Annotated in this window: 39 protein-coding genes and 1 riboswitch; of the genes, 21 read left to right on the top strand and 18 right to left on the bottom strand. The window is 72.7% G+C overall.

Going from position 1 to position 45,159, the window contains the following annotated elements:
• Positions 1 to 52 precede the first annotated feature (52 nt).
• The 5 genes from hisN to AC07AL_RS33200 form a co-directional block, all read right to left on the bottom strand.
• Positions 53 to 850, bottom strand: a complete 798-nt coding sequence (gene hisN / locus AC07AL_RS33220; RefSeq protein ID WP_363586982.1) for a histidinol-phosphatase — start codon at positions 848 to 850, stop codon at positions 53 to 55.
• 102 nt (positions 851 to 952) lie between these two features.
• A complete protein-coding gene (locus tag AC07AL_RS33215; protein WP_063347889.1) occupies positions 953 to 1,276 on the bottom strand; it encodes a DMT family transporter in 324 nt (107 codons plus the stop codon).
• Between the two features lie 130 nt (positions 1,277 to 1,406).
• The gene (gene rsgA / locus AC07AL_RS33210; protein ID WP_400988590.1) at positions 1,407 to 2,462 is read right to left on the bottom strand and encodes a ribosome small subunit-dependent GTPase A; all 1,056 of its coding nucleotides are present in this window, start codon (positions 2,460 to 2,462) and stop codon (positions 1,407 to 1,409) included.
• Positions 2,463 to 2,477: 15 nt separating this feature from the next.
• Entirely contained in the window at positions 2,478 to 3,809 is a 1,332-nt protein-coding gene (aroA, locus tag AC07AL_RS33205; RefSeq protein WP_063347887.1) for a 3-phosphoshikimate 1-carboxyvinyltransferase, read from the bottom strand.
• 154 nt (positions 3,810 to 3,963) lie between these two features.
• Positions 3,964 to 4,695 carry a M50 family metallopeptidase gene (locus AC07AL_RS33200; protein WP_350879695.1) on the bottom strand — a complete coding sequence of 244 codons (732 nt, stop codon included), beginning with the start codon at positions 4,693 to 4,695 and terminating at the stop codon, positions 3,964 to 3,966.
• A gap of 138 nt (positions 4,696 to 4,833) precedes the next feature.
• On the opposite strand from AC07AL_RS33200, the gene AC07AL_RS33195 reads away from it, so the two are divergent.
• From AC07AL_RS33195 to AC07AL_RS33125, 15 genes are all read left to right on the top strand, one after another.
• Complete coding sequence (locus AC07AL_RS33195; RefSeq protein ID WP_363586980.1) at positions 4,834 to 5,586, top strand: SOS response-associated peptidase; 753 nt, start codon at positions 4,834 to 4,836, stop codon at positions 5,584 to 5,586.
• A gap of 96 nt (positions 5,587 to 5,682) precedes the next feature.
• Positions 5,683 to 6,318 carry an alpha/beta hydrolase family protein gene (locus AC07AL_RS33190; RefSeq protein WP_363619362.1) on the top strand — a complete coding sequence of 212 codons (636 nt, stop codon included), beginning with the start codon at positions 5,683 to 5,685 and terminating at the stop codon, positions 6,316 to 6,318.
• A gap of 310 nt (positions 6,319 to 6,628) precedes the next feature.
• Entirely contained in the window at positions 6,629 to 7,372 is a 744-nt protein-coding gene (locus AC07AL_RS33185; protein WP_063351149.1) for a sigma-70 family RNA polymerase sigma factor, read from the top strand.
• Complete coding sequence (gene rsrA, locus AC07AL_RS33180) at positions 7,369 to 7,776, top strand: mycothiol system anti-sigma-R factor (protein WP_363586978.1); 408 nt, start codon at positions 7,369 to 7,371, stop codon at positions 7,774 to 7,776. Before AC07AL_RS33185 ends, rsrA begins: the two co-directional genes overlap by 4 nt.
• A gap of 337 nt (positions 7,777 to 8,113) precedes the next feature.
• Positions 8,114 to 9,562, top strand: a complete 1,449-nt coding sequence (locus AC07AL_RS33175) for an HD-GYP domain-containing protein (protein ID WP_363586977.1) — start codon at positions 8,114 to 8,116, stop codon at positions 9,560 to 9,562.
• Between the two features lie 23 nt (positions 9,563 to 9,585).
• Positions 9,586 to 10,917 (top strand): HD-GYP domain-containing protein, encoded by a 1,332-nt coding sequence (locus tag AC07AL_RS33170; RefSeq protein WP_363586976.1) that lies wholly within the window; start codon positions 9,586 to 9,588, stop codon positions 10,915 to 10,917.
• A 313-nt stretch (positions 10,918 to 11,230) separates the two neighbouring features.
• Positions 11,231 to 12,223 carry a tetratricopeptide repeat protein gene (locus AC07AL_RS33165; RefSeq protein ID WP_363586975.1) on the top strand — a complete coding sequence of 331 codons (993 nt, stop codon included), beginning with the start codon at positions 11,231 to 11,233 and terminating at the stop codon, positions 12,221 to 12,223.
• A gap of 83 nt (positions 12,224 to 12,306) precedes the next feature.
• Complete coding sequence (gene def / locus AC07AL_RS33160) at positions 12,307 to 12,951, top strand: peptide deformylase (protein WP_363586974.1); 645 nt, start codon at positions 12,307 to 12,309, stop codon at positions 12,949 to 12,951.
• A 182-nt stretch (positions 12,952 to 13,133) separates the two neighbouring features.
• Positions 13,134 to 14,348, top strand: a complete 1,215-nt coding sequence (locus tag AC07AL_RS33155) for an alpha-amylase family glycosyl hydrolase (protein ID WP_400806449.1) — start codon at positions 13,134 to 13,136, stop codon at positions 14,346 to 14,348.
• The gene (locus AC07AL_RS33150) at positions 14,345 to 15,895 is read left to right on the top strand and encodes an ABC transporter permease subunit (protein ID WP_478319226.1); all 1,551 of its coding nucleotides are present in this window, start codon (positions 14,345 to 14,347) and stop codon (positions 15,893 to 15,895) included. The genes AC07AL_RS33155 and AC07AL_RS33150 overlap by 4 nt, the downstream gene beginning before the upstream one ends.
• The gene (locus AC07AL_RS33145; protein ID WP_363628652.1) at positions 15,892 to 16,788 is read left to right on the top strand and encodes a sugar ABC transporter permease; all 897 of its coding nucleotides are present in this window, start codon (positions 15,892 to 15,894) and stop codon (positions 16,786 to 16,788) included. The genes AC07AL_RS33150 and AC07AL_RS33145 overlap by 4 nt, the downstream gene beginning before the upstream one ends.
• A gap of 232 nt (positions 16,789 to 17,020) precedes the next feature.
• Complete coding sequence (gene cseB, locus AC07AL_RS33140) at positions 17,021 to 17,737, top strand: two-component system response regulator CseB (RefSeq protein ID WP_363619353.1); 717 nt, start codon at positions 17,021 to 17,023, stop codon at positions 17,735 to 17,737.
• A gap of 5 nt (positions 17,738 to 17,742) precedes the next feature.
• On the top strand, positions 17,743 to 18,981 hold the full coding sequence (locus tag AC07AL_RS33135; protein WP_363586969.1) for a sensor histidine kinase: 1,239 nt from the start codon (positions 17,743 to 17,745) through the stop codon (positions 18,979 to 18,981).
• 132 nt (positions 18,982 to 19,113) lie between these two features.
• Positions 19,114 to 19,869 carry an ABC transporter ATP-binding protein gene (locus tag AC07AL_RS33130; protein WP_363586991.1) on the top strand — a complete coding sequence of 252 codons (756 nt, stop codon included), beginning with the start codon at positions 19,114 to 19,116 and terminating at the stop codon, positions 19,867 to 19,869.
• Between the two features lie 30 nt (positions 19,870 to 19,899).
• The gene (locus AC07AL_RS33125; protein WP_363628654.1) at positions 19,900 to 22,437 is read left to right on the top strand and encodes an ABC transporter permease; all 2,538 of its coding nucleotides are present in this window, start codon (positions 19,900 to 19,902) and stop codon (positions 22,435 to 22,437) included.
• A gap of 876 nt (positions 22,438 to 23,313) precedes the next feature.
• On the opposite strand, the gene AC07AL_RS33120 is transcribed toward AC07AL_RS33125, so the two are convergent.
• From AC07AL_RS33120 to AC07AL_RS33085, 8 genes are all read right to left on the bottom strand, one after another.
• Positions 23,314 to 23,733, bottom strand: a complete 420-nt coding sequence (locus tag AC07AL_RS33120) for a hypothetical protein (RefSeq protein WP_400988577.1) — start codon at positions 23,731 to 23,733, stop codon at positions 23,314 to 23,316.
• A gap of 76 nt (positions 23,734 to 23,809) precedes the next feature.
• The gene (locus tag AC07AL_RS33115; protein WP_363586966.1) at positions 23,810 to 24,046 is read right to left on the bottom strand and encodes a DUF397 domain-containing protein; all 237 of its coding nucleotides are present in this window, start codon (positions 24,044 to 24,046) and stop codon (positions 23,810 to 23,812) included.
• An 84-nt stretch (positions 24,047 to 24,130) separates the two neighbouring features.
• Positions 24,131 to 24,367, bottom strand: a complete 237-nt coding sequence (locus AC07AL_RS33110; protein ID WP_400806433.1) for a hypothetical protein — start codon at positions 24,365 to 24,367, stop codon at positions 24,131 to 24,133.
• A 252-nt stretch (positions 24,368 to 24,619) separates the two neighbouring features.
• Complete coding sequence (locus AC07AL_RS33105) at positions 24,620 to 25,162, bottom strand: DUF5753 domain-containing protein (protein ID WP_400471802.1); 543 nt, start codon at positions 25,160 to 25,162, stop codon at positions 24,620 to 24,622.
• A 115-nt stretch (positions 25,163 to 25,277) separates the two neighbouring features.
• Positions 25,278 to 26,108, bottom strand: coding sequence for a helix-turn-helix domain-containing protein (locus AC07AL_RS33100; protein ID WP_363586964.1), 831 nt, complete (start codon positions 26,106 to 26,108; stop codon positions 25,278 to 25,280).
• A complete protein-coding gene (locus AC07AL_RS33095; protein ID WP_363619349.1) occupies positions 26,105 to 26,608 on the bottom strand; it encodes a DUF6879 family protein in 504 nt (167 codons plus the stop codon). The genes AC07AL_RS33100 and AC07AL_RS33095 overlap by 4 nt, the downstream gene beginning before the upstream one ends.
• 428 nt (positions 26,609 to 27,036) lie before the next feature.
• Complete coding sequence (locus AC07AL_RS33090) at positions 27,037 to 28,032, bottom strand: ribonucleotide-diphosphate reductase subunit beta (protein WP_079136257.1); 996 nt, start codon at positions 28,030 to 28,032, stop codon at positions 27,037 to 27,039.
• A gap of 20 nt (positions 28,033 to 28,052) precedes the next feature.
• Positions 28,053 to 30,482 carry a ribonucleoside-diphosphate reductase subunit alpha gene (locus AC07AL_RS33085; RefSeq protein ID WP_363586989.1) on the bottom strand — a complete coding sequence of 810 codons (2,430 nt, stop codon included), beginning with the start codon at positions 30,480 to 30,482 and terminating at the stop codon, positions 28,053 to 28,055.
• Positions 30,483 to 30,674: 192 nt separating this feature from the next.
• Positions 30,675 to 30,800: riboswitch (cobalamin riboswitch) on the bottom strand.
• A 304-nt stretch (positions 30,801 to 31,104) separates the two neighbouring features.
• On the opposite strand from AC07AL_RS33085, the gene AC07AL_RS33080 reads away from it, so the two are divergent.
• The 5 genes from AC07AL_RS33080 to AC07AL_RS33060 all read left to right on the top strand — a co-directional run bounded on the left by AC07AL_RS33080 (position 31,105) and on the right by AC07AL_RS33060 (position 37,738).
• On the top strand, positions 31,105 to 32,298 hold the full coding sequence (locus tag AC07AL_RS33080) for a hypothetical protein (RefSeq protein WP_478319225.1): 1,194 nt from the start codon (positions 31,105 to 31,107) through the stop codon (positions 32,296 to 32,298).
• Positions 32,299 to 32,438: 140 nt separating this feature from the next.
• Entirely contained in the window at positions 32,439 to 33,893 is a 1,455-nt protein-coding gene (locus AC07AL_RS33075) for a glycoside hydrolase family 26 protein (RefSeq protein WP_478319224.1), read from the top strand.
• Between the two features lie 183 nt (positions 33,894 to 34,076).
• Positions 34,077 to 34,991 carry a hypothetical protein gene (locus tag AC07AL_RS33070; protein ID WP_478319223.1) on the top strand — a complete coding sequence of 305 codons (915 nt, stop codon included), beginning with the start codon at positions 34,077 to 34,079 and terminating at the stop codon, positions 34,989 to 34,991.
• Positions 34,992 to 35,074: 83 nt separating this feature from the next.
• Positions 35,075 to 36,526 carry a glycosyltransferase family 2 protein gene (locus tag AC07AL_RS33065; RefSeq protein WP_363586958.1) on the top strand — a complete coding sequence of 484 codons (1,452 nt, stop codon included), beginning with the start codon at positions 35,075 to 35,077 and terminating at the stop codon, positions 36,524 to 36,526.
• A 15-nt stretch (positions 36,527 to 36,541) separates the two neighbouring features.
• Positions 36,542 to 37,738, top strand: a complete 1,197-nt coding sequence (locus tag AC07AL_RS33060; RefSeq protein WP_363586957.1) for a glycoside hydrolase family 113 — start codon at positions 36,542 to 36,544, stop codon at positions 37,736 to 37,738.
• 7 nt (positions 37,739 to 37,745) lie between these two features.
• Here the strand turns inward: AC07AL_RS33060 and AC07AL_RS33055 are convergent, their stop codons facing one another.
• Positions 37,746 to 39,911 (bottom strand): SGNH/GDSL hydrolase family protein, encoded by a 2,166-nt coding sequence (locus tag AC07AL_RS33055; RefSeq protein WP_363586956.1) that lies wholly within the window; start codon positions 39,909 to 39,911, stop codon positions 37,746 to 37,748.
• Between the two features lie 135 nt (positions 39,912 to 40,046).
• On the bottom strand, positions 40,047 to 40,541 hold the full coding sequence (locus AC07AL_RS33050) for a GNAT family N-acetyltransferase (protein WP_363586955.1): 495 nt from the start codon (positions 40,539 to 40,541) through the stop codon (positions 40,047 to 40,049).
• Between the two features lie 397 nt (positions 40,542 to 40,938).
• Between AC07AL_RS33050 and AC07AL_RS33045 the strand changes: the two genes are divergently transcribed.
• Entirely contained in the window at positions 40,939 to 41,898 is a 960-nt protein-coding gene (locus AC07AL_RS33045) for a helix-turn-helix domain-containing protein (protein ID WP_363586954.1), read from the top strand.
• 61 nt (positions 41,899 to 41,959) lie between these two features.
• Here AC07AL_RS33045 and AC07AL_RS33040 read toward each other — a convergent pair whose 3' ends face one another.
• From AC07AL_RS33040 to AC07AL_RS33030, 3 genes are all read right to left on the bottom strand, one after another.
• Entirely contained in the window at positions 41,960 to 42,748 is a 789-nt protein-coding gene (locus AC07AL_RS33040) for a histidine phosphatase family protein (protein ID WP_478319222.1), read from the bottom strand.
• Positions 42,749 to 42,903: 155 nt separating this feature from the next.
• The gene (gene mctP / locus AC07AL_RS33035; RefSeq protein WP_363586952.1) at positions 42,904 to 44,517 is read right to left on the bottom strand and encodes a monocarboxylate uptake permease MctP; all 1,614 of its coding nucleotides are present in this window, start codon (positions 44,515 to 44,517) and stop codon (positions 42,904 to 42,906) included.
• Positions 44,514 to 44,780, bottom strand: coding sequence for a DUF3311 domain-containing protein (locus AC07AL_RS33030; protein ID WP_363586951.1), 267 nt, complete (start codon positions 44,778 to 44,780; stop codon positions 44,514 to 44,516). The genes mctP and AC07AL_RS33030 overlap by 4 nt, the downstream gene beginning before the upstream one ends.
• Between the last annotated feature and the right edge of the window lie 379 nt (positions 44,781 to 45,159).

Here is a 45,159-nt window from a genome sequence, read left to right as displayed (position 1 = left end):
TCGACCGGAGGACCGGTCGACCGGGCCCGCACCATGTTCGGCCGGGGAGGACCTAGACGCTCAGGCGGCGCAGGGTCTCCTCGTGGAGGATGCCGTTGCTGGCGACGGCGTCGGCGCCGCCGGGGCCGGACACGCCGTCCAGACCGGTGAAGCGGCCGCCGGCCTCCTCGACGATGACGCAGTTGGCGGCCATGTCCCAGAGCGACAGCTCGGGCTCGGCGGCGATGTCGACCGCGCCCTCGGCCACCATCATGTAGGACCAGAAGTCGCCGTAGGCGCGGGTGCGCCAGCAGGCGCGGGTGAGGTCCAGGAAGGGGTCGAGGCGGCCGCGCTCCTCCCAGCCGGAGAGCGAGGAGTAGGAGAAGGAGGCGTCCTCGATCCGGGAGACCCCGGAGACGTGGATCCGGGAGGCCTTGGTGAGGCTGCGGCCGGCGTAGGCGCCGAGGTCCTTGGCCGCCCACCAGCGGCGCTGCAGCGCGGGGGCGGAGACGATGCCGACCACCGGGCGCTCGACGCCGTCCGGGCCGTCCTCCAGCAGCGCGATCAGGGTGGCCCAGACCGGGACGCCGCGGATGTAGTTCTTGGTGCCGTCGATCGGGTCGATCACCCAGCGGCGCGGGCCGGAGCCCTGGAGGCCGAACTCCTCGCCGAGCACCGCGTCGCGCGGGCGGGCGCGCTGCAGCACGCTGCGGACGAGTTCCTCGGCGGCCTTGTCGGCGTCGCTCACGGGGGTGAGGTCGGGCTTGGTCTCGACCTTCAGGTCGAGGGCGCGGAAGCGCTCCAGGGTGACCGAGTCGGCCGAGTCGGCGAGGACGTGGGCGAGTCGGAGATCGTCGTGGTAATCGGCCATGTCCGAAACCCTAGCGATCCCGCCCGGATCGGGACAGCCGGGCTCGCGGACCGGGACGGGCCCGCCGGAGGCGATTGGGCTCGCGGACCGGGACGGGCCTGCTCAGTGCGCCGAGCCGCTGAGCTGGAGGCCGATCACGCCGGCGATCACCAGGGAGATGGACACCAGCTTCAGCACCGAGGTGGTCTCGTCCAGGAAGACCATGCCGTAGATGGCGGTGCCGGCCGCGCCGATGCCGGTCCACACCGCGTAGGCGGGGCCGACCGGCAGGCTCTTCAGGGACAGTGTGAGCAGGCCGAAGCTGCCCAGGGCGAACACGCAGAAGCTGATGGTGGGCCAGAGCTTGGTGAAGCCCTCGCTGAGCTTGAGGTTGATCGCGAAGCCGGTCTCCAGCAGGCCGGCCAGGACCACCAAGGCCCATGCCATCGCGTGCCCTCCCTGTCGATCGACGGGTCGGACCGCGCTGTGGCCCGACCTTCCTATGATCGCCAGGCCGGCGCGGTCCGACACCTCGAACGGTCGGGAAACCCATGGGACGGTAAAACCGCCGCCCGGGTCAGTCGCCCTCGCGGGCCTCCTTGCTGGCCAGCAGGCGGCGCAGCGAGTAGAGCCGGGTGCCCTCGGCGTGGCCGCCGGCGACCCAGGCGTCCAGCGCGCAGTCCGGCTCGTCGTGGCTGCAGGCGCGCGGGCAGTCGACGGTGCCGGGCTCCAGGTCGGGGAAGGCGTGGATGACCCGGGACGGGTCGATGTGCGAGAGGCCGAAGGAGCGGAAGCCCGGGGTGTCGATCACCCAGCCCGGGTCCAGCGCCTTCTTGGAGCCCGGCTTGGCGCCCGGCGGCGGGGGCAGCCGCAGCGCCAGGGCGGACACGGTGGTGTGCCGGCCGCGCCCGGTGACCGCGTTGACCCGGCCGGTCTGCCGCTGGTGGTCCGGGACGAGGGCGTTGACCAGGGTGGTCTTGCCGACGCCGGAGTGGCCGATGAACACCGTGGAGAGGCCGCGCAGGTGCGCGCGGACGGCCTCGGCGCCGGCCGTCTCCAGTTCGTCCCGACGGGTGACCACGTAGTCGATGCCGAGCGGCGCGTACGACTCCAGCAGCGGCCCGGCCGGGGCGAGGTCGGCCTTGGTGAGCACCAGCAGCGGCTCCATGCCCGCGTCGTACGCGGCCACCAGGCAGCGGTCGATCAGCCGGGGCCGGGGCTCCGGGTCGGCCAGCGCCGTGACGATGGCCAGCTGCTGGGCGTTGGCGACGACGATCCGCTCGTACGGGTCGTCGTCGTCCGCGGTGCGCCGCAGCACCGAGCTGCGCTCCTCGACCCGGACGATCCGGGCGAGCGTGTCGGTGTCCCCGGAGAGGTCGCCGACGATGTTGACCACGTCGCCCACGACGACGCCCTTGCGGCCCAGCTCGCGGGCCTTCATGGCGACGATCTCGCGTTCCTGCTTGGTGCCCGGGTCGATCAGGCAGGTCAGCCGGCCGCGGTCGATGGTCAGCACCATCGCCTCGGCGGCGTCCTCGTGTTTGGGCCGGATCCGGGTCCGCGGCCGGGAGCCCCGGCGGGCGGGGCGGTTGCGGATGTCGTCCTCGTCGGCGTCCTTGCCGTAGCGGCGCATGTGCTCAGTCTCCGCTCAGGCGTCCGCCACCGCTTCGCCGAGCAGTTCCGCCCACATCTTCGGGAAGTCCGGCAGGGTCTTGGCGGTGGTGGCCACGTTCTCCACCTCGACGCCGGGCACGGCCAGGCCGACCACGGCGGCGGCGGTGGCCAGGCGGTGGTCCTCGTAGGTGTGGAAGACGCCGCCGTGCAGCGGGCGCGGGCGGATCCGCAGGCCGTCCTCGGTCTCGGTGACGTCGCCGCCGAGGTCGTTGATCTCCTTGGCGAGCGCGGCGAGCCGGTCGGTCTCGTGCAGCCGCAGGTGGGCGATGCCGTACAGGTGGGACTCGGAGTCGGCCAGTGCGGCGACGGCGGCGATCACCGGGGTGAGCTCGCCGACGTCGTGCAGGTCCGCCTCGATGCCGTGGATCCGGCCGGTGCCGGTGAACTGCAGGCCCTCGTCGGTGAACTCGCAGGCGCCGCCCATCCGGGTGTAGATCTCGCGCAGTTGGTCGCCGGGCTGGCTGGTGTGCTTGGGCCAGTCGCGCACGGTGACCCGGCCGCCGGTGACCAGGGCGGCGGCGAAGAACGGCGCGGCGTTGGAGAGGTCCGGCTCGACCACCAGGTCGCGGCCGATCAGGGCGCCGGGGGTGACCCGCCAGACGTCCTTCTCGCCGCCGTCCTCGGGGGCGTCGACCTGGACGCCGGCCAGGCGCAGCATCTCGACGGTCATCCGGATGTGCGGCAGCGACGGCACCGGGCCGCCGACGTGCCGGACCTCGACGCCCTGGTTGTAGCGGGCGCCGGAGAGCAGCAGGGCGGAGACGAACTGGGACGAGGAGGAGGCGTCGAGCTCGACCGGGCCGCCGTCGAGCGCGCCGGTGCCGTGCACGGTCAGCGGGAAGGCCCCGCGGCCGCCGTCGTCGATCCGGGCGCCGAGCGCGCGCAGGGCGTTGATCACGCCGTGCTGGGGGCGCTCGTAGCTGCGCGGGTCGCCGTCGAAGTGCACCGGGCCGTCGGCGAGGACGGCGAGCGGGGGCAGGAAGCGCATCACGGTGCCGGCGTTGCCGACGTCGATCGAGGCGGGGCCGCGCAGCGCGGGGGTCGGGATGACCCGCCAGGCCTCGCCGCCACCGGTGCCGCCGGAGTCGTTGTTGACCTTCTCCTCGATGCCGACGCCGAGGGCGCGCAGGCCGTCGGCCATCAGCTGGGAGTCGCGGCTGCGCAGCGGCCGGCGCACCCAGCCGGGCTCGTCGGCGAGCGCCGCCAGCACCAGGGCTCGGTTGGTGACCGACTTGGAGCCGGGGATGGTGACGGTGGCGTCAACGGGGGTGGTCGCGACGGGGGCGGGCCACAGGGTCTCGGTCATGGGGCCAAGTTTAGGGGCCGTACCGGAACGGCCCCTGCGCCAACCGCATGGCGGGACGGGGGAGGCCCGGTGCAGGGGTTGTGGCAGCCGGCCCGTGCCGCGGGGGCGGCCCGGTGCGGGGCCCGGAGCAGCCGGCCCGTGCCGTGGGCGAGGTTCAGTACAGGGGCTGGAGCAGCCAGCTCGCGCTCAGGGCGAGGCAGGCGAGGGCGGTGAGCAGGAAGACGGTGATCCAGGCGAGGCCGGGGATGTGGGTGAGGCGGGCCAGTTGGTCGGCGTCGGAGTCGCGGGCCCAGCCGATGCGGCGCTGGTGCTGGAGTTCGAGGACCGGGCGGACGGCGCCGAACAGCAGGAACCAGCAGCCGAGGTAGGCGAAGCCGGCCTGGACCTCGGCGCTGCCGAACCAGGACACCAGGAAGAACGCGCCGCCGGCGACCAGCACGGTGAACAGGCCGAAGGCGTTGCGGATGCGCACCAGGAGGGCGAGCAGCAGGACGACGGCCAGCCAGAGCAGCAGGGTGATCCGGCCGGTGGAGAGCAGTGCGGCGCAGCCGAGGCCGAGCAGGGCGGGGGCGGTGTAGCCGGCGGCGGCGGTGAGGATCATGCCGGGGCCGGTGGGGCGGCCGTAGGAGAGGGTGAGGCCGGAGGTGTCGGAGTGCAGCCGGATGCCGGCGAGCCGGCGGCCGGTGACGAGGGCGATCAGGCCGTGGCCGCCTTCGTGGGCGATGGTCACGGCGTTGCGGGTGACGTGCCAGAGCGGGCGGGCGAGGACGGCGAGCAGGGCGGCGCCGGCGGTGGCCAGCACCAGCCAGCCGGGCGGCGCGGGCTGGGTGCCGGTGACCTGGTTCCACAGTTCGCCGAGGTTCTGGTCGGTGGGTTGTGCGCTCATCGTCTCGTCTCCGCCTCCGTCCGCTGCGTTGGGCCGTTCGGGGCAGCCTCCCATGCGGGGACGGGCGGGCGGGAGCGGACGGTTCTCCTGGCGGGATGAAGAAGTGGTGAGCGGGGCCGGCATGGCAAGCTGGCCCGCATGTGCGGTCGCTTCGCAGCCAGTGGCAAGCCCGAGGACATCGTCGAGCTGTTCGGCGTCGAGCAGTGGGATCCGGCGGAGACGCTGGCCCCCAACTGGAACGTCGCCCCGACCACCAGCGCCTTCGTGGTGCTGGAGCGGGTGCCGAAGGGCCGGGCGCGGCCGGTGCGCCAGCTGAGGGTGCTGCGCTGGGGTCTGGTGCCGCAGTGGTCGCGGTCGGCCGAGACGGCGGTGAAGATGATCAACGCCCGTTCGGACACGGTGCACGAGAAGCCCTCGTACCGGCAGGCGTTCGCCTCGCGCCGGTGCATCCTGCCGGTGGACGGCTACTACGAGTGGCAGACGGTGCCGGGCGAGCGCGGCAAGGCGCGTAAGAAGCCGTTCTTCGTCTCCCGGGCGGACGGCACCCCGCTGGCGCTGGCCGGGCTGTACGAGTTCTGGCGCGACCGGACGGTGCCGGCCGACCATCCGGCGGCCTGGCTGGTGACCTTCACCATCGTCACCACCGACGCCGAGGAGTCGCTGGCGCCGATCCACGAGCGGATGCCGCTGTTCCTCGACCCGGCCTCCTACGACGAGTGGCTGGACCCGGGGCTGGACGACCCGGACGAGCTGCGCCGGCTGCTGATACCGCCGCCGCCCGGTGCGCTGCTGGCCACCCCGGTCTCGCCGGCGGTCGGCAGCATCCGCAACAACGGGCCGGAGCTCAAGGAGCCGTGGGCCGAGGCGGAGTACGAGACCACCCTGTTCTGACGTCTGACGTCTGACGTCTTCTGACGTCTGATGTTTGAAGTTCGACGATCGAGTCCTGACAGCTGAGGGAGCCTGAGCCGGTTGGAGCGACCGACGATGACCACCGAACTCGTCCCCACCGAGGTGGGGGACGCCCGGATCAGCTACCACCGGGCCGGTGCGCCGAAGGCGCTGCTGGCGCTCGGTCACGGCGCGGGCGGCGGGATCGAGGCCCGGGACCTGGTGGCGCTGGCCGCGGCGCTGCCGGCGCGCGGGATCACCGTGGCGCTGGTGGAGCAGCCCTGGCGGGTGGCGGGCAAGCGGCTCGCCCCGGCGCCGCGCACGCTGGACCGCGGCTGGACCCCGGTCGCCGGGCGGCTGGCCGGTCAGGGGCTGCCGCTGGTGGTCGGCGGGCGCAGCGCCGGGGCGCGGGTGGCCTGCCGGACCGGGGCGGCGAGCGGGGCGGTGGGGGTGGTGGCGCTGGCGTTCCCGCTGCACCCGCCGGGCCGGCCGGAGAAGAGCCGGGCGCAGGAACTGCTGGAGTCGGGGACGGCGACGCTGGTGGTGCAGGGTACAGCGGATCCGTTCGGCGGGCCGCAGGAGTTCCCGGAGCTGCCGCCCGGGCACGAGCTGGTGGCGGTGCCGTACGGCGGGCACGGTTTCGACGTGCCCAAGCGGGCGCCGGTGGGGCAGGACGAGGTGCTGGAGGCGATCTGCCGGGCGGTCGGGGACTGGGTGCTGCGGGTCGTCTGAGGCGGCGGGGGCGGTGGGGGCGGCCGTGAGCGGGGGGTTTCCACTCGATCACCCGTACGAGCGATTTCGGGGCGGGCGCGGGAATGCGGGCGGGGCCGGGGTGGTTGGCACTCTCGTCAGCACGATTCCCGGTTGAGAGGCAGGGCAGATGGGTTCGATCGCGTGCCCCGAGCGGTCAGAGCAGCGCGAGGCCGCCGCGGCGTTCGGCCCCGCCTGGTCCGACTGGATTGTCGCGGGCGAGAAGCCCGTCAGCCCGATATCCTCCATTTCGGGGCGGCCCGCCGTGGGTCGTGCCCGCCATGCCGAGGAGGTGGGTCCGGTCGTCGGGACCGAGCACGAGGCCGAGCCGGGCCGGGGCCCGGAGGAGGGCCAGCCCACGGGCGAGGCGCTCACCGGTGAGGAGCTGGCCGAGGCGATCGGTGAGGACACCTTCCGGGTGTCGGCACAGGAGAGCGAGGAGGCCCGGCGGGAGCGCTTCGAGCGCGACGCCCTGGGCTACCTGGATCCGATGTACTCGGCGGCGCTGCGCATGACGCGCAACCCCGCGGACGCGGAGGACCTGCTCCAGGAGGCGTTCGCCAAGGCGTACGCGTCCTTCCACCAGTTCCGCGAGGGCACGAACCTCAAGGCCTGGCTGTACCGCATCCTCACCAACACGTTCATCAACTCGTACCGCAAGAAGCAGCGCGAGCCCCAGCGCACGGCGGCGGAGGAGATCGAGGACTGGCAGCTGGCCCGCGCCGAGTCGCACATGTCGACCGGTCTGCGCTCGGCCGAGACCCAGGCGCTCGACCACCTCCCCGACAGCGATGTGAAGGACGCGCTCCAGGCCATTCCGGAGGAATTCCGGATCGCCGTGTACCTCGCGGACGTAGAAGGCTTTGCGTACAAGGAGATCGCGGACATCATGGGTACTCCCATCGGTACGGTGATGTCCCGGCTGCACCGCGGCCGCCGTCAGCTGCGCGGCATGCTGGAGGATTACGCCCGTGAGCGCGGGCTCGTCCCGGCCGGCAGCGGGGCAGGGCAGGAAGCGAAGGGCTCGGGCTCATGAGCTGCGGCGATCCGCACGACACGGAGTGTGGCGAGGTCCTCGACCACCTCTACGAATTCCTCGACAACGAGATGGCCGAGGGCGACTGCGCCAAGCTGCGGGTGCACTTCGAGGAGTGCTCGCCCTGCCTGAAGCAGTACGGGCTGGAGCAGGCGATCAAGGCGCTGATCAAGCGCTCCTGCGGCTGCGACGACACCCCGGCTGACCTGCGCAGCAAGGTGCTGGCCAGGATCGACTCGATCCGGGCGGGGCAGCGTTCGGGCGAGCAGGTGGTGGTCGCCGTCGACACCACGGTCGAGTTGCACGTCGAGGCGGACCGGCCGGCGCCGGGCGCCGGCGAGGCCCCGGAGGAGTCGACGGTCCGGCCCGGTGCCACCGTCGAGGCGGGCGCCCCGGCGGAGTAGCCGCCCGGCCGTTCAACGGCCGGGCGGAGCAAGCGGACGGGCCTGCCGGCGAGGGCGGGCCGAGCGGTCCGGACACGGAGTCAGACGGCCCCGGGAGCGTGCGCTCCCGGGGCCGCTCCCTTTGTGCTTGCATGCGCCCCTCACTCGTTCGAGTGAGTTGGCGGTGCGCCAGCAGCGTCGTCGCGCCATCATGCGTCCTTACGCCCGGGTGGCGGCCTATCCTCCTGACGGACGCTCACCGCCGGTCCGCCCGGCGAGCTGAGGCAACGCGGGCCCGGACGTCGGGGAGGTCGAGATCGCTATCGACGGCGAAGACGCGGCCCTGCCGGAGGGGGCGATGCGCTACCTGGTGGCCGTCCCGGTGGCGGCGCTGTGCTGCCTGCTGCCGCTGCTGCCGACCGGCGTGCCGCCCGGGGTCCCGCGCTGGCTCGGCGCCCCGGTGGACTGGCCCAAGGTCGGGCTGCTGGCCTTCCTGCACGGCTGCTGGGAGTCACTGGCCCAGGGCCTGCCGACACCCTGCCTGCGACTGGTCCGCCGACTGCTGCGCCGCCCGCCGCCGCCCGAGCGGGCGCTCTCCCGCCCCGGGGTCAACGCCTTCTTCCCGGTGCTGTTCGCCGGCGTGCTGATGCTGCCGCCGGCCGCCGCGGCGCTGGTCGCGGTGCCCACCGCGGTGCTCGGCGGCCCGGCCGGGCACGGCTGCCGGACCCGCCAGCTGTGGAACGGCTCCCAGCTCGCGCTGTGCGCCTTCGCCTCCGCGGCCGCCTTCCACCTGCTGCACGGGCCGCAACTGCTGCTCGGCTCCCGCTTCCCGGCCGCGTTGCTGCCCGGCTTCGCCGCCGTCGTCACGTTCTGCCTGGTCAACGGGGTGCTGGTGGGCGCGATGCTGATGCTCGCGGAGGACCGCCGGCCCGTCGTGCTGCTGCGCGGGGCGGTCGCGGTGTGCGGGCTGCCGGTGCTGGTGCACGCGGCCGGCGGCCTGATGGTGGCCGTGCTCTGGCAGGGCCCGTACGGGGCGTTCGCGGCGCTGCTGGCGCTGCTGCCGCTGTCGATCTCGGCCTGGGTGTTCGCCCAGGGGCAGCGCGAGCGGGACGCCCACCAGGCCACCGTGCAGTCGCTGGTGCAGGCCGTGGAGATCAAGGACTCGTACACCCGCGGGCACAGCGAACGGGTCGGCCGGGCCTCGGTGCTGATCGCCGGTCAGCTCGGCATGGAGGCCGAGCGGCTGCGCACCCTGCGCTTCGCGGGGATCCTGCACGACGTCGGCAAGCTGGGCGTGGCCACCGAGTTGCTGCGCAGAAACGGTCCCCTCAGCGAGGCGGAGCGGCGGGCCGTCGAGGTCCACCCCGTGTACGGGTACGAGCTGGTGCGCGGGATCGCCTTCCTCGGCGAGGCGCACGCCGGGATCCTGCACCACCACGAGCGGATGGACGGCCGGGGTTACCCGAGCGGGCTGGTCGGCGAGCAGATCCCCGAGTTCGCCCGGATCATCTCGGTCGCCGACGCCTTCGACTCGATGACCTCCACCCGCTCCTACCGGCGCGGCCGCCCGGTCGCCGAGGCCGTGGCGGAGCTGGAGCGCTGCTCGGGCAGCCAGTTCGACCCGGTGATGGTCCGGGCGCTGATCGACGCGCTGGCCGGGCACGACTGGCAGCCGGTGCTGCCGCCGCCCGGGGACGGCATCCGGGCCGTCCCCGACATTCCGCTCGGAGTGCCCGAGCCGGCCCGGGCGGCGCCGGGCCGGGTGCCCGCGCAGGGCGGGAGCGTCCCCACGGCCGGGCAGCCGTGACCGCGGCCGGCCGGGAGGCCCGCGTGGTGCACGCGGCGGCGGCCGCGCTGCTGGTGTTCGCGGTGGGCGCGGTCGCGCTGCGCGGGGTGGCCGGGGCGCGGGTCGCGCTGGCGTTCACGGCGCTGATCGCGCTCGGCGAGTGCGTCCGGATCACTCTTCCGGGCGACCGCGAGCAGGCGCCGATCGGCGCGGCCGGCGCGCTGGCGTACGCCCTGCTCGGGCCGCTGCGCGGGGTGCCCACCGCGCCCGGGATGCTCCAGGTCGTCGCGGTGACCGGCGTCGGCCTGCTGCTGTCCTGGCTGCCCGGCCTCGCGTTGCCCCGGCTCAGGGCGTGCCGACCGGGCCGGGGCCGACCGGGCCTGATCCAGCGGGCCCGCCCCGGCCGCCCGCACCGGCGCCCGCCCTGGGCCGACCCGGCCCGGCGGGACAGCGCCGCCCGTCGGCTGCTCGGGGTCGGCTTCGCCGCCGCCGTCTTCCAGCCGCTCTACAACGGCGGACTGGTCGACCGCTTCTCGCCCGAGGGCCCGGCGTACGGGGCGTTCCTGACCGCCGTCGCCGCGCTGGCCGCGCTCTGCGACGCGACCCTGGCGGCGCTGCTGCGCCGGTCGGCGGCGGGTCTGGAGGGCGGGCTGCGGTTCCCGGCGGCGCTGGAGGACGAACTGCGCTCGCTGTTCGGGATCGGCTCGGCGATCGTCGCCACCGGGATGCTGGTCAGCCTGGCGGCCGGCGAGGTCGGGCTGTGGGCGCTGCCGCTGTTCTGCACCCCGCTGCTGCTCGCCCAGGTGTCCTTCCGGCGGGCCGCGGCCGTGCGGGCCACCACCGGGCAGACCATCGCCAGCCTGGCCCGGGCCACCGAGGTGGCCGGCTACACCCCGCACGGGCACGCCCGCCGGGTCGCGGACACGGCGTGCGCGCTGGGGCGCGAGCTGGGGCTGGGCACCCGGGAACTCGCCCTGCTGGAGTACGCGGCGCTGATGCACGACGTGGGCCAGCTGTCGCTGGTCGAGCCGGTGCCGGACGGCGCGACCGCGCTGCTGCCCTGCGCCGAGCAGCAGCGGATCGCCCGGCTGGGCAGCGAGGTGATCCGCCGCACCGGGGTGCCCCGGCAGGTCGCCGAGCAGGTCGCCCGGCTGGCCGATCCGGTGCTCGGCACGGCCGGCGGGGACGGCGCGGTGCCGCTGGCGGCCCGGATCATCCGGGTGGCCAACGCCCACGACGACCTGCTGACGGCGGCCCGCGGCCGCGGGGTCGGCGAGGCGGTGGGTCGGCTGGAGGCGCTGGAGGTGCTGCGGCTGGGGCGCGGCCGGGTGTACGACGCCCGGGTGGTGGACGCACTGGCCCGGGTGGGCGGCTAGGCCCTGTCCGGTGGATCAGGCCCGGGCTCGGGCGGGCTCGGGCGCGGGCCTGAGTTCGGCGGCTGACCCGGGCTCCGGCGGAGCGCCGCGGACCGGCGGGCCTCCGTCGGGGTTGAGGCGGGGCGGCCGGGCGGGCAGGCTGGGTAGGGGCGGCCCCAACCTCGGCGGTGGGGAGCGCGGGCGGGGGCGGGCGTGGTTGGATGCGGTCGTAGCGTGGAACACCGACCCGGGGCACCGTGCCCCGGACCCCCGCGGAAGTGGATCCGGACGCGGCGGTACGGGACTTGAGCGGACGACGACGGCAGGGACGAACGTGAGGATCTTCCACCGGGCACGGCACCGGCCGTCCGCCACCTGGCGGCAGACGACCGACCGGGCCTTCACGCTGATCGGCGACGGCCGCTACGAGGACGCCGGCGCGCTGCTGGTGATGGCCGCCGACCTGGAGCCCTGGCTGTCCGACTCCTGGTTCAACCTCGCCCTGCTGCACAAGTTCCGCCGGGACTGGGAGCAGGCCCGCTCGGCCGGGCTGCGGGCCGTCGCCCTACTGGACCGCGAGCACGGCGCCCCCGACTGGTGGAACCTCGGCATCACCGCGACCGCCTTGCAGGACTGGCCGCTGGCCCGCCGCGCCTGGCAGGCGTACGGGCTGAAGCTGCCCGGCGGCCCGGGCGGGCAGCAGGACGGCCCGGTCAGCCTGGACCTCGGCACCACCCCGGTGCGGCTCTCCCCGGACGGCGAGTCCGAGGTGGTGTGGGGCCGCCGGCTGGACCCGGCCCGGATCGAGGTGCTGTCCATCCCGCTGCCGTCCTCCGGCCGCCGCTGGGGCGAGGTGGTGCTGCACGACGGCGCCCCGCACGGTGAGCGGGTCACGGACGGGGTCGCCTACCCGGTGTTCGACGAGATCGAGCTGTGGGCGCCGTCCCCGGTGCCGACCTACGTGGTGCTGCTCCAGGCCGCCACGGCGGGGGACCGGGACGCGCTGGAGCGGGTGGTCGCGGACGCCGGCTACGCGGCGGAGGACTGGACGTCCTCGGTGCGGCTGCTCTGCCGGGCCTGTTCGGAGAGCCGGATGGCCGCGGACGACGGGAACACCGCCCACCACGACCCGCACGACGACGGCGACGCCGCGCACCCCGGACACCTCAGCCACCTCAGCCAGGGCGGGGAGGCCGGAATGTCCTGGCTGGTGGAGCGCGAGTGCGGGATCGCCGCGCCCGCCCTGCTGGTCCGCTCGCTGCTGGACCGCTGGGCCGCGTCCTCGCCCGGCACGCGGGCGTACCGCGATCTGGAAGAAGTCTGTTGAGCGCGCCGCTTACCCTTGAGCGGTGTACCCGGCGAGAGCCGAATACCTGGACCATTCTCGGAAGCGGAAGCGGATAAGCAGCGATGGCGGAGCAGCAGGACCACCAGCACGACCACGACCATGACCAGGAGTCGGCGGCCGACGAGGCCCCGCTGAAGGTGGTCGGCGAGCAGCCGGACCTCTCCAAGGGCACCGCGCGCCCGATCACCGTGGTGGGCAACCCGGTCCTGCACCGCGAGGTCAAGGACGTCACCGCGTTCGACGGTGAGCTGTCCGCGTTGATCGACGACATGTTCCAGTCGATGTACGCGGCCGAGGGCGTGGGCCTGGCGGCCAATCAGATCGGCGTGGACCTGAAGGTCTTCGTCTACGACTGCCCGGACGACGAGGGCGTGCGCCACGTCGGCCACGTGATCAACCCGAAGCTGGAGGAGTACCCGGCGGACCGCCGGCGGGTGCTGGACGACAGCAACGAGGGCTGCCTGTCGGTGCCGGGCGCGTACGCCGAGCTGCCCCGCCCGGAGTACGCGGCGGTGACCGGCGTGGACAAGGACGGCCGGCCGATCCGGGTCGAGGGCACCGGCTTCTTCGCCCGCTGCCTGCAGCACGAGACCGACCACCTGTTCGGCACCCTCTACATCGACAAGCTGTCGAAGCGGGACCGCAAGGACGCGCTGAAGCAGATGGCCGAGGGCACCCCGCGGTACGCGACCGTGGCGAACGACTGACGAACCGCCGAGGGCCGGGGCGCGACGGGCGTCCCGGCCCTCGGCGTTCCCGCACGTGACGCTCCCGCTCCTGACGCCGCCGGTCGCGCTCTGCCGGTCGCGTCCCGTCAGCCGGGTGCCCGGCCGGTGGACTCGCGGGCGACCAGCTCCGGCGTGAACAGGTAGTCCCGGGCCTGCCCGCCGTGTCCCTCCAACTGGCGCCACAGGGTCGCTCCAACCACCGCTACGACGCCGTCTCCTTCGACCGCGTCGACCCCGCGCTCGGCGGCGACGAGGCGCTCATCGCGCTCACCGCCGAGGCCCACCGGCGCGGCATCAAGGTCATCGGCGACATCACGCTCAACCACTCCGGCAGCGACCACGACTGGTTCCGCGCCGCGCAGCAGGACCCGCACAGCCCCGAGGCCGGCTTCTACTTCTTCGGCGAAGGCGGCCCGGACGACTACGCCACCTTCCTCGGCGTGCGCACCCTGCCGACCTTCGACCACCGCTCGCCCGAACTGCGCCGCCGCCTCTACGAGGGCCCCGACTCGGTGATCGCCAAGTACCTCAAGGCGCCGTTCCACCTGGACGGCTGGCGGGTCGACGTGGCGCAGATGGCCGGCCGGCGCGGCGAGGTGGAGCTCAACCAGCGGGTCGCCATCACCACCGCGGCCACCGTCCGGGCCGCCAACCCCGACGCCGTCCTGCTCGCCGAGCACCAGCACGACGCCTCGCTCACCCTCAAGGGCGACGGCTGGCAGGGCACCATGAGCTACGCGGGCTTCACCCGCCCGGTGTGGTCCTGGCTCGCCGAGCGGCACGACCAGAAGGACTTCTGGGCGGTGCCCGGGCCGATCCCCGACTACGACGGCGCCCAGGTGCGGGCCGTGATGACGGCGTTCGGCGCCGCGCTGCCCTGGCGCAGCCGGGTGCACAACCTCACCCTGCTGGACTCGCACGACACCGCCAGGTTCCGCAGCTTCGCCGGCCCCGAGCGCCAACTGCTCGGCGCGGCCCTGCTGTTCACCCTGCCCGGCACCCCGATGGTGTTCTCCGGCGACGAGGTCGGCGTCGAGGGCGAGGGCCTGGAGGAGGGCCGCAAGCCGTTCCCCTGGGGCGAATCCGCCTGGGACCAGCACACCTACCGCACCTACCGCGAGCTGATCCGGCTGCGCCGGAGCCACAGCGCGCTCAGCGGCGGCGGGCTGCGCTGGCTGCTCGCCGAGCGCGACGTCCTGCTGTTCGAGCGCGAGGACGAGCGGGAGCGGATCCTGGTGCAGATCAGCCGGGCCGACCACCCGCCGGTGGCCGGCGAGTGGCACGCCACCCACCTGCTCGGCGGGCCCCAGCTCGTCCCCGGCCGCGACCTGCCCGCCGAGGGCCCGGCTGTGCACGTCTGGTCGGTGGCCCGATGAGCGCCGTGCGCACCACGGGGACTGCCGGGGCCGGCGTGCGCCGCGGCCGGATCGAGCGCATCCCCGGCTTCCGCTCCGAACTGCTCGGCAACGAGCGCGAGTTGCTCGTCCACCTGCCGCCCGGCTACGACGACGACCCGGGCGCCGACTACCCCGTGCTCTACCTCCAGGACGGCCAGCAGGTCTTCGACCGGGGGCAGCGGCCCACCTGGGCGCTGGACCGGACGCTGGAGCAGCTGTACGCCGAGGGCCTGATCCCCGAGCTGATCGCGGTCGGCGTGCCCAACGCCGTCCTCTCGCCGTTCCTCACCCACGTCGACCCGGCCGACCTCGGCGAGAAGGTGGTCCACGAGCGCTACCGGCGACGCGGCCCGCGCCGACTCTGGCTGGACATCGGCGGCCGGGAGGGCCTGATCATGGCCAGGCCCGCCCGCGAACTGGCCGTCCAACTGCTCGACGAGGCCGGCTACACCTCCGGCGCGGACCTCCTCTACTACGAGGACCCGGCCGCGCCGCACCACGAGGACGCCTGGCGACCCCGCTCCCGGCACGCGCTGCTGCACCTCTTCGGCGCCCCCTCGCCGGTCGTCTCGCTCAGCGCCGCCGAGCGGCTGCGGCTCGCCCCCGGCGAGACCTGGAGCGCCGTCAACCCGGTCGCCGTCCGGGCCGACGGCGTGCGGTACACCGCCCTGGAGGCCGAATACCGGGTGGAGCGGCCCGAGGTCGCGGCCGTCTCGCCGCACGGGCTGCTGCGCCCGCTGGCCACCGGGCGCACCGCGCTGACCGTCGGCTTCGCCAACTTCACCGCCGTGCTCACCAGCCCCGCCATCCGCGGGCCCTTCCTCGGCGTCCTCGCCTGGACCTTCGGCTTCGCCCTGCTCTCCACCGGCGCGTCCTTCGCCCTCGGCCTCGGCCTGGCGCTCACCCTGCACCACCCGCGGCTGCGCGGGCAGCGGGTCTACCGCTCGCTGATGCTGCTGCCGTACGCGATGCCCGCGTTCATCGGCATCCTGATCTGGCAGAGCATGTACTACCGGGACTTCGGGCTGCTCAACCAACTGCTGCACGCCAGGGTCGACTGGCTGGGCGACGCCTGGAACGCCCGGTTCGCGGTGGTGCTCACCAGCCTCTGGCTCGGGTTCCCCAACATGCTGCTGATCTGTACGGGCGTGCTGCAGGCGATGCCCGCCGAACTCGACGAGGCCGCCCGGATCGACGGCGCCGGGCCGTGGACGGCGTTCCGGGCGGTCACCTGCCCGCTGCTGCTGGTCGCCGCCGCGCCGGTGCTGATCTCGTCCTTCGCCTTCAACTTCAACAACTTCAACGCGATCCAACTGCTCACCGGCGGCGGGCCGTTCGACGGCGCGGGCGGCACGGCCGGATCCACCGACATCCTGATCAGCTACACCTACCGGCTGGCCTTCGGCGGGCAGGGCGCGCAGTACGGCTTCGCCGCCGCGCTGTCCATCGTCATCTTCCTGCTGGTCGGGCTGATCACGCTGGTGGGCTTCCGCCGCACCCGCGCCCTGGAGGAGCTGAACGCATGACCGCCACCCCTGCCCCTGCCCCCGCCCCTGCCGTCTCCACTGCCGCCCGCTGGCTGCGCCGCTTCGGCTGGCGGCACCTGATCGCCGTGCTCGCCGTCTGCTTCGCGCTGTTCCCGCTGCTGTTCGTGCTGTCCGCGGCGCTGAACCCGCTGGGCACGCTCCAGTCGTCCACGCTGCTGCCCCGGCACGCCTCGCTCGCCAACTTCACCGCGCTGTTCACCAGCGGGCAGTACCCCTTCGCCCGGCGGCTGGGGAACACGGCGCTGGTCTGCGGCACCTTCGCGGTGCTGAACGTGCTGCTCGGCGTGCTGGCCGCGTACGCCTTCTCGCGGTTCCGCTTCCGGGGCCGGCGGATCGGGCTGATGGCGGTCTTCCTGGTGCAGATGTTCCCGCAGTTCCTCACGGTGATCTCGCTCTACCTGATGTTCGCCAAGATCGGGGACGTCCTGCCGGCGATCGGCCTGGACACCCCGTGGGGCCTGGTGCTGGTCTACCTCGGCGGCGCGATGGGAGTGAACACCTGGCTGATGAAGGGCTACCTGGACACCATCCCGCGCGAGATCGACGAGGCCGCCAAGGTGGACGGCGCCGGGCACGCGCAGATCTTCTTCCGGCTGATCCTGCCGCTCGCCGCGCCGATGCTGGTGGTCATCTCGATCCTGTCGCTGACCGCCGCGCTCAACGACGTGATCCTGGCGAACATCTTCCTGACCTCGAACGACTCCAAGACCGTCGCGGTCGGCCTCTACGGGATCATCTCCGGCCAACAGGACCAGAACTACGGGCTGTTCGCGGCCGGGGCGTTGGTGACCTCGCTGCCGGTGATCGTCGTCTACCAGTTCCTCCAGCGCTACCTGGCCCAGGGCCTGACCGCCGGGTCGGTCAAGGGGTGACCGGTGGCGGGTGCGGCGGGGGGTTCGTCGGCGGGTTCGTCGGCGGGTTTGTATCCGCCGGGTATCAGGGAGCGCGCGGCCTGACGTCGATGTGGGCGAGGAGGCCGATGCGTCCGGTATCTGTCGTATCGTGCCCTTGTCCGCCGCCGCCGTTTGCCACCGCCCACCGTGCGTCGCCGCCCACCGCCCACCGCCCGCCGCCCGCAGCCGTCCGAGCAGGAGCCGTCCGCCCGTGTCCTCGCCCGCGCCGCCCCCGCACCCCGTCCGCGTGCTGCTGGTCGAGGACGACGAGCTGATGCGCCGCTCCTTCACCGTCGCGTTGGAACGCTACGGCTACGGGATGTCCGCCGCGGCGGACGGCCTCACGGCGCTGGAACTGTTCCGGGACGAGCAGTTCGACCTGCTGATCCTGGACGTGATGCTGCCCGGCCTGGACGGGATCGGCCTGTGCCGCAAGGTCCGGGAGACCAGCCTGGTGCCCGTCCTGATGATGTCCGCGCGCGGCGACGGCCTCGACGTCGTCGCCGGCCTGGAGGCCGGGGCGGACGACTACGTGGTCAAGCCCGTGGACACGTACGTGCTGGTGGCGCGCATCCGCTCGCTGCTGCGGCGGGCGACGTACGCGCCACCCGCCCCGGCGCCCTCGCCCGGAGCCGCCGACGGGGACGTCCTGGTGTTCGGGGACCTCACCGTCGACACCGCCGGAATGGAGGTGTCCGTCGGCGGGGCGCCGGTGGCGCTGACCCCGACCGAGCTGAAGCTGCTGCTGGAGTTCGCCGCCCACCCCGGCGTCGTGCTGGAGCGGCACACCCTGCTGCGCAACGTCTGGGAGTACGGCTGGGACGGCGACAGCCGGGTCGTGGACCTGTGCGTGCAGCGGCTGCGCCGCAAGCTCGGCCGGGAGCGGATCGAGACGGTCCGCGGCTTCGGCTACAAGCTCAGGCGCTGAGAGCGGTGCACACGATTCCCCGGCCGGCCCGCGCCCCCCTGCGCTGGAAGATCGCCGCGCTGGCCGCCGCCACCGCCTGCCTCGTCGCGGCGGCGGTCGGAGTGCTGGTGCACCTGTGGACGGCGCAGGACATCCGCAGCCGGGCCGAGGCGCAGGCCTTCAACGCCGTCTACTCGGCCATGGACGTCTACCGGCGCACCGGATCGCTGGCGGACGGCGCCGAACTCGACCCCGTCGACCTGCCCGCCGCCCTGCGCCACCCGGTCGACGGCGAACGGCACACGGCCTACGACGGGCACGCCGAAGGGAACTCGGGCCCGAGCTACTGGGCCGCCCAGCGCACCGGCGGGCCCGGCAGCCCCGTCCTCGCCATCCGGGTCAACCTGGGACCGCAGCTCTCCGACCTGCCCCGGCTGGACGTGGCGATGGCGGTGGCCTCGCTGGTCGCGCTCGCGGCGGCCACACCGGCCGCGGTCTACGGGGCCGGGCTGCTCGCCCGCCGGCTGCGGCGGGTCGCCGAGACGGCCGGCCGGATCTCCGCCGGGGACCTCGACGCCCGGACCGGGCCCACCAAGGGCGGCGACGAAGTCGCCGACATCGCGGCGACGGTGGACCTGATGGCCGACAGCCTCGGCCGACGACTGCGCTCCGAACGGCAGTTCACCGCGGACGTGGCACACGAGCTGCGCACGCCGGTCGGCGGATTGCTGGCCGCCGTCGACCTGCTGCCGGCGGGCGAGACCGAGGACCTGATCCGGGCGCGGGTGCGGGACCTGCGCGCTCTGGTCGAGGACCTGCTGGAGATCTCGCGGCTGGACGCCGGGGCGGAGGAGGTGGTGCGGGCCCGGGTGCCGCTCGCGGCCGTCGTCCGGGAGGCCGTGCTGCGCACCGGGTACGAGGCCGAGATCGCCGTGGCGGCGGAGCTGACGGTGGAGACCGATCCGCGGCGGCTGGAGCGGATCGTCGGCAACCTCGTCGTCAACGCGCACCGGCACGGGGCCGCCCCCGTCCTGGTCACCGTCCAGGACCGTACGGTCGTCGTGCGCGACCACGGCCCCGGCTTCCCGCCGGACCTGCTGCGCCACGGCCCGCGGCGCTTCCACACCGGCGCCGCCGAGCGCGGCACGGGCCACGGACTGGGGCTGACCATCGCGTTGGGGCAGGCCCGGCTGCTCGGCGCGGAGCTGCGCCTCGACAACGCGGAGGACGGCGGCGCGGTGGCGACTCTGCGGCTGCCGGGCTGACCGCCTCGGTTGCTACCGGACTGCTGCCGAGCGGAGCGGTCGTCGATACACGGCGGCGCAGGGGCCTGATACGTGCTCCGGACACCCTTCGAAGTGCACCGACTCGCACCTCGGACAGGAGCCCCTCCCGTGATCGCCAACCCCCTTGCCCTGCACGCGACCCCCGGGGTCGCGGCCGCCGTCGCCGACCTGACGAAGACCTACGGCGGCGGCGACACCCGGGTGACCGCCCTGGACCGGGTCAGCGTGGCCTTCCGGGAGGGCGAGTTCACCGCGATCATGGGCCCGTCCGGTTGCGGCAAGTCCACCCTGATGCACTGCGCGGCCGGGCTCGACACCCCCACGTCGGGGTCGGTGCGGATCGGCACGACGGAGCTGGGCGGCCTGGGCGACCGGCAGCTCACCCGGCTGCGGCGGGACCGGGTCGGCTTCATCTTCCAGGCGTTCAACCTGCTGCCCACCCTGACCGCGCTGGAGAACATCACGCTCCCGCTGTCGTTGGCCGGGCGGACGCCGGACCGGCAGTGGCTGGACCGCGTGGTGTCGATGGTCGGGCTCTCCCGGCGCCTCGACCACCGGCCGGCCGAGCTGTCCGGCGGGCAGCAGCAGCGCGTCGCGGTCGCCCGGGCGCTGGTCGCGCGGCCCTCGATCGTGTTCGGCGACGAGCCGACCGGCAACCTCGACTCGCAGTCCGGGGCCGAGGTGCTCGGCTTCCTGCGGGACTCCGTCAGGGAGCTGGGGCAGACGGTGGTCATGGTGACCCACGACCCGGTGGCCGCCGGGTACGCGGACCGGGTGGTGTTCCTGGCCGACGGGCGGCTGGTCGACGAGATGGCGCACCCGACGCCGGACCGGGTGCTGGACGTCATGAAGTCCTTCGCGGGCTGACCCGCACCCCCCGACTCTCGAAAGCTGATCATGCTGACCACAGCCCTGCGCAACGTCCTGGCGCACAAGGCCCGGCTGCTCATGACCGTCCTCGCGGTCTGCCTCGGCGTCGCCTTCGCCTCCGGCACCCTCGTCTTCGCGGACTCGACCGCCGCCGCCCACCGGGCGGCCGCGTCCCGCACCTTCGCCGACATCGCGGTCAGCGTCACCGCGAAGGAGTCCCCTGCCGCCCCCGACCAGCCGAACGTGTTGACGGACGAGTTGGCGCGCCGGATCGCGGACGTGCCCGGCGTCGCGGCGGTACGGTCGTCGGTCGACGGGAGCGCCACGTTGAACGCGGCCGACGGCAGGCCGCTGCGGGTCAAGCGGGGGACGAACCTCGCGGACGCCTACGTCCCGGGGCGCGACGGCGAGGACGCCCGCTACCCCGTGGTCGAGGGGCGTGCCCCGGCCGGTGCCGACGAGATCGCCGTCGACCGGGGCACCGCGGCGGCGGGCCGGTACCGGGTGGGCGACCCGGTCACGCTCGCCACGGACGGCCCGGCCCTCACCGCGCGGCTGGTCGGCATCGTGACCACCACGGACACCCGGGTCACGGCCGGCGGTACGCTCACCCTGTTCGACCGGGCCACCGCGCAGCGGCTGTTCGCAACTCCCGGGCACTACACCAGCCTTGAGGTCTCCGCCGGGCCGGGCGCCGGCCAGTACGAGCTGGCGGAGCGGATCGCCGCCGTCCTGCCGCCCGGCCGGGCCGAAGTCACCACCGGACAGGCGCAGGCGAACCAACAAGCCATCTACGTCGGCACGTTGACCCGGGGCTACCAGAAGCTGCCGATGGTCTTCGCCGGGGTGTCGCTGTTCATCGGCTCGTTCCTCGTGGTCAACACCTTCACCATGCTCGTCGCCCGGCGCACCCGGGAGATCGCCCTGCTGCGGGCGGTCGGCGCGACCCGGCGCCAGGTGGTGTGCTCGCTGCTGGCCGAGGCGGTGCTGGTCGGGGTCGTCGCGTCGGTGGTGGGGTTCGTCCTCGGGCTCGGCATCGCGGCCGTGCTGCCCGGGCTGTTGAGTGGCGAGGGCGGTCGGCTGCCGGAGGGGCCCTTGGTCATCGGGCCCCGGCCGGTGGCGGCAGCCCTGTTCGTCGGGGTCGGCGTGACGGTGTCGGCCGCCTGGCTGCCCGCGCGCAGGGCGGCGCGGATCGCGCCGATCGAGGCGCTGCGGGCGGCGGCCGCGCAGCCGGGCGGGCGCTCGCGGCTGCGTCCGATCGTGGGGGTGGGGCTGCTCGTCCTCGGCGTCGGCTGGCTGGTCGCGCTCGCGGGTGCGGCGAAGGACGCCTCCGAGGCGAATCTGCGGAGTGCGATGGCGGGTTGCGGGCTCCTGGTCGTCGCCCTGATCGTGCTGGCACCGACGCTCGCCGTCCCGGTGATCCGGCTGACGGGCCGCCTCACCCGGCGGTTCGGCGTCGTCGGCCTGCTGGCCCGGCAGAACGCGCTGCGCGACCCCCGGCGCACGGCGGCGACCGCCGCCACGCTGCTGATCAGCACGGCGCTGGTCAGCGGGCTCGCCACCATCGGCAGCTCCACCGGACAGGCCCTCGACCGGCAGGCGGCGGACGGCCTCGCCGCCGACTACGTGATCAGCACCGGCGACACCATGACCGGCATCGACCCGGCGGCCGTGCAGCGGGTGGCCGGTCTTGCGGGGGTGCGCGGCGCGAGCGCGGTCGCGGACTCCACGGTGGTCATCGGCGGCAAGGTCCGTGAGATCTCCGGCATCGACCCCGTCTTTGTTGAACAGGCCGTGAAGCTCGACTTCGTGAGCGGTTCCGTGCAGGACCTCGGGCCCGGCCGGATCGCCGTCTCCAGCAGCGTCGCCCGGGAGACCGGGGTGAGCACGGGAGGCCAGGTCAACGTGCGGATGGGCCGGAGCAAGGAGTTCACGCGGTACACCGTCGTGGGCGTCTACCAGGACAACCCCACCGCCCACGACGCGGTCGGCGCCCGGGGCGAGGTGCAGCAGCACGGCTTCAAGCCCGGCTCCGTCCAGCGGATCCTCGTCCGGGGCGACGGCTTGTCCGGGCGCGACCTGCGGACCGCTGTCGGCAACAACCCGCTGCTGAAGGTGCAGGACCGGGCCGAGCTGGTGCGGGAGGCGGCGGGGACGATGGGCGACCTGCTGACGCTGATGTACGGGCTCCTCGGCATCGGCGTCGTGATCGCCGCGCTCGGCATCGTCAACACCCTGGCCATGTCCGTCACCGAACGGACGCGTGAGATCGGCGCCCTGCGCGCCATCGGCATGGATCGCGCGGGCATCCGTCGGATGATCCGCCTGGAGGCCGTGACGGTCGCGGCGTTCGGCACCCTGCTCGGCCTGGCCGGCGGCCTGTTCGGCGCCTGGGCCGTCGGCGCGCTGGCGGGCGGCGCGGTCAAGCAGTACGCGCTGGTGCTGCCCTGGGGCACGATCGCGCTCGTCTGCCTGGCGTCCCTCACGATCGGCGCCCTCGCCGCCGCCGTCCCCGCCCGCCGGGCCGCCGCCCTCAGCCCGCTGGTGGCGGTCGCGGAGGTGTGACCCGTCGATCCCCTTGTCCCCGCCCGGCACGAACGCCGGGCGGGGACTGTCAGCGTCGCGGCCGGGACAGGGCGATCGGGTCGTCCGGGTCCTCGATGTGGTCGCTCACTGGGCCCCGAGACGGCGAAGGAACGTTGAGGCCTGGGTCCGCGGGATCGGCTGCTGGTCGTCGTGGTGGCCGTGCAGGGACGCTGTGCTCACCATTCCTCCGGAAGTCTCGTGCAGGCGGGACCGGTCAGTGTCTTCCCCCGCAGGCCTGGCCGGTACCGGAGCCGTCACGAGAGTCCTGAGCGGCGCGTCCTGTCCCGGCGAAGATTGACCGGCTTGTCCGTCTCAGCAAAGGTTGACCAGGCGTTGCTATGGCCCTGCAACCTACACAGCCCTCACAAGAGAGCCCAATGCCTGAACTTCCCGCCACACGCCGCATCACCCTCCACCTACCCGCCGACCTCGTCGACTGGCTCCACGAGTTCGCCGAGATCTCTCACCGATCCGTTGACGAGGTGGTCCGGCCACTGATCGAGGCGGAGAAAGCCCGCTTCGATGCAAACTGGGATCGGACGTCACCAGGGCCTGGTTAGAGTCGAGGAGCGCCACGACCAGCAGCTCAACGCCCACACGCGACCGGTTGGCAGCCGCTCCTTCGTCGTGTGCGGGTCGGGCGCCATGTACCAGACGATGGAAGGCCGTTGGGGCTGCGCCTCTTGTGGCTCCACCTGGGCCTGAGACAGCGAGAAGGGCCAAGGAGCATGCCGATCTGTGCGGAGTGCCGCACCGCTGAGGCGGTCATCAAGGACCTGGACGTCGGGTGACTGGCCTGGCCGGCGATCGCACATCAGGCACGACGAAGCGCCCCTGCCCGGCGGGAGCACTTCGTCAGCCTGAGACCGACGGCCGAGCGACGTGTCGGATCGGGCACGGGATGTCCGGCCAGATCCGGTTGGGGCACGCGATCACGTAGTGGCCCGACCAGCGGCTGTCGGACACCCAGCGGGACCAGACGACGTCCGAGGCGCCCTCCAACTGCTCAACCGCGCGGAGTCGCCGTGCCTCGAAGGGAAGTTGGGGGTCGCCGCCAGGAGTGTGTTCCTCGTACCGTTCCGCAAGCCAGTCCACTGCGTTGCTCACCGCCACCCAGGTGCCCCGCACCTGGGCGGCCGGGCGCAGGAGCCACCAGCCGGTCATCATCGGCGGGAGTTCCGAGAGGCCGAACCGTGCGGCCTCGATCGGGCGACGCTCCGGCTCCTTCGCCAGCAGCCGGCCGTCACCGGCCCACTCGTAGCCGTGGAAGTGCAACAGTGCTTCTCCTCGGAGACGTGGAAGCCCCGGCCGCCCGCACGGGACTGCGGGCGGCCGGGGCTGTCAAGGGACTTCAGACGGACAGGCCGAACCGCGCCGGGTCGATTCCGGCCTCGGTCAACTCCTCGGCGGTGAACAGCAACGGTTCGCGGTCGGGACGCTTGCTGTCGCCGAGGGCGAAGACGCCGTGCTCGACCAGGCCGAGGGTCACGCACGACTCGCCGTCGTCGCCCCCGCCCTGGTTGCCGCCGCACGCACGGTTGAACTCGACCTGGGAGAGGTCGAGTCCGTACAGGTTGCGCTCAGTCATCGCCTGCACCTTCCGGTATCGCTTCGGGGCAGCACGGAACGGCCCCGCCCTGCCCAGGACTTGGGCGGGAGAATGAGGGGGAGTTCAGCCCCACAGGCTGATGCGGGTGGTGAGCTGGTCGGCCGGCACCTGGCGCGGTTTGGCGTCCGGCTCGAACAGCGGCCGGACCAGCGCCCGGCCGTCCTGGGCGCCCACGATTTCGACCAGACACCCGGTCGTCAGGTCCTTCCGGACCGGATTGTTGTCGATCCGCTCCATGAGCTCCGCGTGCGTACGGCGGCGTGTGGCGCCGGTCGGCTGTGCGAAACCGTCAGTGGGCATGGAGCGCTCCTGTGGCTCTCGAATCATTTCGGCGAGCCACCAAATTACCGGGGCGTTGGGGTTGTTTCTGTGCGCTTTCCCGTTCCCGAAAGAACTCACCTCAGGCCCGTTTGGGCAGTGCGCGCATTCCATTTTCCGCCCGGGTCGAACGGGAGGGATCGTAGGGCTCAGGTGGTCCACCGAATCCCGCCGAATGTGGGCGCAGGAAGTCGGACCGGTCGACTTCCTGCACCGCGAAGGTTCGCTGGTTGGCTATCGGCAGAGATCCTGTGATGTCTCCCGATGGCGGGAAGTCCACTCGTGCAACGCGGCCCGAGCGTCCTCGCCCCAGAGCGCGTAATTCTCGAAGGTTCGGAACGTGTCCAGGTACTCCTGGACGTCGTGGGGCCTGTTGAACACGAGCACGCCTGCGGCTACCTCAACGGTGGCCAAGGATGCGTCGTAGACGGTGAAGACGTTCATCGGCGCCTTCGGCATATGGCCGGCCAGCGGGATGACTCCGAGTCGAACATTCGGCAAGCGGGAGACCGAAGCCAGGTGGTCGAGCTGCGTGGCCATGGCCTGCGCCGGTACCAGCGGCCAAAGGCAGGCCTGCTCCGTCAAAACAAAGGTGAAGCTCTTGGTGACGTCGCGGAGTACGGCTTGCCGCTCAAGCTTCTTGGCGATGACCCTCGAGTGATCGCCGGGGATCTGGGCCAGACTGGCGTTGACGTACGCCGGCGTCGAGAGCAGTCCGGTGATCATGGTCGGCAGGAAGTGGCGGGGTTCCGTCGAGGTCCGCTCAAGGCTCGCCAGCTCAACCTGCTTCTTGTCCGCGCCGTTTCAGCGGAGGATTCTGGCGTCCTGCCGCTCTGGACCCGCGAGCCGTGCTGAATCCGACCTGTTTTCCACTGAGGATTCCTTTGGATTCTTATTCTCGAAGGAATTCGTCTCGGATCCCTTCGACCAGTGCGCGCATGTCGTCTCCGTGTAGTGCTACGGCATCGAATTCGGAGAATTTTGACAGATAGACGCCGACATCTCGTGGATCGTGAGTGGTGATCTCTGAATGGAACGTCTCCACGATGACCAGGCGATCGTCATACATGCTGAAGCATGTCATTGGGAAGTCCGGCATTCGTCTGGCGAGGGGAATAGACCCGATGGTCACGTTGGGAAGGCGGGACAGTGACACCAGGCGATCGAGCTGTGTAGCCATGACGGCAGGAGGACAGATCCGCCAGCGTAGTACATGTTCACAGATGAGGAAGTGGAACTGCCGCTGGCGGTCGTACAATACGGCCTGGCGCTCCAGTCGAGCTGCGATCGTTTTCGTCTTCGCCTCTTCTGGCAGCTCTGGGTGCAAGGCGAAGACGGCCGAGACATATTCGGCGCTCTGGAGCAGTCCAGGAATCAGCTGTCCCTGGAAGAGTCGGAGAAGGCCTGTTCGGGCTTCGATGGCTTTGATGGCGTGCTGGTGCTTCCAGTGGCCCATTCGGCGGAGTTCCCGCCAGGCGACCTCTTCGGTCGCCGCGCCGCGGGCTGCCTCCAGGAACTCTGCTTTGGCTTCGCCTGATATGCCGAGCGCGGTCAGGATGAGGTCCACGTCCTGCACGCTCGGCAGGGTCTTGCCGTTTTCGATCTTCGAAAGCTTGGCTGGAGACATGGAAGCCCTGCGGGCGACGGTCTCGGCTGTCTTGTCCGAGGCGATCCGTAGCGCCCGCAGGGCTTTGCCCAAGTCCTTGTGCTGTTCTCCGCTCAAGCCGCCGAGTACTCCCCGAAAGGCACGGCGTTCGTCAGAGCGATCTCCCGGTACTGCTGGTACTCGCTCAGGTAGTCGTCGGGCAGGAGTTCGGCTCCGAGGAACTGCCCTGCATCCGTGTAGTGCATCCGGTAGACCTGGGCGTCATCGAACAGCCAGAAGTCGTGGTCCGGTAGCCCGGCCACCTTCTGGCGAGCCGTGTCGATGATGCCGATCGACTCGCCGGCCTTGATGTTGCCGGGGTACGACGCCAGCTCGTAGCGGAGGTAGTCCGACAAGGGGGAGTGGAGGACGTGCACCCGGGCCACCTGCTTGCCCAGATCCGTCATGGAGCGGACCCAGGGGTTGTCGAAGCGGCCAGGCGGCAGCCCCTTGCCGGCGAGGAAATCCGCGAACTCTTCACGTTCGTCGTCCACGTCGTAGACGGCCAGAGTTTCGAGCCGGAAGGCCGTTCGCTCGAACGTCTTGAAGAGACGGCCGAAGTCTTCACCCTTGAGCATGGAAGTACCCCTCCAGGACCGCAGCGGGGATCACGACCGCCGACTCGCCGTCCGGCAGGTTCAACTCCGCCAGACGGTAAGGGTCGGTGATCGCGTATCCCTGGACCACGTAGTCCCCGTTCTCGGTGCCCCACAGCGTGGGGCACGATCCGTCGTTGCAGGACCCATTCCCAGACAGCCAACGCAGCATCAGGTGCCTCCAGTCGCCGGTGGTTCCTGTCTTGGCCGATGCTCCCGGCTCTCTGGGCGCAGGGTCAAGAACCTGATCTTTCCAGAACGGGAAAGTCGTTCGACCGCCCCCGCCCGGTGTGAACGCCGGGTGGGGGCGGGGGAGTTCAGGGGGATGGGGTGGGCGGTCGGGTCGGTACAGACAGAGGTGCCCCGCGCGGCGGTGAGCCGGGCGGGGCACCTCTGGTGTGTCTGCGGGTTTAGAAGTCGTCGTCGAAGGCGACGGAGCCCTCGACGGCGACCTGGTACGCGGAGACGCGGCGCTCGAAGAAGTTGGTCAGCTCCTGGACGTTCTGGAGTTCCATGAACCCGAACGGGTTCGTCGACCCGTAGCGGATCGGCAGGCCGAGGCGGGCGAGGCGCTGGTCGGCCACGGCCTCCAGGTACTGGCGCATGGAGTCGGTGTTCATGCCGGCGAGGCCGTCGCCGCACAGGTCCTGGGCGAACTGGAGCTCGGCCTCGACGGCCTCCTCCAGCATCTCCGTGACCTGCTTGGCCATCTCGTCGTCGAAGAGGTCGGGCTCCTCCTCGCGGACGGTGTCGACGACCGACATCGCGAAGTCCATGTGCATGGACTCGTCGCGGAACACCCAGTTGGTGCCGGTGGCCAGGCCGTGCAGCAGACCGCGGGACCGGAACCAGTACACGTACGCGAACGCGCCGTAGAAGAACAGGCCCTCGACGCACGCCGCGAAGCAGATCAGGTTCAGGAGGAACGCGCGGCGGTCCTCCTTGGTCTGGAGCGAGTCGATGTGGTCGACGGCGTTCATGTACTTGAAGCAGAACTGCGCCTTCTGGCGGATGGAGGGGATGTTCTCCACCGCGGCGAAGGCCGCGTTGCGGTCCTCGGGGTCGGGCAGGTAGGTGTCGAGCAGCGTCAGGTAGAACTGGACGTGCACGGCCTCCTCGAACAGCTGGCGCGACAGGTACAGCCGCGCCTCCGGGGAGTTGATGTGCTTGTAGAGGCTCAGCACCACGTTGTTGGAGACGATCGAGTCCCCGGTGGCGAAGAAGGCGACCAGGCGGCCGATGAGGTGGCGCTCGCCCTCGCTGAGCTTGGCCAGGTCGGCGACGTCGGAGTGCAGGTCCACCTCCTCGACGGTCCAGGTGTTCTTGATCGCGTCCCGGTACCGGTCGTAGAACGACGGGTAGCGCATCGGGCGCAGGGTCAGCTCGAAGCCGGGGTCGAGCAGCATCTTCTCGCGGTCGGGGGTGCTCACTGGCAGGCCTCGCAGGACTCGGGGTTCTCCAGGGAGCAGGCCAGCGCGGCCTCCTCCTCCGGGGTGAGGGTCGGGGTGTTCACGGGCACGGGCGCGGACGAGGACGCGGGCGCGGGCGCGGCGGCGCGGGCGGTACCGGAGGCGGCCTGGGCGATCCGGGTCGCCGGGCGCGAGCGCAGGTAGTAGGTGGTCTTGAGACCGACCTTCCACGCGTAGGCGTACATCGAGCTGAGCTTGCCGATGGTCGGCGCCGCCATGAACAGGTTCAGCGACTGGCTCTGGTCGAGGTACGGCATGCGGGCCGCGGCCAGGTCGATCAGCGCGCGCTGGGGCAGCTCCCAGGCGGTGCGGTACAGCGAGCGGACCTCGGCGGGCAGCCAGCCCAGCTCCTGGACGGAGCCGTTGGCCTCGCGCAGGGCGTCGCGGGTCTGCTGGTCCCAGACGCCGAGCTCCTTGAGCTCGCGCACCAGGTACGGGTTGACCTGGAGGAACTCGCCGGACAGCGTCTCGCGCTTGAACAGGTTGGAGACCTGCGGCTCGATGCACTCGTAGACGCCGGCGATGGACGCGATGGTCGCGGTCGGCGCGATGGCCAGCAGCAGCGAGTTGCGCAGGCCGGTCTCGGCGATGCGGGCGCGCAGCGCGGTCCAGCGGTCGGCCCACTGCGGGGCGGCCGTCGGGAAGTGGTCGATGTGCAGCTCGCCGCGGGCGGCGCGGGTCTCGCCGTAGGCCTCGTGGCGGCCCAGCTGCTCGGCCAGGTCGGCGGAGCGCTCGTACGCGGTGAGCATGATGCGCTCGGCGATGAGGGTGGACAGCCGCGCGGCCTCGGCGGAGTCGAAGTCGATCCGCAGCTTGAAGAAGACGTCCTGGAGGCCCATCACGCCGAGGCCGACCGGGCGCCAGCGGGAGTTGGAGGTGCCGGCCTCGGTGGTCGGGTAGAAGTTGATGTCCACCACGCGGTCGAGGAACGTCACGGCGGTGCGGACGGTGGCGTCGAGGCGCTCCCAGTCCATGGCGCCGAGCAGGTCGTCGACGGAGGCCCCCGGGGCGACGTGGGCGCCGAGGTTGACCGAGCCGAGGTTGCAGACGGCGGTCTCGGAGTCGTCCGTGACCTCCAGGATCTCGGTGCACAGGTTCGAGGAGTGCACCGTGCGGCCGGGCAGCGCGGTCTGGTTGGCGGCGCGGTTGGAGGCGTCCTTGAAGGTCATCCAGCCGTTGCCGGTCTGCGCCAGGGTGCGCATCATCCGGGCGTACAGGGTCTGCGCGGGGATGGTGCGCACGGCCTTGCCGGCCAGCTCGGCCTTGCGGTAGGCCTCGTCGAAGTCGGAGCCCCACAGGTCGACGAGCTCGGGCACGTCGGCGGGGGAGAACAGCGACCAGTCCTCGTTGGCGTTGACCCGGCGCATGAACTCGTCCGGGATCCAGTGCGCCAGGTTGAGGTTGTGGGTGCGCCGCGCCTCCTCGCCGGTGTTGTCGCGGAGCTCCAGGAACTCCTCGATGTCGGCGTGCCAGGTCTCCAGGTAGACGCAGGCCGCGCCCTTGCGGCGGCCGCCCTGGTTGACGGCGGCGACCGAGGAGTCGAGGGTGCGCAGGAACGGGACGATGCCGTTGGACTTGCCGTTGGTGCCGCGGATCAGGCTGCCGCGCGAGCGGATGCGCGAGTAGGACAGGCCGATGCCGCCGGCGTGCTTGGACAGCCGGGCGATCTGCGCGTAGCGGTTGTAGATCGAGTCCAGGTTGTCCAGCGGGGAGTCGAGCAGGTAGCAGCTCGACATCTGCGGGTGCCGGGTGCCGGAGTTGAACAGGGTCGGCGAGGAGGTCAGGTACTCCAGCCGGCTCATCAGGCCGTACAGCTCGGCGACCTCCCGCACCGACTGCTCGCTGTCGCCGACCGCCAGGCCGCAGGCGACGCGGAGCAGGAAGTGCTGCGGGGTCTCGATGACCTTGCGGGTGATCGGGTGGCGCAGCAGGTAGCGGGACTGCACGGTGCGCAGGCCGAAGTACTCGAAGCGGTCGTCGCCGTGCGCGTCGATCAGCGCGTCCAGGGCGGCGGCGTGCTTGGTGACGAAGGCGGCGGTGGTGTCGCCGATCAGGCCCTCGGCGTGGCCGACGGCGATCGAGGCGGCGAAGGAGCGCGAGCCCTGGCTGTTCGCCTCGTCGACGATCTCCAGGGCGAGCAGCCGGGCGGCCAGCTTCGAGTACTGGGGGTCCTCGGCGATCATCGACGCGGCGGCGTCCACGGCCAGCCCGCGCAGCTCGGCGAAGTCCGAGCCGGCGTGGCGGCCACGCAGCGCGGCGGCGGCGACATGGCCGGGGTCCACCTGGGGGAGATCGACGCTGCGGTCGGTGAGCAGCCGAAGGAGCGCGCCGCCGGGGTCGGAGACCGTCGGGTCGGTGGGGGCGGGGCCGGTGCCCTGGGCGGGCAGGGTGGCTGAGGCAGCGGTGGTCAAGGCGCTCTCTCCTGGCGGCGATCGGCGGCGGTGATCGGGGGGTACCGGGCCGTTCGGGGCAGGGGAGCACGGCACGTACGCAGGAAGCGTCGCGCGACGGTGGCGTCCCCGGCCCGCCCGCGAGGCCCGGAAGGTAGTTCTCGTGCTGGCGCGGCCTCTGCGGGAGGGCCCGTGCGCACACCGTCGGCAGGTACTCGGACTCGCGGGGCGGCTACTGGTAGCCGCCCGCTCACCGCTGCGGGGCAGTCCCGGATTCGCACCGGGTTCCCCTGCATCGACAGCAGGATTGAGCATACATCTAGTGGTGTCTCTCTGATGCGACCCCACATGTAGTACGGCGCGGTGTGTCGGAGCGATAACCGGTGGTGCCGGGAGGGGGCGGGTCGTGGCCTTGGGGCGCCTCGGATCCGGGCTTCCGGCGCCCTGATTCCGGGCTTCCGGCGCCCTGATTCCGGGCCCCGGCGTCCTGGTTTCGATACGGAACGGTCACCGGGCGGACCGGTTGCCGCGGGCATGCCCTACGATCTGGGCGCATGAGCGAGCGAAGCGCCGAGGGGCGCGTTTCGCGAAGCGATCATCGAGCGAAGCGAGGGGGCGCGTGAGCGACGGAACTGGCGCACCCGGGCAGGGTCCGCAGGGAACGCCTCCCACCGGGCCGGGGGACGCGCACGGTCAGCAGCCGCCGGTGGTGCCCGGTCCGGTGTTGCCGCCGAGCGGGGGCTTCGGGCCGCCGCCGGCCTCGTACGGGCCTCCGGTGCCGCCCGCGCAGCCGGTGGCGCAGCCCGGTCCGCCGGGGCAGCCTCCGCTGCCGCAGCCGGGACCGCCAGGGCAGCAGCTGCCGCCGCAGTGGCAGCCGAACCCCCAGGCGCACCCCCAGCCGCATCCCCAGGCACACCCCCAGCCGCATCCGCAGTCGTACCCGCAGCCCCAGGCGCCGCAGCGCGCCGAGCCGAACTGGGAGGCGCTGGCCGACCGCAACGCGGCGGACGGCAAGCGCCGCCGCCGACTGCGGGCCCTCGGCGTGGCGGTCGCGGTCGTCCTGGTCGGCGGCCTGATCGCGGGCGGGGCGGTGCTGCTGACGAAGGGCGGCGGCGACAAGCCGGTCGCCGGGCCGATCGCCTCGGCCTCCAACCGGCCGTCCTCCGCCGCATCGGGTGCCGCCCGGAGTGCCGCGCCGAGTGCCGCCGCAACCCCGGGCGGGAACCCGTCCGGCACCCCGGGCGGAGCGCCGGACGACCCGTCGAAGCCGATCTGGGAGGCCGCCACCGACCCGGCGCCGCAGGACGCGGGGGCACTGTTCTCCGCGCTCCAGGTGACGGTCAACGGTGCCACCTGGAACCGGACCTTCGTCTCGCTGGACTCGCCCTGCTGGGACGGGAACTCGACGACCGGCGGGCTCGGCAAGGTCCTCGGTGACCAGGGCTGCCAGAAGGTGCTCCGGGCGACCTACGTCTCCGGCGACAGCGCGGTGACCGTCGGCGTCGCGGTCTTCGACCACAAGATCCAGGCCGAGACTTCGATGAAGAGCTACACCGGCCACCTCAAGGGCGCCGTCGCGCCGGGCGCGCCGGCCTTCTGCGCCACTCCGGGCTGCACCAACACGCACAACACCCTGGGCCGGTACGCCTACTTCACGGTCGAGGGCTCGGCGAAGGGCGGCGACACCGCCGACGCCACCGCCACCGCGGCGGCCGTCGGCTTCGGCGAGCACGTGAAGGGCCAGCTGCTCCAGCGCGCCAAGGCCGCGTCCGCGGCCGCGCCGGGTGCGCCGGGGGCCGCCGCGGCCGGCTGATCCGCCGTGGCACCCCGGCCCCGGCGGGTTCGCTCGCCGGTGCCGGGGGAGTGTGGCAGGCTCTCGGGGCAGTCATTCGCACGAGTGTTCCGGTTGTGTCCGCCTGGGCCGGTGCCGGCGAGCAACCGGAGGAGCGGTCCGTGGCCCTGCCCAGAGCCCTGCGCGGCAGGCCCGCCGTCCTGGCCGCGGCCGGGGTCGTGGTCGCCGCGGGCGCCGTGGCGCTGTTGCAGCGTGACGGCCGGGCCGACGGCGAACGGCCCGCCCGCGTCCCGGTGACGGTCGGCCTCCCCGGCCGCACCCTGCCGCCGGAGGTCGGCCGGGACCTGCTCGCCCGGGATCCGCAGGCCTCGCCGAACGCCCGGGCCGTCCAGCAGCTGCTCGCCGACCTGGAGGGCCGGGCCCGCACCGGGCAGAGCGGCGGGACGGTGATCGGCCAGCACGTCGAGGCGCACAACGAGCGCAACAACCCCGAGTACGGCGACTACCGCGGCACCAAGCAGGTCGGCTACTACTACAAGAAGGCCGCCGACCTCACCGGCAAGCTGCCCGGCTTCGTCGAGACCGACCTCGGCCCCGGCTACGGCCAGACCGGCTGGGGCGTCGGCGACCCGCGCTCCTACTCGGCCGGCCGGTGGCCCACCTGCCGGGCCGGCTGGCAGTACACCGACGACGCCGTCGACCTGCTCTCCGCCGTCTGGTCCGGTCACCCGCGCGCCGACGACGGCAGCTACGGCACGGCCGGCGTCCAGCACAACTGCGACGGCACCACCACCGAACTGCCCGACAACGGCGGGGGGCCGGCCGGGATCGTCGGCATGTCCTTCCACCAGCCCTACCCGGGTTCGGACGTCAAGTCCTTCGAGCAGGTGCTCTGTTCGAACTCTCCGGCCGCCAAGGACAAGGGCTGGTTCGGCCGGGTCGTCGACAGCGCGCACGACACCCCCGAGTACCGCGCGCTGATGACCGACCTGTCCTACCTGGCCGACCACCTGGAGTACCTGGCCGCCCACGACGTGCCGGTGCTGCTGCGCCCGTACCACGAGATGAACGTGCAGGACTGTTCCCGCAGGTTCTGGTGGTCGGGCCAGAAGCCGGCCGACTACCAGGCGCTGTGGCGGATCACCTACCGCTACCTGGTGGAGACCAGGGGCCTGCACAACCTGCTGTTCGTCTGGACGCCGGTGTCCTGGGACGGAGCCCCCGGCGCGGACCCGTGGGACTACTACCCGGGCTCGCAGTACGTCGACGTGGTCGGGGTGGACGACTACAGCGGCAGCCCCGCGCACCCGATCGGCACCGGCGAGGTGTGGACCAAGCGGTACTACGACGGGCTCGCCGGCTACGGCAAGCCGCGGATCCTGGCCGAGTCCTTCGCCGTCCCGGTCAACTCCCGCCAGCCGGAAACGCTGCGGCGCACGCCCTGGACGATCTGGACGGTCTGGGGGCAGTCGCTCACCTCGGACAACCTGACGCCGGAACAGCCGCGCAACGCCAGCGCGGACGTCAACGCCACCTACCACAGCCCGCTGGCGCTCACCGGCGGCGCCGGGCCGTTCGGCGCGAACGTCGACTGGGGCGGCCTGCACGTTCGTTGAGCCGGTCCGCAGGGTCGTCGAGCCGCCCCCGCGCGTCCGCCGAGCCGGTCGCCGTGAGGTGCGCTACACCACCGAATTCCGTTGAACGGCCGGAATACCGTGTCCGTTGTGCCGTGTGGCATCCTGTGGCGGCGAAGCCGAGGGGCTGACGCCGGGACGGGCCCGGCGGGGCGGGGGTGCGGGATGGGACAGGCGCGTGCGATGCGCGCGGCCGGCGGCATCGCCGTCGGCTGGGGCGTGGTGCTGCTGGCTTGGGCGGCGTACAACTGCTTCGGCCAGGTCGGGTTCGCGACCTACGTCAAAGGCATCTTCTACTACGGCGGCACCTCGGTGGACGCCGAGACCGGCAGCCTCAACTACGGCCTGATCTACCTGCTTTCGGGAATCCTGCTGCTGCGCGGGCGCAGCTGGGCGCTCGGGGTGGCGGCCGGCGTCGCACTGGTCGAGGGGTACAACCGGGTGCGCAGCCTGACCGGCGCGCTCCTGGACAAGCCGCAGCGGGAGTGGTTCACCAGCACCATCGAGGGCGGGCTCAAGCTCGCGACCTTCGCGCTCGGCGTGGCCGTCACCGCGGCGCTGATCCTGCTGCTGGCCCGGCTGAAGTGGCGGGAGCCGCGGGCGCCGGAGGCCGCCGCGGCGTCGGGCGGCCAGGTGCACTGGTCGCTGCTGCAGACGATCCCGGCCGAGCCGGCCCCGGGCCCGCAGCCGTACCAGCAGCCGCCGTTCCAGCACCAGCACCAGCACCAGTCCGCCTGGCCGCAGCCGCAGCCGCAGCCGCAGCCGCAGGCCGCCTGGCCACCGCAGCCGCCCTTCCAACAGCAGCCGCAGCCCGCGTGGCCGCAGCAGCCCCCGGCCTCGCAGCCGCAGTCGCAGCCCGCTGCCTGGCCGCAGTCGGCGCCGGCCCAGCCGGCCCAGCCTTCGCAGCCGTCACAGCCGGTGCCGTACGCGCAGCAGCCCGCCCAGCCGGCCCCGCACCCGTCGACGCTCGCCCAGCAGCCGTGGCCCGCCGCGCCGCCGGTGACGCCCGGTCCGGTCGCCCCCGGTCCGGTCGTCTCCCCGGCCGACCGCCCGCCGGCCGACCGCCCGCCGCAGGCCTGAACCTCCGCAGCCCCGGACCGCTCGCGAACGACCCGGCTCCCGCACGGGATCGGCCCGACACCAGACGAGGAGCGACTTTCGCCATGCCATCGACATCCCCCGCACGGACGGTGCTCACCACGTCCCGCGAGGCCGCCCGGCTCGCCGAGCGACAGATGTCGTGGAAGCCCCGGGTCCTCCCGTTCTACTTCTCCTTCACGGTCATCTTCGCCTTCTCGGTCTGGGCCTACGTGCCCAACCCCACCCCGCTCGGCTGGACGATCACCATCCTGTGGGGGATGCCGGTGTTCGGCGTCCTGATCGGCTTCCAGGGCGTGCTGATGGTCCGCCGCCGGCTGCGCCAGGTGAGCCGGATGACGCCGGCCGTGCCGGTCGAGGACGACTTCCTGATCGTGCTGGTGCCGACCATCGGCCGCCACGACACCTATCCGGCGCTGGAGCGCTCGGTGCTCTCGTACGTCGAGCACCTGCCGGCCTACTTCCCGTGGATGCGGGTGGACGTCCTCACCGAGGAGGGCTGCGCGGCCGCCGAGAAGATCGACGGTCTGGCCGCCCGCAACCCGCTGATCCGGGTGGTGACCGTGCCGAAGGCCTACGAGACGGCCAACGGCACCAAGTTCAAGGCCCGCGCCAACCACTACTCGCACGAGCTGCGGATCGAGGAGGGCGAGGCCGAGGACGACGTCTGGGTGCTGCACATGGACGACGACACCGGCGTCGGCCCGGACACCGCCGCCGCCGTCGCGCAGTTCGTCAACCGGCAGCGCCGGGCCGGGGACGACGCCAAGCACATGGCGCAGGGCATCCTGACGTACCCGCGGGAGAACGCCGTCTCCACCTTCACCTGGCTCGCCGACGCGATCCGCCCGGCCGACGACATCGCCCGCTTCCGCGCGATGACCGGCACCGGCACCCCGATCGCCGGCGTGCACGGCGAACTGCTCCTGATGCGCTCCTCGGTGGAGGCCACCATCGGCTGGGACTTCGGCCCGAAGACCATCGTCGAGGACGCCCAGATGGCGCTGAACTTCTGCCAGCGCTACCCGGGCCGCAGCGACTGGTTCAACGGGCGCTGCTACGGCGCCTCGCCGGCCGGGGTCAAGGACTTCCTCAAGCAGCGCGAGCGCTGGGCCTGGGGCCTGGTCGCGCTCTGCTTCAACAGGACGATCCCGCTGCGGTACCGGCTGTTCATCGGGATGGGCATGGTCAGTTGGGTGCTCGGCCCGCTCCAGCACGTCGGCCTGGTGCTGCTGGTCGCCTGGTTCACCGGCACCTGGAACACCTCCCCGGTCACCCAGTCCGTGGTGCTGGTCTGGTCGATCAACTTCGCCTACGTCATCTGGACGTACTGGGAGGGCCTGCGCCTGAACGTCGTCGCCTCGGCGAACCACCGGCGCAAGTGGTGGGAGCCGATCGTCGTGGTGGCGGCCATCCCGCTGTTCTCCTTCCTGGAGGGCTGGGGCGGCCTGCGCGGGCTGGTCAAGTTCCTCAAGGGCGAGGAGAACAAGTTCGTCGTCATCGCCAAGCCGGCCTGATCGGAGGTCACCGCTGTGAAGCGCCCCGCCATCTTCATCCTGCCGACCGTGGTGGTCGCCATCACCGTCGCCGTCCCGGTGGTCTGGGGGGACCACCCGCTCAAGTTCGTCCACCAGCGCCCGACCGCCGTGCACTGGGCCGGCTCCGCGACCGAGCAGGGACGGGTCTGGGGCTTCGGCAAGGACGCGCCGCCGGTCGAGGACACCGGCCCCAGGGTGGCCCGCCCGTGGGCCGAGGGCAGCCCCGAGTGGGGTGTGCAGGTGTACTGGCTGGACGATCCGGCGGACCCGGACAACTTCGTCCAGGGCAAGGTCGACCGCATCGTCAAGTACGTCGTCGGGCTGAACGCCAACTCCCTGTCGGTGACCTTCCCGTACTACACGACGGGCACCAGGTCGAACGCCGTCGCCGCCCGGCCGACCACCCCCACCCCGGAGCGGCTGGCCCTGCTGCTGGACGCCGCCCACCGGGCGGGCCTGCGCACCACCATCCGTCCGATCATGGACGAGGACGTCTTCGACTACCTCAACACCCTCAAGTGGCGCGGCAACATCGCACCGACCGACCGGGACGCCTGGTTCGCCAGCTACGCCGCCTTCCTGACGCCCTACCTGAAGACCGCCCAGGAGCACTCCGCGGCCGAGGTCACCATCGGCACCGAGTTCAACTCGCTGGAGGGCGACCCGCGGTGGCCCGGTCTCATCGACCAGGCGCGGAAGACCTTCCACGGCGAGCTGGTGTACGACGCGAACTTCGACAACTGGTCCAAGGGCCCGATAGCGGTACCGGCGGACGGCACGGGCGTGGACGCCTATCCGCCGGCCAAGTCGGCCGGTGACGACGCCCCGGTCGCCGACCTGAGGGCCAGCTGGAACGCCTGGCTCGACAAGCGCGGCAGCGGTCCGCAGCCGACCACCAAGCTCACCGAGGTGGGCATCCCGGCGCAGAAGGGCGCCTACAAGACGCCCGGCGAGTACTACAAGAAGACCGAGCTGAACGAGACCGTCCAGGCGACCTGGTTCACCGCGGTCTGCCAGGTGGCGCAGGAGCGCAAGCTGCGCGGGCTGTACTTCTGGTCGCTGTACTTCGGCATCGACCCGAACCTGCCGACCAACCAGGACACCCCGCGGATGGACTACGCCGGGCGCCCGGCCTCCGAGCAGGCGATCCGCGACTGCTTCGCGCAGACCTACGAACTGCCGCCGTCCTAGGCTCCGGTCAGGGCGCGGTCCGGCCGGGCTTGGCCGAACTCGGCCGGCCCGTGGGCTTGGTGGTGGTCGGCGTCGTGGCCGTCGGAGTCGGCGTGGGTGTGGGCGTCGGTGTCGAGGTCGGCGTCGGGGCGGCCGTGGGCGGCCCCGACGGCGGTCCGGTCAGTCCGTCCGCGATCTGCTGCTCCAGCCACGGCGTCACGAACCGCATGCCGGCCGGAGTGAGGTGCACCCCGTCGTTGGCGGGGGTGACCCAGTGGCCGTCGCGGTCCTTCCACGCGCAGGTCTCGTACGGGCAGAAGAAGGTGTTGAGGTCGACCAGCCGGACGGCGCCGGCGGTGGCCTTCACGTAGGCGGCGACCTGCTGGTCGTAACAGGTGCCCCAGCCCTTGTCGATGGCGCCGTTCTCGACCCGTTCGTTCATCAGCAGCACCCGGGCGCCGGGCGCGCGGCGACGGACCTGGTCCACGGCCTGGGTGAGCTGGGTGGTGTAGCGGCTCCTGTAGTCCTCCTCGCAGGGGCTGAGCCAGCTGCCGTCGAGGTACTGCTCGGCGGCGTCCCAGCCGAGGTGGATCACGACGGCCTGCGGGGCGGCGCCGGTGAGTCGCCGGTCCCACGCGGCGGCCCGGTCGCGGCACTCCCGGCTGGTGTCGAACTCCTCGCCGGAGGTGGTGCGCACCTTGTCCGGGTCGAACACGCCGCAGCCGCTGATCCCGCCGTCGACCACCCGGTAGCGGTCGCCGTGCCGGTAGAGGCCGGTGGCGAGGTCCTGGGCGAAGGAGTCGCCGAGGACGAGGACCGCGGGCTTGCCGCTCGGCCCGGACCGCATGTCGTACTGGACCCAGGCGGGCAGGTACCAGGCGCCGGTGGTGGCCACCGCCGTGGCGACGGCCAGCAGCGGGACGGCCGGGAAGGCCCGCCAGCGCAGCACCCGCAGCTTCTCGGTGCCGGTGTGCATCAGCCAGGCCAGCACCCAGGAGAGCGGTGCGCCGATGGCGAGCAGCAGTTGCGGCGAGATGTCGTCGACGTAGTGCTGGAGCAGCCAGTACACCGGCAGGTGGAGCAGGTAGAGGCTGTAGGAGATGGTGCCGGTGAGCCGCAGCGGGGGCAGTGACAGCAGCCGGACCAGCGGGCCCCGGTCGTGGCAGAGCGAGGCGGCCAGGACGGCGGCCAGCGCCGCGACCGCGGCCAGCCCGCCCTGGTAGAGCAGCGGCTCGTGGTAGCCGCTGACGGACAGGCTGGCCCAGACCAGGCCGCCGAGGGCCGCGGTCCCGAGCAGGGCGGGCGCCAGGGTGTCGGCCGCTCCGGAGCGGTCGAGCAGGCGCCGCCGGGAGCGGGTGGCGCCGTCGCCGCCGGGGGCCGCCGCGCGGACCTGGCGGCGCAGCCGCAGGTGGACGGCGAAGGCGGCGGTGGCGCCGGCCGCGAAGCCGACCGCGCGGGTCTCGGTGCCGAGGTAGAGGCGGTCGCTGTTGTCGCCGTTCCACATCAGCGGGGCGACGAGCGCGGCGACGACGAACAGCCCGGCGGTGACGACGCCGGTCGCGCGCAGCGAGCGGCGGCAGAGACCGAAGACCGCGAGCAGCAGCAGCGGCCAGAGCGCGTAGAACTGCTCGGTGATGCTGAGCGACCACATGGCCGCGAGCGGGTCGATGGAGGCGAAGTGCTGCCAGTAGGCGTCGCCGCGGGCCAGTTGGGCCCAGTTGGCGACCTGGCCGAGCGCGGCGAGCGCCTGCGGGCGGAGGTCCCTGACGTCCCGTAGCGGGCTGACCAGTGCGGACAGCGCGACGACGAGGAGGACGGTGGCGAGCAGTCCGGGCAGCAGCCGCTTGGCCCGGCGGCGGTAGAAGACGCCGAGCCGGATGCCGTCGGTGCGGTCCAGTTCGCGGATCAGCACCAGGGTCACCAGGAAGCCGGAGAGGACGAAGAAGACGTCCACGCCGAACAGGCCGTTCTGGAACCAGTTGGTGTGGTAGAGCAGGACGGAGGCGATGGCGAGGCCGCGCAGCCCGTCGACCGCCGGGAAGCGGACGGAGGGCGGCAGCGGCCCGCGCGGCCGGGGCGCCGGTGCGGGGATCGCGTAGCGGCTGGTGGCCGGGGGCTCGATGCCCCGGGACGTGCGCATGTCCTGGAGCGTGGGGCCGCTCGCGGGCGTGCCGAGGCCGGGCCCGTCGTCCATGTGGTGCGTCCCCCCGGGATCGGTCGGCTGCCGCGACGTGGCATCAGACGTGATCTGTGGTTTATATCAAAAGACGTCCGTTGATCGTCTGTCGGTCACCGGGGAGGAGGAGGGCCGACGACGCCCCGGCCGGGCTCAGAACGCCAGGCTGTAGACCATCAGGTCCATGCCCGGGTACGGGGACCAGTCGCGCTCGGGGGTGCGGCGGAAGCCGGTCCGCTCGTAGACGCGGTGGGCGGCGGTCATCTGCGGGCGGGTGGAGAACGCCATGCCGTCCAGGGCGAGTTCGCGGCTGCGGGCGATGGTGGCGCGGACCAGGGCCTCGCCGACGCCCCGGCCGCGGGCGGCCGCGGCGGTGGCGAGCATCCGGATCTCGCCCTCGCGCGGGCCGGCGATGTCGGCCCACTCGGTGCCGCCGACGGCGTAGGTCACGCAGCCGAGGACCCGTCCTTCGGCCTGGTCGACCGCGACCAGGAGCTCGGCCTCCCGGGCCCGGCGGGCGGCGTCGCGCAGTAGCTCGACGTAGCTGCTCTCGGGCGAGGTGTGGCCGTCGCCGACGAAGGCCTCGACGGTGATGCGGCCGGCGTCGTCGAGGTCCTCCGGAAGGGCCTGGCGGATGAGGATGTCCATCCCGTCAGTGTGCCGGAACCGTCCGGGGTGGTGATCTCCGGGGTGGCCCGGACCGGGAGGGTGGCCGGGTCGGCGGAGGGGCGCAGCGAGGCGGCGGGCATGGTGCCGTACAGCCGGTCCAGGCGTTCCGGGCCGGCCGGGTAGCCGCCCGGGCGGTGCCAGTTGTCGCGGCCGGTGGCGGCGCCGCGGGCGACCTCCCGGCCGATCAGGGTGCCGAGCAGGCCGAAACCGCCGACGGCCCCGACCAGGGCGATTGCGCTTGCGAGAGTGCCGCTGTCCATGGCTCCACTCTGGTCGGGCGGGGCGGCGGCCACGAGTGGCAGGAATGACTGATCTCATCGAAAAACTGCCATCCGGCCCTTCCGTCGCCGGTGCCGGCCGGGGCATCCTGGGCGGCATGCTGAAGAACGTGGTCGCGGTGGTGCTGGAGGAGATCCACCCCTTCGAGCTCGGTGTCGCCTGCGAGGTCTTCGGCCTCGACCGCACGGCCGACGGCCTGCCCGGGTACGACTTCGCGATCGCCGGCGCCCGCCCCGGGCCGCACACGACGCACGCCGGGTTCGCGGTGGACGTCCCGCACGGCCCCGAGCGGCTGGCCGGGGCCGACCTGGTGGTGGTCACCGCGACGGCGATCCGCCCGGAGTACCCGGAGCCGCTGCTGGCGGCGCTGCGCTCGGTGGTGGCGGACGGCGGCAGGGTGCTGTCCATCTGTAGCGGCGCCTTCGTGCTCGGCGCCGCCGGGCTGCTGGACGACCGCCGCTCCACCACCCACTGGCGGCACAGCGAGGACCTGGCCCGGCGCTTCCCGCGGACCGCCGTCGAGCCGGACGTGCTGTACGTGGACGACGACCCGGTGATCACCTCGGCCGGGACGGCCGCCGGCATCGACGCCTGCCTGCACCTGGTGCGCAAGGTGCAGGGCGCCGAGGTGGCCCGGGGGATCGCCCGCCGGATGGTGGTGGCGCCGCACCGGGAGGGCGGGCAGGCCCAGTTCGTGAGCCGCCCGCTGCCCGGCGGCGACGGCGACTCGCTGGCGCCGCTGCTCGACTGGATGCGCCACCACCTGGACCGGGACTGCACCGTCGAGCAGTTGGCCGCCAGGGTCCACATGTCCCCGCGCACCTTCGCCCGCCGCTTCCAGCAGGAGACCGGCACCACGCCGCACCGCTGGCTGACCGGGCAGCGGGTGCTGCTCGCCCAGCGGCTGCTGGAGTCCACCGCCGAACCGGTGGACGCGATCGCCGCCCGCTGCGGCTTCGGCAACGCGGCCGCGCTGCGGCACCACTTCGGGCGCCGGCTGGGGACCACGCCGCTGGCCTACCGGCGCTGCTTCGCCTGCCCGGACGACGAGGCATGACCGGACGACGGGGAGTGACCGGGCGACGAGGCGCGACCGGACGAGGGCGCGTGACGGCTCGTCAATTCTCCAGGGCGAGGTGGTCGACGGTGTTCCAGCGCTCCGGGTGCAGCCGCCCGTCCTGGGCGCGCCACAGGCTGGTGGAACAGTTGCGCACCGGCGCGAGCGCGGTGAGCCGTTCCTCGGTGAGCCGCTCCAGCACGTAGCGCAGCATCAGCACCGTGCAGTCGTGCGCGACCAGCAGGACGGGCCGCCCGGCCTCCTCCTCGCAGACGTCCCGCAGTAGGCTGCGCACCCGCAGCGCGACGTCGGCCCAGGACTCGCCGCCGGGCGGCCGGTAGTACAGCTCGCCCATCTTGCGCCGCCGGGCGGACTCCTCCGGGTGCTTGGCCTCGATCGCGGCCCGCGTCAGCATCTCCAGGACGCCCAGCTCGCGGTCGCGCAGCCGCTCGTCGTGGCGCACGGCGAGAGTGACCGGGACGGCGCCGAGCCCGGCGGCCTGGGCGAGCGCGATCCGGGCGGTCTCGGTGGTGCGCACGTACGGCGAGCACCAGACGCTGCGCGGGCGGTCGGTGCTGGGCAGGGCGGCCCACCAGCGGCCGAGCGCCTGGGCCTGCTGCTGGCCGTGCAGCGACAGCGGGATGTCGGCGTCCCGGCAGCTGATCGGGACGCTGAGCGCGTCGGCGGCCTCGGCCAGCTGGAACTCGACGTTGGCGGTGGACTCGCCGTGCCGGGTGGCGATCAGCAGGGACGGCAGCCGGGTGGCCGACGCCGGGCGGTGGGTGGTGAGGTGGTGCGGGCTCTGGGTGGACTGGTGCTGGCCGTTGAGGGTGGTGCCGAGTTCTGCCATGGCCGCGTGCTCCCCGTGGGTCGATCAGTTGCCGGCCGGTCGCCGGTCCGGTCTGGTGGTGCCCTGCGAAGGCGGCTGTTCATACATATGATCGCGCCGCCTTCTCCAGTGTTCACGGAGAGGGCGGCGCGATCACAGGGCGCGTGCGGCGCGAATCAGTGCGCCGCTACGGGCTCCGGCGCGTTCTCCGGCTCCTCGTCGCCGGCCTCGGCGCTGTAGTCGGCGGGCCTGGTCTCGTCCGGGCCCTCGGGTGCCTTGACGGCGCGCAGCACCAGGGTGAGCGCCACCGCGACGATCAGGTTGAGCGCGAAGGCGGTCAGGCCGATGTAGCCGATCTCGCCGATGCCGGGGATCGCGGCCGCGTTGCCGCCGAAGTGCTTGGTGGCGGGGCTCGCGATGCCGTAGGCCTTCCAGGTGCCGTAGGCCATGCCGGCCGCCCAGCCGGCGAACAGCGCCCAGTGGTGGAACCAGCGGGTGAACAGGCCGCCGACGATCGCCACGAAGGTCTGGAGGATCCACAGGCCGCCGAGCAGCTGGAGGTTGATCGCGGCCTGCTTGTCCATGCCGAGCACGAAGACCAGCGCGCCGACCTTCACCAGCAGCGAGACCAGCTTGGCGATCCGGGTCTCGTCCGCCGGGGTGGCGGCGGGCTTCAGCCACTCCTTGTAGACGTTGCGGGTGAACAGGTTGGCCGCCGCGATCGACATGATGGCGGCCGGCACCAGCGCGCCGATCCCGATCGCCGCGAAGGCCACGCCGGTGAACCAGTCCGGGAACATGTCGGCGAACAGCTGCGGCACGGACAACTGGGCGTTGAACTTCTTGTCGCCCTTGCCGACGCCCGCCGCGATGGCCATGAAGCCGAGCAGCGCCAGCAGGCCCAGCATCAGCGAGTACGCGGGCATGATCGCCATGTTGCGGCGCACCGTGCCGCGGGACTTGGAGGCCAGCACACCGGTCACCGAGTGCGGGTACATGAACAGCGCCATCGCCGAGCCCAGCGCCAGCGTCGCGTACGTCCACTGCTTGTCGCCCGGGAGGGTCAGCGAGCCGGCGGACTTGGGGGCGCTGAACTTGTGCGCGGCCGCGTCGAAGATGTGCCCGTAGCCGCCGAGCCGGATCGGGATGTAGATCACCGCGACGATGATCACGATGTAGATCAGGGCGTCCTTGACGAAGGCGATCAGCGCCGGGGCGCGCAGCCCGGAGGAGTAGGTGTACGCGGCCAGCACGCCGAAGGCGAGGAACAGCGGCAGGTCCTTGACGAACCAGTTGGCGTTCTCGCCGCCGCCGACGCCCAGCACGTCCAGCACCGCCTGGATGCCGACGAGTTGGAGCGCGATGTACGGCATGGTGGCCAGGATCCCGGTCAGCGCGACGACCAGGGAGAGCGGCCGCGAGCCGTACCGGCCGCGGACGAAGTCGGCCGGGGTGACGTACCCGTGCACCCGGGAGACCGACCAGAGCCGGGGCAGGAAGAGGAAGACCAGCGGATAGGCGACGATCGTGTACGGCACCGCGAAGAAGCCCGCCGCACCGGTCGCGTAGACCGCCGCCGGGACGGCGACGAAGGTGTACGCGGTGTAGAGGTCGCCGCCGAGCAGGAACCAGGTGACCCAGGTCCCGAAGCTGCGGCCGCCCAGGCCCCACTCGTCCAGGTGCGCCGCGTCGTCCGCGCGCCGCCAGCGGGCGGCGAGGAAGCCCATCACGGTGACCAGGACGAAGAACAGCACGAAGACCGTGAGGGCCGGCACGTTGACGTGGCTCATCGCGCGCCACCCGCCTTCCGCGCCGCCTTGCGGGCCTTCTCGTCCCGGTTGATCAGCAGGTACGCGGCCACGGTGAACACCGCCGACACCGGCACCCAGAGCAGCTGGTACCAGTAGAAGAACGGCACCCCGCCGACGCCCGGGTCGGTCTTGTCGTACGAGGACACCCACAGCGTCGCGACGATCGGCACGAGCAGGGCGAGCCCGGCCAGCACCCGTTCGGGGGTCACTGCGGGCACCCGCTCCCCGGGTGGCTCGGGCATGACAGGTTCGACGGTATCGGGATCAGACGGCATCTTCGGCTCCGCTCCGGAGGGTTCTCCCCGTCGGCGCCGCAGCCCGCGGGGCACCGCACGCCCCCGCGAACCCGCCGAGCAGCACCATCGGTGATCGACAGTCAGTACGGCTGCGCAATCTAGGGCATGGGGTGATCCATGTCACCGGGGTCGGCGCAACTTCCCGCCATCCGGACGGCATCCGGTCGTATTCGACCGGTACTGCCCCTTCCGTGACGCGAACGGGCACCGGGGGGGGGGGGGGGGGGGGGGGGGGGGGGGGTGGTGGGGGGGGGGGGGGGGGGGGGGGAGGGGGGGGGGGGGTGTGTCGCGTTCGCCTCGATGGCCCCGGCGCCGCCGGCCGAGA

The sequence above is a fragment of the Kitasatospora sp. NPDC043949 genome (assembly GCF_056435365.1).
This window is presented reverse-complemented; position numbering and strand designations above follow the sequence as displayed.

Bases quoted from the DNA above. Each gene is read 5' to 3' on its own strand.
- hisN (WP_363586982.1), bottom strand. From the start codon at position 850: ATGGCCGATTACCACGACGATCTCCGACTCGCCCACGTCCTCGCCGAC.
- AC07AL_RS33215 (WP_063347889.1), bottom strand. From the start codon at position 1,276: ATGGCATGGGCCTTGGTGGTCCTGGCCGGCCTGCTGGAGACCGGCTTC.
- rsgA (WP_400988590.1), bottom strand. From the start codon at position 2,462: ATGCGCCGCTACGGCAAGGACGCCGACGAGGACGACATCCGCAACCGC.
- aroA (WP_063347887.1), bottom strand. From the start codon at position 3,809: ATGACCGAGACCCTGTGGCCCGCCCCCGTCGCGACCACCCCCGTTGAC.
- AC07AL_RS33200 (WP_350879695.1), bottom strand. From the start codon at position 4,695: ATGAGCGCACAACCCACCGACCAGAACCTCGGCGAACTGTGGAACCAG.
- AC07AL_RS33195 (WP_363586980.1), top strand. From the start codon at position 4,834: ATGTGCGGTCGCTTCGCAGCCAGTGGCAAGCCCGAGGACATCGTCGAG.
- AC07AL_RS33190 (WP_363619362.1), top strand. From the start codon at position 5,683: ATGACCACCGAACTCGTCCCCACCGAGGTGGGGGACGCCCGGATCAGC.
- rsrA (WP_363586978.1), top strand. From the start codon at position 7,369: ATGAGCTGCGGCGATCCGCACGACACGGAGTGTGGCGAGGTCCTCGAC.
- AC07AL_RS33175 (WP_363586977.1), top strand. From the start codon at position 8,114: ATGCGCTACCTGGTGGCCGTCCCGGTGGCGGCGCTGTGCTGCCTGCTG.
- def (WP_363586974.1), top strand. From the start codon at position 12,307: ATGGCGGAGCAGCAGGACCACCAGCACGACCACGACCATGACCAGGAG.
- AC07AL_RS33150 (WP_478319226.1), top strand. From the start codon at position 14,345: ATGAGCGCCGTGCGCACCACGGGGACTGCCGGGGCCGGCGTGCGCCGC.
- AC07AL_RS33145 (WP_363628652.1), top strand. From the start codon at position 15,892: ATGACCGCCACCCCTGCCCCTGCCCCCGCCCCTGCCGTCTCCACTGCC.
- AC07AL_RS33125 (WP_363628654.1), top strand. From the start codon at position 19,900: ATGCTGACCACAGCCCTGCGCAACGTCCTGGCGCACAAGGCCCGGCTG.
- AC07AL_RS33115 (WP_363586966.1), bottom strand. From the start codon at position 24,046: ATGACTGAGCGCAACCTGTACGGACTCGACCTCTCCCAGGTCGAGTTC.
- AC07AL_RS33110 (WP_400806433.1), bottom strand. From the start codon at position 24,367: ATGCCCACTGACGGTTTCGCACAGCCGACCGGCGCCACACGCCGCCGT.
- AC07AL_RS33095 (WP_363619349.1), bottom strand. From the start codon at position 26,608: ATGCTCAAGGGTGAAGACTTCGGCCGTCTCTTCAAGACGTTCGAGCGA.
- AC07AL_RS33090 (WP_079136257.1), bottom strand. From the start codon at position 28,032: ATGCTGCTCGACCCCGGCTTCGAGCTGACCCTGCGCCCGATGCGCTAC.
- AC07AL_RS33070 (WP_478319223.1), top strand. From the start codon at position 34,077: ATGGGACAGGCGCGTGCGATGCGCGCGGCCGGCGGCATCGCCGTCGGC.
- AC07AL_RS33065 (WP_363586958.1), top strand. From the start codon at position 35,075: ATGCCATCGACATCCCCCGCACGGACGGTGCTCACCACGTCCCGCGAG.
- AC07AL_RS33055 (WP_363586956.1), bottom strand. From the start codon at position 39,911: ATGGACGACGGGCCCGGCCTCGGCACGCCCGCGAGCGGCCCCACGCTC.
- AC07AL_RS33050 (WP_363586955.1), bottom strand. From the start codon at position 40,541: ATGGACATCCTCATCCGCCAGGCCCTTCCGGAGGACCTCGACGACGCC.
- AC07AL_RS33045 (WP_363586954.1), top strand. From the start codon at position 40,939: ATGCTGAAGAACGTGGTCGCGGTGGTGCTGGAGGAGATCCACCCCTTC.
- AC07AL_RS33040 (WP_478319222.1), bottom strand. From the start codon at position 42,748: ATGGCAGAACTCGGCACCACCCTCAACGGCCAGCACCAGTCCACCCAG.
- mctP (WP_363586952.1), bottom strand. From the start codon at position 44,517: ATGAGCCACGTCAACGTGCCGGCCCTCACGGTCTTCGTGCTGTTCTTC.
- AC07AL_RS33030 (WP_363586951.1), bottom strand. From the start codon at position 44,780: ATGCCCGAGCCACCCGGGGAGCGGGTGCCCGCAGTGACCCCCGAACGG.